51 protein-coding genes (2 of these 51 running past the window's edge) are annotated in these 56,523 nt (G+C 74.4%); 15 read left to right on the top strand and 36 right to left on the bottom strand.

Annotation, left to right across the window (positions count from 1 at the left end):
- From recA to AB0B02_RS04955, 4 genes are all read right to left on the bottom strand, one after another.
- Positions 1 to 242: the start of a recombinase RecA gene (recA, locus tag AB0B02_RS04940; RefSeq protein WP_107159085.1), read on the bottom strand. Its footprint begins 808 nt before the window's first position; 242 of the gene's 1,050 nt are visible here — the first part of the coding sequence; it begins with the start codon at positions 240 to 242; the stop codon falls past the left edge of the window.
- 185 nt (positions 243 to 427) lie between these two features.
- A complete protein-coding gene (locus tag AB0B02_RS04945; RefSeq protein ID WP_018785963.1) occupies positions 428 to 628 on the bottom strand; it encodes a DUF3046 domain-containing protein in 201 nt (66 codons plus the stop codon).
- 4 nt (positions 629 to 632) lie between these two features.
- Positions 633 to 1,937 carry an MFS transporter gene (locus AB0B02_RS04950; protein WP_281935436.1) on the bottom strand — a complete coding sequence of 435 codons (1,305 nt, stop codon included), beginning with the start codon at positions 1,935 to 1,937 and terminating at the stop codon, positions 633 to 635.
- A gap of 67 nt (positions 1,938 to 2,004) precedes the next feature.
- The gene (locus AB0B02_RS04955) at positions 2,005 to 3,147 is read right to left on the bottom strand and encodes an acyl-CoA dehydrogenase family protein (RefSeq protein ID WP_357296850.1); all 1,143 of its coding nucleotides are present in this window, start codon (positions 3,145 to 3,147) and stop codon (positions 2,005 to 2,007) included.
- Between the two features lie 164 nt (positions 3,148 to 3,311).
- Between AB0B02_RS04955 and AB0B02_RS04960 the strand changes: the two genes are divergently transcribed.
- On the top strand, positions 3,312 to 3,959 hold the full coding sequence (locus AB0B02_RS04960; RefSeq protein ID WP_281935440.1) for a 4a-hydroxytetrahydrobiopterin dehydratase: 648 nt from the start codon (positions 3,312 to 3,314) through the stop codon (positions 3,957 to 3,959).
- Positions 3,960 to 4,051: 92 nt separating this feature from the next.
- On the opposite strand, the gene AB0B02_RS04965 is transcribed toward AB0B02_RS04960, so the two are convergent.
- Entirely contained in the window at positions 4,052 to 4,285 is a 234-nt protein-coding gene (locus AB0B02_RS04965) for a hypothetical protein (protein ID WP_357296851.1), read from the bottom strand.
- Between the two features lie 112 nt (positions 4,286 to 4,397).
- On the opposite strand from AB0B02_RS04965, the gene AB0B02_RS04970 reads away from it, so the two are divergent.
- Together AB0B02_RS04970 and AB0B02_RS04975 are read left to right on the top strand one after the other, a co-directional pair.
- Complete coding sequence (locus tag AB0B02_RS04970; protein WP_281935444.1) at positions 4,398 to 5,165, top strand: DUF5753 domain-containing protein; 768 nt, start codon at positions 4,398 to 4,400, stop codon at positions 5,163 to 5,165.
- Positions 5,156 to 5,353 carry a DUF397 domain-containing protein gene (locus AB0B02_RS04975; RefSeq protein WP_281935445.1) on the top strand — a complete coding sequence of 66 codons (198 nt, stop codon included), beginning with the start codon at positions 5,156 to 5,158 and terminating at the stop codon, positions 5,351 to 5,353. The genes AB0B02_RS04970 and AB0B02_RS04975 overlap by 10 nt, the downstream gene beginning before the upstream one ends.
- A 212-nt stretch (positions 5,354 to 5,565) precedes the next feature.
- On the opposite strand, the gene AB0B02_RS04980 is transcribed toward AB0B02_RS04975, so the two are convergent.
- Both AB0B02_RS04980 and AB0B02_RS04985 read right to left on the bottom strand, forming a co-directional pair.
- On the bottom strand, positions 5,566 to 6,264 hold the full coding sequence (locus tag AB0B02_RS04980; RefSeq protein WP_357296854.1) for a UdgX family uracil-DNA binding protein: 699 nt from the start codon (positions 6,262 to 6,264) through the stop codon (positions 5,566 to 5,568).
- An 86-nt stretch (positions 6,265 to 6,350) separates the two neighbouring features.
- On the bottom strand, positions 6,351 to 7,688 hold the full coding sequence (locus AB0B02_RS04985) for an aminotransferase class I/II-fold pyridoxal phosphate-dependent enzyme (RefSeq protein ID WP_357296856.1): 1,338 nt from the start codon (positions 7,686 to 7,688) through the stop codon (positions 6,351 to 6,353).
- A gap of 38 nt (positions 7,689 to 7,726) precedes the next feature.
- On the opposite strand from AB0B02_RS04985, the gene AB0B02_RS04990 reads away from it, so the two are divergent.
- Positions 7,727 to 8,974, top strand: a complete 1,248-nt coding sequence (locus AB0B02_RS04990) for a bifunctional pyridoxamine 5'-phosphate oxidase family protein/GNAT family N-acetyltransferase (protein ID WP_357296859.1) — start codon at positions 7,727 to 7,729, stop codon at positions 8,972 to 8,974.
- Positions 8,971 to 9,627, top strand: coding sequence for a leucine efflux protein LeuE (leuE, locus tag AB0B02_RS04995; protein WP_281935453.1), 657 nt, complete (start codon positions 8,971 to 8,973; stop codon positions 9,625 to 9,627). The genes AB0B02_RS04990 and leuE overlap by 4 nt, the downstream gene beginning before the upstream one ends.
- Before the next feature lie 101 nt (positions 9,628 to 9,728).
- Here the strand turns inward: leuE and AB0B02_RS05000 are convergent, their stop codons facing one another.
- From AB0B02_RS05000 to AB0B02_RS05045, 10 genes are all read right to left on the bottom strand, one after another.
- Positions 9,729 to 10,658 (bottom strand): sporulation protein, encoded by a 930-nt coding sequence (locus AB0B02_RS05000; protein ID WP_357296861.1) that lies wholly within the window; start codon positions 10,656 to 10,658, stop codon positions 9,729 to 9,731.
- A gap of 56 nt (positions 10,659 to 10,714) precedes the next feature.
- Complete coding sequence (locus AB0B02_RS05005; RefSeq protein ID WP_281935457.1) at positions 10,715 to 11,779, bottom strand: hemolysin family protein; 1,065 nt, start codon at positions 11,777 to 11,779, stop codon at positions 10,715 to 10,717.
- Entirely contained in the window at positions 11,776 to 13,134 is a 1,359-nt protein-coding gene (locus AB0B02_RS05010; RefSeq protein WP_357296864.1) for a hemolysin family protein, read from the bottom strand. The genes AB0B02_RS05005 and AB0B02_RS05010 overlap by 4 nt, the downstream gene beginning before the upstream one ends.
- Positions 13,135 to 13,299: 165 nt before the next feature.
- On the bottom strand, positions 13,300 to 13,629 hold the full coding sequence (mnhG, locus tag AB0B02_RS05015; RefSeq protein ID WP_357296867.1) for a monovalent cation/H(+) antiporter subunit G: 330 nt from the start codon (positions 13,627 to 13,629) through the stop codon (positions 13,300 to 13,302).
- 5 nt (positions 13,630 to 13,634) lie between these two features.
- On the bottom strand, positions 13,635 to 13,898 hold the full coding sequence (locus AB0B02_RS05020) for a monovalent cation/H+ antiporter complex subunit F (RefSeq protein ID WP_107156066.1): 264 nt from the start codon (positions 13,896 to 13,898) through the stop codon (positions 13,635 to 13,637).
- Positions 13,895 to 14,512 carry a Na+/H+ antiporter subunit E gene (locus AB0B02_RS05025; RefSeq protein WP_281935465.1) on the bottom strand — a complete coding sequence of 206 codons (618 nt, stop codon included), beginning with the start codon at positions 14,510 to 14,512 and terminating at the stop codon, positions 13,895 to 13,897. The genes AB0B02_RS05020 and AB0B02_RS05025 overlap by 4 nt, the downstream gene beginning before the upstream one ends.
- Complete coding sequence (locus tag AB0B02_RS05030; protein ID WP_357296872.1) at positions 14,509 to 16,014, bottom strand: Na+/H+ antiporter subunit D; 1,506 nt, start codon at positions 16,012 to 16,014, stop codon at positions 14,509 to 14,511. The genes AB0B02_RS05025 and AB0B02_RS05030 overlap by 4 nt, the downstream gene beginning before the upstream one ends.
- Complete coding sequence (locus AB0B02_RS05035; RefSeq protein ID WP_357296875.1) at positions 16,011 to 16,478, bottom strand: Na(+)/H(+) antiporter subunit C; 468 nt, start codon at positions 16,476 to 16,478, stop codon at positions 16,011 to 16,013. The genes AB0B02_RS05030 and AB0B02_RS05035 overlap by 4 nt, the downstream gene beginning before the upstream one ends.
- Positions 16,475 to 19,306: a Na+/H+ antiporter subunit A gene (locus AB0B02_RS05040; protein ID WP_357296878.1), complete on the bottom strand. Its 2,832-nt coding sequence runs from the start codon at positions 19,304 to 19,306 to the stop codon at positions 16,475 to 16,477. Before AB0B02_RS05040 ends, AB0B02_RS05035 begins: the two co-directional genes overlap by 4 nt.
- A 97-nt stretch (positions 19,307 to 19,403) precedes the next feature.
- Positions 19,404 to 19,757: a hypothetical protein gene (locus AB0B02_RS05045; RefSeq protein WP_281935472.1), complete on the bottom strand. Its 354-nt coding sequence runs from the start codon at positions 19,755 to 19,757 to the stop codon at positions 19,404 to 19,406.
- A 177-nt stretch (positions 19,758 to 19,934) separates the two neighbouring features.
- Between AB0B02_RS05045 and AB0B02_RS05050 the strand changes: the two genes are divergently transcribed.
- Positions 19,935 to 24,590, top strand: coding sequence for an ATP-dependent helicase (locus AB0B02_RS05050; protein ID WP_357296881.1), 4,656 nt, complete (start codon positions 19,935 to 19,937; stop codon positions 24,588 to 24,590).
- A gap of 227 nt (positions 24,591 to 24,817) precedes the next feature.
- Positions 24,818 to 25,630: an SAM-dependent chlorinase/fluorinase gene (locus tag AB0B02_RS05055; protein ID WP_357296883.1), complete on the top strand. Its 813-nt coding sequence runs from the start codon at positions 24,818 to 24,820 to the stop codon at positions 25,628 to 25,630.
- Between the two features lie 127 nt (positions 25,631 to 25,757).
- On the opposite strand, the gene AB0B02_RS05060 is transcribed toward AB0B02_RS05055, so the two are convergent.
- On the bottom strand, positions 25,758 to 26,975 hold the full coding sequence (locus tag AB0B02_RS05060) for a hypothetical protein (RefSeq protein WP_357296885.1): 1,218 nt from the start codon (positions 26,973 to 26,975) through the stop codon (positions 25,758 to 25,760).
- A gap of 107 nt (positions 26,976 to 27,082) precedes the next feature.
- Here AB0B02_RS05060 and AB0B02_RS05065 point away from each other — a divergent pair, with 107 nt between their 5' ends.
- Together AB0B02_RS05065 and AB0B02_RS05070 are read left to right on the top strand one after the other, a co-directional pair.
- Complete coding sequence (locus AB0B02_RS05065; RefSeq protein WP_357296888.1) at positions 27,083 to 27,874, top strand: DNA-formamidopyrimidine glycosylase family protein; 792 nt, start codon at positions 27,083 to 27,085, stop codon at positions 27,872 to 27,874.
- A gap of 79 nt (positions 27,875 to 27,953) precedes the next feature.
- Positions 27,954 to 31,670, top strand: a complete 3,717-nt coding sequence (locus tag AB0B02_RS05070; RefSeq protein ID WP_357296957.1) for a fibronectin type III domain-containing protein — start codon at positions 27,954 to 27,956, stop codon at positions 31,668 to 31,670.
- A 98-nt stretch (positions 31,671 to 31,768) separates the two neighbouring features.
- Here the strand turns inward: AB0B02_RS05070 and AB0B02_RS05075 are convergent, their stop codons facing one another.
- The 7 genes from AB0B02_RS05075 to AB0B02_RS05105 all read right to left on the bottom strand — a co-directional run bounded on the left by AB0B02_RS05075 (position 31,769) and on the right by AB0B02_RS05105 (position 37,886).
- Positions 31,769 to 32,533 (bottom strand): hypothetical protein, encoded by a 765-nt coding sequence (locus tag AB0B02_RS05075; protein WP_281935481.1) that lies wholly within the window; start codon positions 32,531 to 32,533, stop codon positions 31,769 to 31,771.
- A 16-nt stretch (positions 32,534 to 32,549) separates the two neighbouring features.
- Entirely contained in the window at positions 32,550 to 33,401 is an 852-nt protein-coding gene (locus AB0B02_RS05080; protein ID WP_281935482.1) for a PspA/IM30 family protein, read from the bottom strand.
- Positions 33,402 to 33,528: 127 nt separating this feature from the next.
- Positions 33,529 to 33,969, bottom strand: a complete 441-nt coding sequence (locus tag AB0B02_RS05085) for a helix-turn-helix transcriptional regulator (RefSeq protein ID WP_281935483.1) — start codon at positions 33,967 to 33,969, stop codon at positions 33,529 to 33,531.
- Between the two features lie 205 nt (positions 33,970 to 34,174).
- A complete protein-coding gene (locus tag AB0B02_RS05090; protein WP_357296893.1) occupies positions 34,175 to 34,723 on the bottom strand; it encodes a CinA family protein in 549 nt (182 codons plus the stop codon).
- Positions 34,724 to 34,773: 50 nt separating this feature from the next.
- Positions 34,774 to 35,355: a CDP-diacylglycerol--glycerol-3-phosphate 3-phosphatidyltransferase gene (pgsA, locus tag AB0B02_RS05095; protein ID WP_357296959.1), complete on the bottom strand. Its 582-nt coding sequence runs from the start codon at positions 35,353 to 35,355 to the stop codon at positions 34,774 to 34,776.
- A 47-nt stretch (positions 35,356 to 35,402) separates the two neighbouring features.
- A complete protein-coding gene (gene rimO / locus AB0B02_RS05100) occupies positions 35,403 to 36,890 on the bottom strand; it encodes a 30S ribosomal protein S12 methylthiotransferase RimO (protein WP_281935487.1) in 1,488 nt (495 codons plus the stop codon).
- A 63-nt stretch (positions 36,891 to 36,953) separates the two neighbouring features.
- A complete protein-coding gene (locus AB0B02_RS05105) occupies positions 36,954 to 37,886 on the bottom strand; it encodes an ornithine cyclodeaminase family protein (protein ID WP_357296894.1) in 933 nt (310 codons plus the stop codon).
- A gap of 215 nt (positions 37,887 to 38,101) precedes the next feature.
- On the opposite strand from AB0B02_RS05105, the gene AB0B02_RS05110 reads away from it, so the two are divergent.
- Both AB0B02_RS05110 and AB0B02_RS05115 read left to right on the top strand, forming a co-directional pair.
- On the top strand, positions 38,102 to 38,416 hold the full coding sequence (locus tag AB0B02_RS05110; protein WP_107156050.1) for a multidrug efflux SMR transporter: 315 nt from the start codon (positions 38,102 to 38,104) through the stop codon (positions 38,414 to 38,416).
- 84 nt (positions 38,417 to 38,500) lie between these two features.
- Entirely contained in the window at positions 38,501 to 38,746 is a 246-nt protein-coding gene (locus AB0B02_RS05115) for a hypothetical protein (protein WP_107156049.1), read from the top strand.
- A gap of 60 nt (positions 38,747 to 38,806) precedes the next feature.
- Here AB0B02_RS05115 and AB0B02_RS05120 read toward each other — a convergent pair whose 3' ends face one another.
- Complete coding sequence (locus AB0B02_RS05120; RefSeq protein ID WP_281935493.1) at positions 38,807 to 41,266, bottom strand: DNA translocase FtsK; 2,460 nt, start codon at positions 41,264 to 41,266, stop codon at positions 38,807 to 38,809.
- A 113-nt stretch (positions 41,267 to 41,379) separates the two neighbouring features.
- Between AB0B02_RS05120 and AB0B02_RS05125 the strand changes: the two genes are divergently transcribed.
- Positions 41,380 to 41,859, top strand: a complete 480-nt coding sequence (locus AB0B02_RS05125) for a YbjN domain-containing protein (RefSeq protein WP_357296898.1) — start codon at positions 41,380 to 41,382, stop codon at positions 41,857 to 41,859.
- Positions 41,856 to 43,460 carry a YbjN domain-containing protein gene (locus tag AB0B02_RS05130; RefSeq protein ID WP_357296899.1) on the top strand — a complete coding sequence of 535 codons (1,605 nt, stop codon included), beginning with the start codon at positions 41,856 to 41,858 and terminating at the stop codon, positions 43,458 to 43,460. Before AB0B02_RS05125 ends, AB0B02_RS05130 begins: the two co-directional genes overlap by 4 nt.
- 124 nt (positions 43,461 to 43,584) lie before the next feature.
- Here AB0B02_RS05130 and AB0B02_RS05135 read toward each other — a convergent pair whose 3' ends face one another.
- The 6 genes from AB0B02_RS05135 to AB0B02_RS05160 form a co-directional block, all read right to left on the bottom strand.
- Entirely contained in the window at positions 43,585 to 45,132 is a 1,548-nt protein-coding gene (locus AB0B02_RS05135; RefSeq protein WP_357296901.1) for a S1 family peptidase, read from the bottom strand.
- A 174-nt stretch (positions 45,133 to 45,306) separates the two neighbouring features.
- Positions 45,307 to 46,995 (bottom strand): ribonuclease J, encoded by a 1,689-nt coding sequence (locus AB0B02_RS05140; protein ID WP_281935505.1) that lies wholly within the window; start codon positions 46,993 to 46,995, stop codon positions 45,307 to 45,309.
- Positions 46,996 to 47,045: 50 nt separating this feature from the next.
- Positions 47,046 to 47,972: a 4-hydroxy-tetrahydrodipicolinate synthase gene (gene dapA / locus AB0B02_RS05145; protein WP_357296904.1), complete on the bottom strand. Its 927-nt coding sequence runs from the start codon at positions 47,970 to 47,972 to the stop codon at positions 47,046 to 47,048.
- A gap of 52 nt (positions 47,973 to 48,024) precedes the next feature.
- Positions 48,025 to 48,762, bottom strand: coding sequence for an FAD-dependent thymidylate synthase (gene thyX, locus AB0B02_RS05150; protein WP_107156087.1), 738 nt, complete (start codon positions 48,760 to 48,762; stop codon positions 48,025 to 48,027).
- Positions 48,763 to 48,856: 94 nt separating this feature from the next.
- Positions 48,857 to 49,498: a DUF2752 domain-containing protein gene (locus tag AB0B02_RS05155; protein ID WP_357296907.1), complete on the bottom strand. Its 642-nt coding sequence runs from the start codon at positions 49,496 to 49,498 to the stop codon at positions 48,857 to 48,859.
- Positions 49,488 to 50,717, bottom strand: a complete 1,230-nt coding sequence (locus tag AB0B02_RS05160) for a crosslink repair DNA glycosylase YcaQ family protein (RefSeq protein WP_357296910.1) — start codon at positions 50,715 to 50,717, stop codon at positions 49,488 to 49,490. The genes AB0B02_RS05155 and AB0B02_RS05160 overlap by 11 nt, the downstream gene beginning before the upstream one ends.
- A gap of 81 nt (positions 50,718 to 50,798) precedes the next feature.
- On the opposite strand from AB0B02_RS05160, the gene AB0B02_RS05165 reads away from it, so the two are divergent.
- Positions 50,799 to 51,350, top strand: a complete 552-nt coding sequence (locus AB0B02_RS05165) for a GNAT family N-acetyltransferase (protein WP_357296913.1) — start codon at positions 50,799 to 50,801, stop codon at positions 51,348 to 51,350.
- On the opposite strand, the gene AB0B02_RS05170 is transcribed toward AB0B02_RS05165, so the two are convergent.
- Complete coding sequence (locus AB0B02_RS05170; protein WP_357296914.1) at positions 51,249 to 52,562, bottom strand: glycosyltransferase family 87 protein; 1,314 nt, start codon at positions 52,560 to 52,562, stop codon at positions 51,249 to 51,251. The two genes, AB0B02_RS05165 and AB0B02_RS05170, sit on opposite strands and share 102 nt — an antisense overlap.
- 35 nt (positions 52,563 to 52,597) lie before the next feature.
- On the opposite strand from AB0B02_RS05170, the gene AB0B02_RS05175 reads away from it, so the two are divergent.
- On the top strand, positions 52,598 to 53,182 hold the full coding sequence (locus tag AB0B02_RS05175) for a GNAT family N-acetyltransferase (RefSeq protein WP_357296917.1): 585 nt from the start codon (positions 52,598 to 52,600) through the stop codon (positions 53,180 to 53,182).
- An 80-nt stretch (positions 53,183 to 53,262) separates the two neighbouring features.
- Here the strand turns inward: AB0B02_RS05175 and AB0B02_RS05180 are convergent, their stop codons facing one another.
- The 3 genes from AB0B02_RS05180 to AB0B02_RS05190 all read right to left on the bottom strand — a co-directional run.
- Positions 53,263 to 54,147, bottom strand: coding sequence for a carbohydrate ABC transporter permease (locus AB0B02_RS05180; protein ID WP_107156039.1), 885 nt, complete (start codon positions 54,145 to 54,147; stop codon positions 53,263 to 53,265).
- Position 54,148: 1 nt separating this feature from the next.
- A complete protein-coding gene (locus AB0B02_RS05185) occupies positions 54,149 to 55,267 on the bottom strand; it encodes a sugar ABC transporter permease (protein WP_357296919.1) in 1,119 nt (372 codons plus the stop codon).
- 83 nt (positions 55,268 to 55,350) lie between these two features.
- Positions 55,351 to 56,523: the 3' portion of an extracellular solute-binding protein gene (locus tag AB0B02_RS05190; protein WP_107156037.1), read on the bottom strand. Its footprint extends 75 nt past the window's final position; only the last 1,173 of its 1,248 coding nucleotides appear in the window; its start codon lies off the right edge, out of view; the stop codon is at positions 55,351 to 55,353.

A 56,523-nucleotide genomic window follows, 5' to 3' on the forward strand; every position in this document is an offset into this window, starting at 1 on the left:
ACCGCGTGCAGGGCGACGGTGGTCTTACCGCTGGACTCCGGACCGTAGATCTCGACGACCCGGCCGCGCGGCAGACCGCCCACGCCGAGCGCCACGTCGAGCGCGATGGAGCTGGTGGGGATGACCGCCGTCTGCACGACGGGCCGCTCCCCCAGCCGCATCACCGAACCCTTGCCGAACTGCTTGTCGATCTGAGCGAGAGCAAGGTCTAGCGCCTTCTCCCGGTCAGGACCTGCCGCCATCGTTGCCACCCCTGCCTTCGCCGGCGTCTTTCCTGAGCTTCGCGTCACGCGGGACACGCTAGGCGCTGGGTCCGACAGAAAACCAGCCGACGGGCCGTGAGCTGTGGACGAGCACCCCGCTGTGGACAATAGCCGAACAGGTGTACGACTGGGCAAGCGACACGCGGAACCAGAGAAAAGGCTGCTCAGCGTAGCCGTGCGGGCACGCGGTCGGGATACGCGGCGACCACCGCCCGCCACACCACGTGCGTTTCCTCACCGGCCGCGAGCGCCTGCTCGACGGTCCGCCCGCCGAGCTGCGACAGCACCTGGTCGCTGGCGATGCTGGCCGCGTAGCCCGGCCCGAACGCCTCCTCCAGACGCGTCCAGAAGTCGGTCAGCCGCACGTGTTCAGTCCTCCTCGTCGAGTGGTTCCGCGCCGGGACGCCGCATCGCCAGCGCCACCAGCGGCACCACCGCGATCGCCGCCAGCAGGGTGAGCGTCGGGTACCCCACGGCCCGCATGACGAACCCGCTCACCGCCGCCGCGCCCGCCCCGGCCAGCCCCATCAGCAGGTCGGACAGGCCCTGCACACCGGGCCGGTCGGCGGCGGGCACCGACTCCGACAGCAGCGTCGAGCCCGCCACCATGGTGCCCGACCAGCCCAGCCCGAGCAGCGCCAGCCCCACCGAGAGCGGCGGGGTGTGGTGCCCGGCGGTGCCGGCCACCGCGCACGCGGCCAGCAGCAGCGCCACGCCGCCGAGGATCACCGGCCGCCGCCCCAGCCGGTCGGTCAGCCAGCCCACCACCGGCGAGAACGCGTACATGCCGGCGATGTGCAGGCTGAGCACGATGCCGACCACCCGCAGCACGTCCGCGTCGGAGTGCCACTCACCGAGATGCACCGGGGTCATCGACATCACCGCGACCATCACCAGGTGCCCCACCGCGACCGCGGCGATGCCGAGGCGGGCGGCCGGCCGCCCGCGTACCGTCCGCCACGCGGCGACCATGCCGCCGCGGCGGGTGACCGCCCGGTCGGGGCCGGCGGGAGCGGCCGGTTCGGCCGCCGCCAGCCGGCGCGCGGTGCGCAGCGGGTCCGGCCGGAGCAACGCGAAGAGTACGACGGCAGCCAGCACGAACGCGACGGCGCTGAAGACGAACGGCCCGGCCAGCGTCGGCACGCCCCAGCCCCGGGTGGCGTCGTCGGCGAACGAGGCGAGGTTCGGCGCGGTCACCGAGCCGATGGTGGTGGCCCAGACCACAAGCGACAACTGCCGGCCCCGGCGCGCCGGCTCGGCGAGGTCCACCGCCGAGTAGCGGGCCTGGAGGTTGGCCGCCGTGCCACCGCCGAACAGCAGCATGCCGACGAAGAGCAGCGGCACCACACGGGTCACCGCGGCGGCCACCACAAGCACGCCGCCGGTCGCGCCGATCAGATAGGCCAGGACCAGCCCGGGGCGCCGCCCGCGCGCCGCCATCAGCCGGGTCACCGGCACGGCGAGCAGCGCCGCGCCGACCACCCCGGCGCTCTGCGCCAGCCCGGCCAGGGCGGTGCCGGCGATCCGGGCGGCGAGCAGCGCGCCGACCGAGATGCCGATGGCCACGCCGAGGCCGCCGACGATCTGGGTGAGGAAGAGCAGCCGGAGGGTACGCCGCTGGATGGCGGCGACATCGGGCCGGGGCGGGGCCGGCGCGGTCAGGTCGGTGGCCATGGCGCTCCTGGTGGGGACGGGTGCCCCATCCTTCCGCACCGGACCGACCGGCCGGCACCCGGTTTCGCTACAGGCCGAGGCCGCGGCCGATGATCTCCTTCATGATCTCGGTGGTGCCGCCGTAGATGGTCTGCACCCGGCTGTCCAGCCACGCCTTCGCCACCGGGTACTCCGCCATGAAGCCGTACCCGCCGTGCAGTTGCACGCACCGGTCGGCGACCCGGGTCTGCAACTCGGTGGTCCACCACTTCGCCTTCGCCGCGTCGGTCACCGAGAGCCGGCCCGCGTCGTGCTCGGCGACGCAGTGGTTCACGAACGTCCGCGCGATGGTGACCTCGGTGTCCAGCTCGGCCAGGAGGAACCGGTTGTGCTGGAACGAGCCGATCGGGCGGCCGAACGCCTCCCGCGAGCGGGCGTACTCCAGCGTCAGCGCGAGCAGCTTCTCGCAGGCCGCCACCGCGGCGACCGCGATGCTCAGCCGCTCCCGGGGCAGGTTGGCCATCAGGTGGTAGAAGCCCTGGTTCTCGGCGCCGATCAGGTTCTCCGCCGGCACCCGGCAGTCGTCGAAGAACAGCTCGGCGGTGTCGTTGGCCTTCAGCCCGACCTTGGCCAGCCGGCGTCCCCGGCCGAAGCCCGGCGTGTCACGCTCCACCACCACCAGGCTCACCCCGTGCGCGCCCTGCTCCGGGGCGGTCTTCACCACCACCACCACGAGGTCGGCCAGCTCACCGTTGGTGATGAACGTCTTCTGGCCGTTGAGCACCAGCGAATCGCCGTCCCGGACCGCGGTGGTGCGGATGCCGGCCAGGTCGCTGCCCGCGCCCGGCTCGCTCATCGCGATCGCGGTGACCAGGTCACCCGAGCAGAAGCCCGGCAGCCAGCGCTTGCGCTGGTCGGCGGTGGTCAGCTCGGTCAGGTACGGCGCCACCACGTCGTTGTGCAGGCCGAAGCCCAGACCGGTGCAGCCGGCCGCGATGATCTCCTCGTCGAGCACCGCGTTGAACCGGAAGTCACGCTGCCCGCCACCGCCGTACGCCGGGTCCACGTCCGGCCCGAGCAGCCCGGCCGCGCCGGCGGCCCGCCACACCGCGCGGTCGACGATGCCCTCGGCCTCCCAGCGCTCGTGGTGCGGCACCGCCTCCCGGGCGAGGAACCGACGGCACAGGTCCCGGAACTCGTCGTGCACCGGCTGGTAGAGATGCTGCTCCATGGCGGCCAGTCTGGCACCGCTCACCCGCCCTGGACAGGGGCCGCATGAGCGAACGCACCGAGCGCAGCGAGGGCCGTGAGCACATGCCCAGCCCGCACAGCGCCGCTCGCAACCTGTGTGCCTCCGGGGTGGCGGGTCGGCGGGACGCGCGTCAGGATGACCCGGTGACCACGCTGACCGGAGCACAGATCGCCGACGCCGGGCTGGACGGGTGGACGTACCTGCTGGGCGCTTTGCACACCCGCATCCGTACCCCCGACTTCGCGGCCGGTCTGGCGTTGGTGGCCGCGGTCGGCGCGGAGGCCGAGCGGGTGGACCATCATCCCGACCTGGACCTGCGCTACACCTTTGTGGATGTGCGGCTGTGGTCGCACGACGCGGGCGGCGTCACCGGGCGGGACCTGCGCCTGGCCCGGACGATCTCGGCGCTCGCCGCCGACGCCGGCCTGTCGCCGTCCCCGGCCGGGCTGTCCCGCCTGGAGTTCGCGCTGGACAGCCCCGAGCACGCCGCCGTCGCGCCGTTCTGGCGGGCGGTCCTGGCGTGGGAGCCGTCGGGCGACGCCACCAACGAGGTACGCGACCCGGCCGGCGCGCTGCCCACGATCTGGTTCCAGGCGTCCGGCCGCGAGGAGCCCCGGCAGCGCTGGCATCCGGATGTGTGGGTCGACCCGGCCGCTGTCGCGGCGCGCATCGAGGCGGCGCTCGCGGCCGGCGGCACGCTGGTCAGTGACGCGGAGGCCCCGAACTTCTGGATGCTCGCCGACCCGGACGGCAACCGGGTCTGCCTGTGCACCTGGCAGGGACGCGCCTGACCTCGTCGGCGGCGTCCGTGACGTCCTTGATCACGCGGAACCGGACCGGCTTTGTGAACTGGACGCTCGCCGCCCTGGTGACCAGCAGGACGTCACCGCCGTTCAGCGTCATCGGTCTTCTCCCGGTTGTTCCGCCAGGCGCGCAGCATCTCCCCGGCTCGCGCGAGGCGCTCGCAGCCGCCGTCCGACTGGCGTTCGTCGACTTCCCGTTTATGGGAAGCCTCGGGCTGCTTCGCGTGGGCGCCGGCCCGGTCGGGATAAGCCGTCGCCGGCTGCACCACGTCGACCGGCTCGTTCTCGCGTTGGAACCACTTCCACCTGGGCATCTCCGCACCTCCGCATCGCCGCCTTCCGGCAGGATGCCGCGTGGTGACAGGACCCTCACACTGCGTTGATGTATGTTCGGGAGACGTCGGGGACGTCCACTGAGGAGATGCCGTGAATCACGGACTCATCGCGGCCATGACCGAGGCCGGGGAGACCGCGGAGAGCCTTGCCGCGCAGACCGGCGTGGACCCCAAGACGGCACAGCGGTGGGTCAGCCGTGGGCGCATCCCGCGCCCGGTGGCCCGTTCCCGGGTCGCGGCCATCCTCGGCAGGGACGTCAAGGACCTGTGGCCGGACGTACTCAAGAGACGTGAGCCGTCATGGTTCCGGCCGTGGGCCGACATCGAGCGGGAGGCCCTCGCCCTCCGTGGCTTCGAACTGGCTTGGGTGCCCGGGCTGTTGCAGACCGAGGCGTACGCCAGGGCGACACTGGCGATGGAGTCACTGACGCTGGAGGAGGTCGACGCGCTGACCGCCGCCAGGATCGAGCGCCAGTCGATCCTGCGCCGGTCCCGGCCTCCGCTCTTTGTCGCCGTCATGGACGAGGCGGTCCTTCGTCGTCCGGCCAACTCGGACCGTTCGGTGATGCGCGAGCAGTGCCTGCACATCCTCGCCTGCACCGAGCTGACCTCTGTGCGGGTGCACATTGTCCCTCTCGGCTCGCCGCTGTACCCAGGAATGGGGGGTCCGTTTGCGATGGCCGAGATGCCCGACGGCACTCGGGTCGCTCACGTCGACGCCCAGGTAAGGGCGCAGATCATTGAGGATCGGGAGGATGTCGGCATCCTGGAGCAACGCTGGGCACGCATAGTAGGAGAGGCTCTCCCTCGAACCCAATCGGCCAACCTGATCAGAGAAGCGGCAGCATCATGGACCTGAGCAGCGCGCATTGGCACAAGAGCACGAAGAGCGGCAACAACGGCGGCAACTGTGTGGAAGTGGCTGCCGATCTCCCCGGTGTCGTCGCGGTCCGGGACAGCAAGGACCGAAAGGGGCCGGCGCTGGTGTTCGCCTCGGAGACCTTCCAGACGTTCGTCGCCGCGATCAAGGAACAGCACCTGGCCTGAGCACAACGTGCCTTCCCGGATTCGACACGCCGATGGGGTGCGGTTCGTGCGGTCGGCGGGTCAGGGGACGGGAAGACATCACCTCGACGTCGTATGCCTCTGAGTCATAATAATGACGCAGAGGTATATCGCATTCAGGTTACAGGTCTCCCGGCACGACCGTGCTGCCGGGGACGCCGCTCGAATCGGGAACCGGAAGAACGCGGCCGACCTCAGCGCAGCACGCCGGCCGCCACCTTGAGGTCGGCGACCAGGCCCTCGTACGCGATGTCCTGGTTGTCGGCGCGCAGCACGGCGGACGGATGGATGGTGGCGAGCAGCCGGGTGTCCGGCGCGTCGGCGACCGCGCCGGACCGGTCCACCGGCACCCGCGCGAAGTCCTCCGGGTGCTGGGCGGCGGCCGGCCAGGGCAGCAGTTCGCCACGTTGTCTCGTCACCCGGAACGTCGGGCCGAGCAGCGCCTTGGCGGCGGTGGCGCCGAGCACCACCACGAGCTCCGGGCGCAGCCGGGCGAACTCGGCGACCAGCCAGGGCCGGCAGGCGGTGATGTGCACCCGGTCCGGGGTCTGGTGGATGCGCCGCTTGCCGCGCAGCTCGAAGCGGAAGTGCTTGACGGCGTTGGTCAGGTAGATCTGGCCGGGGTCCAGGCCGGCGTCGTCCACGGCCTTACGCAGCAGTCGGCCGGCCGGGCCGACGAACGGCAGGCCCTGCTGATCCTCCACGTCGCCCGGCTGCTCGCCGACGAAGACCACCCGGGCGCTCTCGTCGCCCCGGCCGAAGACGGTCTGCGACGCGTCCCGGTACAGCTCACAGCCGCGGCATCCGGCCGCCGCGGTCCGCAGCGCGTCGATGGTGTCCGCCGACGGCGGGATGAACTCCTGCGCGCCGGGCGCGTTCTCGGTCTCGGCCATGCGGACCGTTCTACCCCGTCCGCCGGCCGGCACGCGGCATCTGCCGGCGCGCGTGTTAGGAGGGGGCCCCTGCTATACCGGAGGCGTTAATAGGGGGCCCCTCCTTTCACGGGGCGCACCGCGTGCGCGAGTGCGTCGGCTAGCGGCGGCAGGTCGGTGTCGTCGAGCGTGCTCACCGTGATCCGGACGGCGGGCGCGGCGGCGATCCGGTAGAGGCTGCCGGGCGCCACCGACCAGCCGGCGTCGCGCAGGGCGGTGACCGCGACCGTCTCGTCCGGCACCGGCACCCAGACGTTGATCCCGGTGCGCCCGTGCGCGGCCAGCCCGCGCGCGGCGAGCGCGGCGACCAGTCCGTCCCGCCGCCGGTCGTAGCCGTCCGCCGCGCGCCGCACCAGCTCGGCGGTGGCCGGATCACGCCAGAGCGCCAGGACCAGGTGTTGCAGCACGGTGGAGACCCAACCGGCGCCGACCTGCGCCCGTCCGGCCACCCGGGCCACCGTGGCCTCGTCGCCGGCCAGCACGGCGAGCCGCAGGTCGGGCCCGTAGGGCTTGCTCACCGACCGGACGAGGGCCCACGCCGGGGTCACCCCGGCGAGCGGGTGCAGGGGTACGCGGGCCAGCTCGGCGGCGTGGTCGTCCTCGATCAGCAGCAGGTCGGCCCGGTCGGCGAGCAGCGTGCGCAGCGCCTCGGCCCGGTCGGCGGAGACGGCCGCGCCGGTCGGGTTCTGGGCCCGGCTGGTCACCACCAGCGCCCGGACGCCGGCGGCCAGCGCGACCCGCACCCCGGCCACGGTCGGGCCCTCGTCGTCCACCGGCACCCCGACGGTACGCAGGCCGAGCGCGGCGATCAGGTCGAGCAGGTTGGCCCACCCGGGGTCCTCCACCGCGACCGCGTCGCCGGGCCGTAGGTGGGCGGCGAGCAGCCGCTCGATGCCGTCCAGCGCGCCGCCGGTCACGGTCAGCTCGTCGGCCGGCACCCCGTCGGCGGTGAGCCGTTCCCGGGCGGCGGCGGCCAGTTCGGGCAGGACGGCAGCTTCCGCGTACCCGGTGGCGGGCCCGAATCCGGCGGCGAGCGCGGCCAGGTGCGGCCCGAGCGGCGGCAGCAGCCGGCGGTCGGGGTGGCCGCTGGCGAGGTCGCGGGTGTCGGGGCGCAGTGGCGGCAGCAGCGCCGCGCGGCGGGCGGCCACCGGCGGGCGGGGTCGGACCCGGGTGCCGAGCCGGCCGGCGGTGACGACCAGGCCACGCTGCCGCAGGTCTTGGTACGCCCGGGCGACGGTGGCCGGGCTGACGCCCAACTCGCCGGCGAGCGCCCGGACCGCGGGCAGCGGGTCGCCCGGGGCGAGCGCGCCGGCGCGGACGGCGGATTCCACGCTCGCCGAAATGGCCACCGACGTGGCACCGCTGATCTGATAACGTGCTGACACAGTTCGGAGATTGTACTAGAACAAAATCGGGAGATCGCATGTACCCCCGGACCGAACGCACCACCGCCACCCGCACCCGCGACCGGATGCACTACGACCGGGCCACCGCCCACGCGCTGCTCGACGAGGCGTACCACTGCGCGCTGGCGTTCACCTCCGACGGCGAGCCACGCGTCCTGCCGACCCTGCACGTGCGCGTCGACGACACGCTCTACCTGCACGGCTCCACCGGCAGCCGACCGTTGCTCGCCGCCCGGGGCGCGGACGGACTGCCGGTCAGCGTCGCGGTCACCCACCTCGACGGGCTGGTCTACGCCCGTTCCCAGTTCCACCACAGCGCCAACTACCGCTCGGTCGTCGCGCACGGCACCGCCCGGCTGGTCACCGACGAGCGGGAGAAGGCCGCCGTGCTGACCGCGCTGGTGGAGAAGGTGGCCGCCGGCCGGTCCACCGAGAGCCGGCCGCCGAACCGGCGCGAGCTGGCCGAGACCGCAGTGCTGGCGCTGCCCCTGCGCGAGGTGTCGGTGCGGATGCGCACCGGTGGCGTCAACGACGAGCCGGCCGACGCGGAGCTGCCGTACTGGGCCGGGGTGCTGCCGCTGCGGCTGACGCCGGGCCGGCCCGAACCGGACGCCGGCGTCACCGCGCCGGTGCCGACCTACCTGCGGCCGGCCCGCTCGCCCTGGCTGGAGCCGGTGGTGCTGCGCGGCGAGCACGTCGTGCTGGAACCGCTGGACCTCTCGCACGCCGAGGAGCTGCACGCCGCGCTCGACGACGAGGAGGCCTGGCGGCACGTCGGCAGTCCACGCCCCACCGACGTGGCCGGGACGGCCGAGCTGATCCGCGCCGCCCTGGACGCCGGGTTCCGTGGTGTCCGGACGCCGTGGGTGCAGCGCTGCGCGGCCACCGGCGCGATCGTCGGCACCACCTCCTATTACCAGCCCGACGCCGACCTGCGGACCGTGGAGATCGGCTACACCCAGCTCGGCCGGCCGTGGTGGCGCACCGGGATCAACACCGAGGCGAAACTGCTGCTGCTCACCCGCGCCTTCGAGGAGCTGGACGCGGTGCGGGTCACCTGGCAGACCAGCACGCTCAACGAGCGGTCCCAGCGGGCCATCGAGCGGCTCGGCGCGGTGCGGGAGGGCACGCTGCGGTCCAACCGGCGCCGGGCCGACGGCACCTGGCGGCAGTCCGCGCTCTACTCGATGATCGCCGAGGAGTGGCCGAACGCACAGCTCAGGCTGCAGAAACGACTTCAGCCGGCGGCACCGGCCGGTTCATGATGTCCGGCATGCTGGGGATCACCGACATCGGAACGTACGTGCTGGGCACCGTGGCGATCGTGCTGCTGCCCGGGCCGAACTCGCTCTTCGTGCTTGCCACCGCCGCCCGGCGCGGGGTGGCCACCGGTTACCGGGCCGCCGCCGGGGTGTTCGTCGGCGACGCCGCGCTGATGGCCCTCTCCGCCGCCGGGGTGGCCTCGCTGCTCCGGGCGTACCCGCCACTCTTCCTCGTGATCAAGTACGCCGGCGCGGCGTACCTCGGATGGTTGGGGTTGGCCATGCTGCGCGGCGCGTGGCGGCGCTGGCGTGACCGCAACGACCCGGCCACGCCGCGCCTGATCGACGAGGTGGAGCCGGCCCGCGACCCGTTCCGGCGGGCGCTGACGATCAGCCTGCTCAACCCGAAGGCGATCCTCTTCTTCGTCTCGTTCTTCATCCAGTTCGTCGACCCCGGGTACGCCTGGCCGGCACTGTCGTTCCTGCTGCTCGGGCTGATCGCGCAGGTCACCAGCGCGCTCTACCTGACCGCGTTGATCTTCACCGGCACGTTCCTGGCCGCCCAGTTCCAGCACCGTCAGCGGCTCGCCGCAACCGGCACCACCGCGATCGCGATGCTGTTCCTCGGCTTCAGCCTCAAGCTCGCCGCCGGCTGACGTGTAAGGAGGGGCCCCTTCTTAACGTATTCGGTAGAGGAGGGGCCCCTCCTTAACGTATTCGGTGGAGGAGGGGCCCCTGTTGACGCCCCGCGCGGCGCTCAGGTGCCGTCGCCGCCGCCACCGCCGCCGCCGACGCCCCCGCTGCCGGCCGTGCCACCGAGGCCGTAGCCGGGTGCGACCGGCTGGTCGGGATGGCGGCTGACGTGCGCCGACTCCCGGATCGTGGCCGACCAGTCCGCGTGCGCGGCGGCTGCGGCGTGCCGGTCGATGGCGTGCCGCAGCCAGCCGTCCACGGTGGCCACCCAGTCCCGCCGGTCCGCTCCGGCGTGCCAGACCCGGAACCGGCTGATGCTCTGGTGGGTCACCCCGGCCAGGGACAGCCGCCGGTCCAGCCAGAACAACACCTCCATGCCGGCCGAGTCGGTCAGCATGGTCACTTCCAGCTCGGTCATCGGGCCGGCGTAGAGCGGGGCGGCCCAGAAGCCGAGCCGCTGCTGGAACGGCAGCGTCTGCGCCACCCCGGGCAGCCGGCCCTGCTGGAGTCCCGCCTGCCGCATCACGAAGCCGAGCGTGTCCAACGCGGCGAGCAGGTGCTGCTGGGTGGGCAGCGGGTGGACCAGGACCGGCACCATCTCGCCCTGGTCGAGGTCCGGGTCGACGGACACCTCGGTCCGCAGCCCGGTGCGCAACGTCATCAACGGCACCCCGCCGAACACCGTCACCGGCGTCGCCCAGGGCAGCGGCACGGCGAAGTCCACCGCCCGCCGACGCCCGCCCGGCACCACGAACCGGCCCGCGATCGGCCACTGGTGGTACTGCACCAGCCGGCGCGGCGCCCCCGGGTCCTCCGGCTCGACCTGGGTGACCAGCCCGAGGCGGATGTGTCGGACCAGGACGTCCTCGCCGTCGGCGGCCAACGTCACCCGACCCGGCAGGCGCAGGCCCGGCCGGGTGCTCGGATTGGGCAACGTGGTGGTGACCGAGAGCCCGGTCCAGGCCGACCCCCGCGACACCCCGGTGAGCCGCATACCGGGGCATTCCCCCTCCCCACCCACCCACACCCGCCCGGGGTGGGCGGGGTGGGTCAGCGGAGGCGGCGGCCCCTCGGGACCGGGTCGGTCTCGTCGTCGAACTCGCCGATGACCTCCTCCAGGAGGTCCTCCAGCGCGACGAAGCCGATCGGCCGGGTCGGGCCACCACCGTTACGGACCAACGCGAGCTGCGCCTGCCGGCCCCGCATCGCCGCCACCGCCTCGGACACCGACGACTCGGCCGGCAGCGTGAACGCGTTCGTCATCAGCTCCCCGGCGGTCGCCGTCCGGCCGGTGGTCACCGCGCGCACCGCCTCCCGGACGTGCACCAGGCCGCAGACCTCGCCACCGCTGTCGACCACGGCGAGGCGGGACCGGCCGCTGTCCCGGGAGACGTGCTCGATCCGTTCGGCGGTGTCGTCCCGGCGGACCGTGACGATCTTGTCGAACGGCTCCATCACCTGGGCCACCGTGGTGCCCTGCAACTCCAGCATGCTGGTCAGCAACTGGTGCTGCTCGGCGCCGAGCAGCCCGTGCTCCCGGGACTGCTCCAGCAGGATGCGCAGCTCGTCCGGGCCGTGCACCTGGGCGAGCTGGTCCTGCTGCTGCACGCCGACCAGCCGCAGCATCGCGTTGGCCAGCCCGTTCAGCAACGACAGCACCGGGCGGGCGATCCGGGCGAACGCCCGGAACGGCAGCGCCAGCAGCATCGCCGAGCGCTCCGCGTCGGTGATCGCCCACGACTTCGGCGCCATCTCGCCGACCACCAGGTGCAGGAACGTCACCAGGCCCAGCGCGAACACCAGCGCCACCACGTGGCTCGCCGCGTCGGGCAGGCCGACCGCGTGCAGCAACGGGCTGAGCAGGTGCTCGATGGCCGGCTCGGCCAACGCGCCGAGGCCCAGCGTGCACAGCGTGATGCCGAGCTGCGCGCCGGCCAGCATCAGGCTCAGCTCGCGGACGCCGTCCAGCGCCGCGCGGGCCGCCCGGCCACCACCGGCCGCCGACTGCTCCAGCCGGTACCGCTTCGAGGCGACCAGCGCGAACTCGGCCGCCACGAAGAATCCGTTGAGCGCCAGCAGCACCACCGAGAAGATCAACGCGAATCCGGGGCTCATGCCGCACCCTCCCCGGCCACGCCGGCAGTCGTCCGGAGCCGGACCGAGTCGGCGACGTGCCGGTCCACGGCCAGCACCTCCACCAGCACCCGGGGCCCGGACGGCGGCGGTTCGTCACCGTCACCGGCGAGCGCGATCTCCAGCCGGTCGCCGACCTCGGGCACCCGACCCAGCTCCCGCATCACCAGGCCGGAGAGCGTGTCGTACTCCGGCGCCTCGGGCAGTTCGATGCCGGTGCTGTCGGCGACCTCGTCGATCCGCCAGCGGGCCGGCACCACCCAGGAGCCGTCCTCCTGCCGGGCCGGCGCCCGCTCCGGCGGGTCGTCCTCGTCGCGGATCGGCCCGACCAGCTCCTCGGCGAGATCCTCCAGCGTGATCACGCCGGCGAACCCGCCGTACTCGTCGACCACGCAGGCCAACTGCCGGTGCCCGGACCGGAGCCGGTCCAGCACCGTCGGCAGCGGCAGCGTCTCCGGCACCAGCAACGGGGGTACGGCCACCGCGTCGATCCGGGTACGCGCCCGCTCGGCCGGCGGCACGCCCAGCACGTCGGCGATGCCGACCACGCCGATCAGGTCGTCGACGCCCTCGGCGCCGCGCACCGGGAACCGGGAGTGGCCGGTGTCGAGCATCTCGACGATCCGGCTGACCGGCTCGTCGGCCCGGACGGTGTGCACGTCGACCCGGGGCACCATGGCCTCACCGGCGGTCAGCCCCCGGAAGTCGAGCCCCCGGTCCAGCAGGTCGGACATCTCCGCGTCGAGATGCCCCTCCTCGCGGGACTCGGCGATGATCTGTTCCAGGTCGGCCGGGGTGGCGCCGCTGGGCAGCTCCTCGATCGGCTCGATGCCGACCCGGCGGAGCAGCCGCACGGCGGCCCGGTCGAAGAGCGTGATCAGCGGACCGGCGATCCGCAGGTAGATCAGGGTGGACCGGGACAGCGCCCGGGCCAGTGGCACGGCCCGGGCGATGGCCAGGTTCTTCGGGGCCAGCTCGCCCAGGACCATCTGCACCACGGTGGCGATGACCAGGGCCAGCGCCACCGACAGCGGCAGCGCCACCGCGCCGGACACGCCGGCCACGCCGAGCAGGTCGGCCAGCCCGGCGCCCAGGTACGGCTCGGCGACGTAACCGACAAGCAGGGCGGTCACGGTGATGCCGAGCTGGGCGCCGGAGAGCATGAAGGAGAGCCGCCCGGTCACCTCCAGGGCGCGGGCGGCGGCACGGTCGCCACCGTCGGCGAGTTGCTTGAGCTTGCCGCGGTCCACGGCGACGTAACCGAACTCCTGCGCCACGAAGTAACCGGTGGCGGCGGTGAGCACGGTGATGAGAAGGAGACCGACGAGGATCAACACGGGAGGTTCAGGGCTCCCGGGGTCGTCGGGGAGGGAAGATGCCGGGTACGACCCGGCCGGCTACTGCTGCCCTCCGGGGCAGGAGAGTCGATCATGCGGCCCATTTTATCGGTGCCCGCTGGATGCTCGCTGAAGGTGCCGAAAAGCCTCCCCCGCGTCCGGTTCTCAGCGTCCGGCCAGCTCGTCGACGTCGAGCAGCGACCGGTCGACCCGCCCGGACCGGTAGGCGGCCCGTCCGATCATCTGCGCGGCGACCGGCGCGGTGGAGAGCTGGAAGATCGCCACCAGCGCCAGCATGCCCAGGTCCGAGCCGGTACGCAGCCGCAACGCCAGCCCGCCCAACAACAGCAGCACGCCGAGCACCTGCGGTTTCGTGGCGGCGTGCATCCGGTCCAGCGTGTCCGGGAAGCGCACCAGCCCGATGCCGGCGACCAGGCTCAGCAGCGCGCCGACCAGCAGCAGGAGCCCGCCCACCCAGTCCGCCACGACCGCCACGACCGTCACGATTCGGCTCGGACGGCGAAGCGGACCAGGGAGACCGAGCCCACGAAGCCGAGCAGGGAGAGCACCACCAGCACGGGCAGCGTGGTGGCGTGCCGGTTCACCGCCGCCTCCGCCCCCACCGCGCCGAGCATGGCGGCGAGCAGCAGGTCGGCGCCGACGATGCGGTCGAGCAGGGACGGGCCACGGTAGATCCGGGTCAGGGCGAGCAGTGCGGTGGCCGAGAGCAGCACGGTCAGCGCGACGGCGAGCAGGACGGTCACGGGTGGTTCCTCCGTTCGACGGGTTCGGTGTCGAGCTGGCGTACCTCGGTGGGAGAGCCGACGGCGCGGACGATGCGCCGTTCGACGGCGAGCACGCGGTCGCGGCTGCCGGTCAGGTCCTCGGGGCCGCGCACGTCGAGCACGTGCACGTAGAGCACCGCGCGCGTGCGGTCGATGTCGAGGATCAGGGTGCCCGGCACCAGCGAGATCACCTCGGCGGTGAGCGCCAGGTTGAGGTCGGTGCGGACCCGCAGGGGCACCGCGATGATCCCGCCGCGCGGCCGGTAGCCGGGGCGCAACGCGACGGCGGCGACGTGCACGCTGGCGCTGACCAGCTCCCCGACGAACGTGCCGGCGAGCACCAGCAGCGGCCCCGGCCGCAGCCGCCCGCCGAAGGTGACCGACGGCAGCGGGAAGAAGAACAGCACCGCCGCGCCGATCGCCAGGCCGGTCAGCAGGTTGCCCCAGGAGACGTCGCCCCAGAGCAACAGCCAGACGACGACCAGCCAGCCGAGCGCCACGGCCTGGTCGCGCCGACGGCCGCCGCGGCCCACCGTCGGCGGGTCGCCGCCCGGCGCCGCGCCGCCCCGGTCCGGGCCCGGGTCGGCGGTCACGGCACGTCCCGGGGCAGCACGGCCCGCACGTACGGGGTGCGTTGGCGCAGGTCGGCGGCGGCGTCCGCGGTGACCTGGAACAGCGGCCCGGCCACCAGCGTGAGCAGGACGCCGAGCCCGACGAGCGCGGCGGTGGCGCCGACCATCAGGGCGGGTAGCCGGGCGTCCGGCGTGGTGGTGGCCAGCCGCGGCGCCCGCCAGAACGCGATGTTCCACACCCGGGACGCCACGTAGAGCGTCAGCAGGCTGGTCAGCGTGCCGGCGCCGACCAGCACGGCGGGCAGCGCGCCGCCGGCCGCCACGCCGGCCTGGAGCAGGCCGAGCTTGCCGAGGAAGCCGGAGAACGGCGGGACGCCGGCCAGGTTCATCGCCGGGACGAAGAAGAGCACCGCGACCACCGGGGTGACCCGCGCCAGCCCGCCGAGCCGCCGCAGGTCGGTGCTGCCGGCGCGTTCCTCGACCAGGCCGGCGACCAGGAAGAGCGTGGTCTGGACGGTGATGTGGTGCACCACGTAGAAGATCGCGCCGGACAGACCGGCGACGCTGCTCAACGCCACCCCGAAGATCATGTAGCCGATGTGGCTGACCAGCGTGAAGGAGAAGAGCCGCTTCATGTCCGACTGCGCCACCGCGCCCAGGACGCCCACCACCATGGTCAGACCGGCCACCACCATCAGCAGCCCGTCGACCTGGCCGCCGGGGAAGAGCAGCGTCTCGGTGCGGATGATCGCGTACACGCCGACCTTGGTCAGCAGGCCGGCGAAGACCGCGGTCACCGGCGCGGGCGCGGTCGGATAGCTGTCCGGCAGCCAGGCGGAGACCGGGAAGACCGCCGCCTTGATGCCGAACGCGAGCAGCAGCATGAGCTGCAACGCGAGGCGTACGCCGGCGGGCAGCGCGTCCAGCCGGCCGGCGAGCTGCGCCATGTTCAGCGTGCCGGTGGCCGCGTACACCAACCCGACGGCGGACAGGAAGAGCAGCGACGACAGGATGCTGACCACCACGTACGTCGAGCCGGTGCGCAGCCGCACCTCGGTGCCGCCCAGCGTGATCAGCACGAAGCTCGCGGCCAGCAGGATCTCGAAGCCGACGAACAGGTTGAACAGGTCCCCGGCCAGGAACGCGTTCGTCACGCCGGCGGTGAGCACCAGGTAGGTGGGGTGGAAGATGCTCACCGGCGCGGTCTCGCCGGTCTCCGCCCGACCCTGGCCGATCGAGTAGATCAGCACGCAGAGCGTGACCGCCGAGGAGACCACCACCATGAGCGCCGCCAACTGGTCGGCCACCAGCACGATGCCGACCGGCGCCGGCCACCCGCCGACGCGCACCACCACCGGCCCGTACCGGTACGCCTGGACCAGCAGCACCACCGCGACCAGCAGCACGCCGGCCAGGCAGAGCACGCTGATCGAGCGCTGCAACCGGGGCCGGCCGGTCAGCATCAGGGTGAGCGCCGCGCCGAGCAGCGGCACCACCACCGGCAGCGGCACCAGCCCACTCATGACTCCTCGTTCCGCCGCAGCCGGCGGCGGGCCGGCTCCGGGTCGACCTGTTCCGGGTCGCCGTCCGGGCCATCGCCGCCGAGGTCCGCGGTGGCCACCTCGTTGCCTTCGGCCAGCCGGACGGTCTGCCGGTCCTCCAGGTCGTCCTGCACCTCGTCGTCGCCGCTGGTGTACCAGCTCCGGTAGGCGACCGCGAGCAGGAAGGCGGTCAGCCCGAACGTGATCACCACGGCGGTGAGCACCATGGCCTGCGGCAGGGCGTCGCTCATGTCGCCGGCCGGCGCGGTGCCGACCAGCGGGGCGGCGCCGGACCGCCCGCCGAGCAGGATGAGCAGGTTCACCCCGTTGCCGAGCAGGATGACGCCGAGCAGGATCCGGGTCAGGCTGCGTTCCAGCAGCAGCGTGACGCCGGTGGCGACGAGCACCCCGACCGCCAGCACCAGCACCAGCGTCGGCCCCGTCACGCGCCCGGCCCCTCACGCCGGACCGTCAGGCCACGGCCCGGCTCGCCGGCCGCCTCGACGTGCCGGTCCACCTCGGCGCCCAGGCTGCGCAGGATGTCCAGCACCAGCCCGACCACCACCAGATAGACGCCGATGTCGAAGAAGATCGACGTGACCAGGTAGAAGTGGCCGATCAGCGGCAGCCACAGATCCACCTTGACGCTCTGCAGCACCTCGCCGCTGAGCACCAGGCCGAGCACGCCGCTGCCGACCGAGACCGCCAGGCCGGCGCCGAGCACCATGCCGGCCCCGACCGGCGCGGCCTCGGCCAGCTCGTACCGCCCGCCGGCCAGGTAGCGCAGGGTCAGCGCGAGGCCGGCGACCAGGCCGCCGGAGAACCCGCCGCCCGGCGCGTTGTGCCCGGAGAAGAGCAGGAACAGCGAGAAGAGCAGCACGGTGTGGAAGATCAGCCGGGTGACCACCTCGAACACGATCGACCGCCGCCGCTCGTGCAGCGTCTGCCCGCCGCGCAGCCAGACCGTGCGGCCGGGGCGCGGCACCGCCGGGCGGGGACGGCGCGGGCGCGGCCCGGTGCGGGAGCGCTCGAAGATCAGGCTGGCCACCCCGGTGGCGGTCACCACCAGCACCGAGATCTCGCCCATGGTGTCCCAGGCCCGGATGTCCACGAGCGTCACGTTGACGACGTTGCGGCCGTACCCCTGCGCGACCGCGAGGTCACCGAACGCCGCGGAGATCGACGGCGCCCGGCGGGCACCGGCCGCGGTCAGCGCCAGGCCGGCCATCACCAGGCCGGCGGCGACGCCGATGCCCCGCCGCAGCCACCGGCTGCGGCGCAGCGGACGGGCCGAGAAGCGTTCCGGCAGCCGGCGCAGCACCAGCACGAAGACGGCGATGGTGGCGGTCTCCACCAGGAACTGGGTGAGTGCCAGGTCCGGCGCGCCGTAGAGGACGAACATCATCGCGGTGCCGTAGCCGGTCACGCCGACCAGCAGCATGGCGGTGAGCCGGCGGCGCGCGCCCACCGCGAGCACCGCCGCGACCGCGATCACCACGCAGACCACCAGTTGGGTCGGGGTGTCCCAGGGCGCCAGCTCGACCCGCCACGGCGCGGTGGCCACCATCGCTCCGCCCGGCACGACCACCAGGACGAGCAGCACGGTGCCGAGGTACTGCGGCAGCGAACCCCGCTGGGTGGCGCCGGTGACCTCGATGGCGAGCCGGTCGAACCGGTGGATCGCCCACTCGTAGCCCTGGTTGCCGCCCACCGGCGAACGCAGCCGGGCCAGCGCGGGGGCGAGCGGGCCGCGGAGCAGGTGCAGCAGCACGCCGCCGGCCAGCACCAGCGCGGAGAGGCCGAGCGCCACGGTGGGTCCGTGCCAGAGCGCCAGGTGCTCCTCGACCGGGCCGAACAGCTCGGCGTACGGCTGGAGCAGGCCGCCCACCCAGCCGGCGGTCAGGCCGGCGGCGAGCCCGGCCACGGCCAGCAGCGCCGGGGGTACCACCATCGCCACCGGCGGTCGGTCCAGCACGGTGTCCCGGACCCCGGGTCGGGTGCCGAACGCGCCCCACAGGAAGCGGATGCTGTAGCCCGCCGTCAACGCGCTGCCGACGACCAGCACCACCAGCACCCACGGCCGGTCGGTGAACGCGGCGAGCACGCCTTCCTTGGCCACGAAGCCGAGCAGCGGCGGGACGCCGGCCATCGACGCGGCGGCCAGCGCGGCGACGGTGGCCAGCAGCGGCGCGGCCCGGCCCACGCCGGACAGGTCCCGCAGGTCCCGGCTGCCCGTGGCGTGGTCGAGGATGCCGACGACGAGGAAGAGCGCGGCCTTGAACAGCGCGTGCGCGGCCAGCAGGGCGACGCCGGCCAGGGCCGCGGCCGGGGTGCCCGCCCCGAACGCCACCGCCAGCAGGCCGAGCTGACTGACCGTCCCGTACGCCAGCAGCAGCTTCAGGTCGCACTGCCGCAGCGCCGCCCAGCCGCCGCCGACCAGCGTGACCAGCCCGGCGACCACGGTGACCGGCCGCCACGGCCCGGCCGGGGCGAGCGCCGGGCCGAGCAGCCCGATCAGGAAGATGCCGGCCTTCACCATCGCCGCCGCGTGCAGGTACGCGCTGACCGGTGTCGGCGCGGCCATCGCCACCGGCAGCCAGGCGTTGAACGGGAACACCGCGGACTTGGCCAGCGCGCCGGTCAGGATCAGCAGCACGGCGGTGGCCAGGTACCCGCCGCCGGGCAGCGGCGCGGCGGCCACCGCCGACCAGCGGTAGCTCCCGGCGTGGTGGCCGAGCAGCAGGAAGCCGACCAGCATGGCCAGGCCGCCCAGCGCGGTGACGGTGAGCGCCTGGGCGGCGGCCCACCGGCTGGCCCGGCGTTCGGTGCTGTGCCCGATCAGCAGGTAGGAGAAGACGGTGGTCAGCTCCCAGAAGACGTAGAGCAGCAGCAGGTCGTCGGCGGCGACGAGGCCGAGCATCGCGCCGGCGAACGCGACCAGCACGGCGGCGAACCGGGCCAGCCCCACCGAGCCGGGCGGGAAGTAGCGGGCGGAGTAGACAAGCACCAGCGCACCGACGCCGCCGACCAGCAGCAGCATCAGCCAGGACAGCGTGGTGACCCGCAGGGCCAGGTCGAACCGGAGCTGCGGGATCCAGGGGTACGTCTCGACCACCGCGCCGCCGTGGCGTACCGCGCCGGTGTGCGCCACCGCCCAGCCGGCCGTGGCCGCCGGGGCGAGCGCCACCAGCAGGCAGGCGCGCGGGCCCCACCTGCGGACCAGCAGCGGGGCGAGCAGTGCCGCCACCAGGTGCAGGATCAGCAGGACGAGCACGCGTACTCCCGGTCGAGGTACAGCGCGGGGGCACGCTGCGGGTACGACCGATCACACGCCACTTCCCCACCCGCCGCGCCGTTTTCCCCGAAAACCGTCAGGGGAAGCGGGCCGGGTTTCGGCGGGGGTCGCCGGGCTGGGCCGGGTGGTTGAGCTGGCGGGCCGCCCGGTCCACCACGCGCTGGGCGGCGGCGAGGGAGCGGACCGGAAGCCGGGTGTCGCGGCTCTCCCGGCGCAGCACGAAGTAGTGCACCGCGGCGCGGACCAGCGCGCGGTCGGCGGCGCTGGACCGGGCGGTGGCGACGACCAGCTGACGCAGGCGCTCGGCCAGCTCCTCGGCCAGCTCCAGCTCCGGGCCGTGCAGGCCGGCGCGGAGCGAGGCGAGCCGGCTGTCGACCTTGCGGATGAGCACGTCGGTGCCGGGTCGAGAGCCTCGCTCCTCAACGGTCATCCACGCCTCCACCCACGCCACGTTGCGAGTGAAGTTACTTTATGTTGCATGCCGCAAGCAAGCAGTTAAGTGAGACTTAACGGAACAAATCCCTTATTCGTCGCGTCAATTGTCCGCCCGGTACGGAACCACCCCGGCGACGGGCCGGATGTCGTACCGGCGGGGCAGGATGGTGCCGTGGCGGACGAGGTGACCCCGGCCGACGGGGTGCTGGCGGAGTTCGGCGCGGCGACCCGGGAGTGGTTCACCGCGGCGTTCGCCGCGCCCACGCCGGCCCAGGCGGGCGCCTGGCGCTCGATCGCCGCCGGTCACCACGCGCTCGTGGTCGCCCCGACCGGCTCCGGCAAGACGCTCGCGGCGTTCCTCTGGTCGCTCGACCGGCTGGGCAAGGAGCCACCGCCGGCCGACCCTCGGCGGCGGTGCCGGGTGCTCTACGTCAGCCCCCTCAAGGCGCTCGCCGTCGACGTGGAGCGCAACCTGCGGACCCCGCTCATCGGCATCCGGCAGGCCGCCACCCGGCTCGCGCTCGCCCCGCCCGACATCACCGTCGGCATGCGCACCGGCGACACCCCGGCCGACGAGCGGCGGGCCTTCGCCCGCACCCCGCCGGACGTCCTCATCACCACGCCCGAGTCGCTGTTCCTGCTGCTCACCTCCGCCGCCCGCGACTCGCTGCGCGGGGTGGACACGGTGATCGTCGACGAGGTGCACGCGGTGGCCGGCACCAAGCGCGGCGCCCACCTGGCGCTCTCCCTGGAACGCCTCGACGCGCTGCTGGAGCGGCCCGCCCAACGCATCGGGCTGTCCGCCACGGTGCGCCCGATCGACGTCTGCGCCCGCTTCCTCGGCGGTGTCCGCCCGGTCGACGTGGTGCAGCCGCCGGCCGACAAGACCATCGAGGTCAGCGTCCAGGTTCCGGTGGAGGACATGACCCGCCTCGACGAGCAGGAGCCCTCGGAGGACGAGCTGGGCGGGCTCGGCCCGCGCCGGCCCTCGATCTGGCCGGCCGTCGAGGAGCGGGTGCTCGCGTTGATCCGCGCGCACCGGTCCACGATCGTGTTCACCAATTCGCGGCGGGGGGCGGAGCGACTCTGTGCCCGCCTCAACGAGCTGGCCGCCGAGGAGGCGGAGGTGGCGTCCGCCCCGGAGGGCAGCCGCGTGGCCCGGGGCGGGGAGCCGGTGCGCGTATCCGATCTGCTGCCCGGCGTCGACGGCCCGCCGGCCGGCGACCGGGCCGGGCCGGTGCGCGCGCCCCGGCAGCCGGCCGAGGTGATGGCGCAGTCCGGGGCCGCGACCGGGGCGCCGTCGGTGATCGCGCGGGCGCACCACGGCAGCGTCTCTCGGGAGGAGCGCAAGCACATCGAGGAGGCGCTCAAGTCCGGCCGGCTCCCCGCCGTGGTGGCCACCTCCAGCCTGGAGCTGGGCATCGACATGGGCGCGGTGGACCTGGTGGTGCAGATCGAGGCGCCGCCGAGCGTCGCGGCCGGGCTGCAACGGGTGGGCCGGGCCGGGCACCAGGTCGGCGCCGTCTCCCGGGGCGTGGTCTTCCCCAAGCACCGCGGCGACCTGCTCTCCTGCACAGTGGTCGCCGAGCGGATGGGCGAGGGCGCGATCGAGGAGCTGCACTACCCGCGCAACCCGCTCGACGTGCTGGCCCAGCAGATCGTCGCGATGGTGGCGTTGGAGCCGTGGCCGCTCGGCGACCTGGCCGTGCTGGTGCGGCGCGCGGCGCCCTTCGCCGAGCTGCCCGACTCGGCGCTGCACGCGGTGCTCGACATGCTCTCCGGCCGCTACCCGTCCACCGCCTTCGCCGAGCTGCGCCCCCGGCTGGTCTGGGACCGCGCCACCGACGTGCTGACCGGCCGGCCCGGCGCCCAGCGGCTCGCGGTGACCAGCGGCGGCACCATTCCCGACCGGGGGCTGTTCGGCGTCTTCCTGGCCGGGGCCGAGCGGGCGGCGCGGGTCGGCGAGCTGGACGAGGAGATGGTCTACGAGTCGCGCGTCGGCGACGTGTTCCTGCTCGGCTCGTCGTCCTGGCGCATCGAGGAGATCACCCCCGACCGGGTGCTGGTCTCCCCCGCGCCGGGGCAGGCCGCCCGGATGCCGTTCTGGAAGGGTGACCAGCTCGGCCGGCCGGTCGAGCTGGGCCGTGCGATCGGCGCCCGGGTCCGGGCGCTGCTGCGACAGTCCGACGCCGACGCGGTGGCGGCGCTGCGCGCCGGCGGGCTGGACGACTGGGCCGCCGGCAACCTGATGACCTACCTGCGCGAGCAGAAGGCGGCCACCCGGTCGCTGCCCGACGACCGGACGGTGGTGGTCGAGCGCTTCCGCGACGAGCTGGGCGACTGGCGGATCGCCGTGCACTCGGTGCTCGGCGCCCGGGTCAACGGCCCGTGGGCGCTCGCCATCGGTCGCCGGCTGGCCGAACGCTACGGCGTGGACGCCCAGGTCATGCCCTCCGACGACGGCATCGTGGTGCGACTGCCGGACACCGCCGAGGAGCCGCCCGGCGCGGACGTGGTGGTCTTCGAGCCGGACGAGATCGCCCAGCTCGTCGAGGAGTCGGTCGGCACGTCGGCGCTGTTCGCCGCCCGGTTCCGCGAGTGCGCGGCGCGGTCGTTGCTGCTGCCCCGCCGCGACCCGCGCCGCCGGCAGCCGCTCTGGGCGCAACGCCAGCGCGCCGCGCAACTGCTCGACGTGGCCCGCGAGTACGCCGACTTCCCGGTCACCCTGGAAGCCGCCCGGGAGTGCCTCCAGGACGTCTTCGACCAGCCGGCCCTGGGCGGGCTGATGCGCGACCTGGCCGCCCGTAAGGTGCGCCTGGTCGAGGTGGAGTCCGAACGCCCGTCCCCGTTCGCCAGGTCGCTGCTGTTCGGGTACGTCGGGGCGTTCCTCTACGAGGGCGACGCGCCGCTGGCCGAGCGGCGGGCCGCCGCGTTGGCGCTCGACTCCGGGCTGCTGGGCGAGCTGCTCGGCCGGGTCGACCTGCGGGAGCTGCTCGACCCGGCGGTGCTCGCCGAGACCGAGCGGCAGTTGCGTTGGCGCACCGAGCAGCGGCGGCCCCGCGACGCCGAGGACGTGGTCGAGCTGCTCCGGGTGGTCGGCGACCTGAGCCCGGCCGAGCTGGCCGAACGCGGGGTGCCGGAGGCGTGGCCGGTGGAGCTGGCGGCGGCCCGCCGGGTGCTGCGGGTCCGGGTCGCCGGCGAGGACCGCTGGGTGATCGTCGAGGACGCCGCCCGGCTGCGTGACGCGCTCGGGGTGGCGCTGCCGGTGGGGGTGGCCGAGGCCCACCTCGCGCCGGTGGCCGATCCGCTCGGCGACCTGGTCGCCCGGTACGCGCGCACCCACGGCCCGTTCGCGGCGGCCACCTGCGCCGCCCGGTTCGGGCTCGGGGTGTTCGTGGTCGAGCAGGCGCTGCGCCGGCTCTCGGCGACCGGTCGGGTGGTCTCCGGCGAGTTCGCCCCGGACAGCGTCGGCACCCAGTGGTGCGACGCGGAGGTGCTGCGCCTGCTGCGCCGCCGCTCCCTGGCGGCGCTGCGCCGGGAGATCGAGCCGGTGCCGCCCCGGGCGCTGGCCGCGTTCCTGCCCCACTGGCAGCAGGTCGGCTCGTCGGCCCGGGGCGTCGAGGCAGTCGCCGCCGCCGTGGAGCAGGTGCAGGGCACCACCGTGCCGGCGTCCGCGCTGGAGCGTCTGGTGCTGCCGGCCCGGGTCGCCGACTACTCGCCGGCCCAGCTCGACGAGCTGTGCGCCGGCGGCGAGGTGGTCTGGGCCGGCGCCGGCGCGATCTCCGGCGGCGACGGGTGGGTGACGCTGGCGTACGCCGACGTCGCGCCGCTGGTGTTGCCGCCACCGGACGAGGCGTTGACGCTCACCCCGCTGCACGAGGCCGTGCTCGACGCGCTCGGCGACGGGCAGGCGCTGTTCTTCCGTTCGCTCTCCGATCGGGTCGGCGCCACCGACGACGCCGCGTTGTCGGCCGTGGTGTGGGACCTGGTCTGGGCCGGCCACCTGACCAACGACACGCTCGCGCCGCTGCGGGCCGCGCTGGGCGCGGGTGGGGCACACCGGTCCCGGCCGGCGGCGCCGCGCACCCGCTACCGCCGGCCCGGTCGGGTGGCGCTGCCCAGTCGGGGCGGCCCGCCGACCATGGCCGGCCGCTGGTCCCGGCTGCCGGAACGCGACCTGGACCCGACCCGTCGGGCCGCCGCCCTGGCCGACCTGCTGCTGGAACGGCACGGGGTGGTGACCCGGGGCGCGGTGGTGGCGGAGCAGGTGACAGGTGGTTTCGCCGCGGTCTACCCGGTGCTGTCGGCGTTGGAGGAGCGCGGGGCGGCCCGGCGCGGCTACTTCGTCGAGGGCCTGGGCGCGGCCCAGTTCGCGGTGCCCGGCGCGGTCGACCGGATCCGCGCGTTGGCCGACGACAGCCGGGACCGGGGCGGCGGCCCGACCGTGGTGCTGGCCGCCACCGATCCGGCGAACCCGTACGGCGCGGCGCTGCCCTGGCCGGACCGCGTCGTCGACTCGGGCGACGGGTCGGCACCCGCCACCGGCCACCGGGCCGGGCGCAAGGCGGGCGCGCTGGTGGTGCTGGTCGGCGGCGACCTGGTGCTCTATGTGGAGCGGGGCGGGCGGACGATCCTCTCGTTCACCGACGACACCGACGCGCTCGGGGCGGCCGGCAAGGCGCTCGCGGACGCGGTGCACTCCGGCGCGCTCGGCGCGATCTCGGTGGAGCGCGCCGACGGCGAGGCGGTGCACTCCTCCCCGCTGCGCGACGCGCTCACCGCCGCCGGGTTCCGGGCCACCCCCCGGGGCCTGCGCCTGCGCGGCTGACTCGCCCGGACCGGGCGGCGCCGCACGGCTGATCCCGCCCGGACCGGCCGGCACCGCACGGCTGGCTCAGCCCGGACCGGGCGGCGCCGCAGGGACCGGCCGGCGGCACGGCCGGCTCCCGCACGGACCGGCCGGCTCCCGCACGGACCGGGCCGCTCCCGCACGGCCACGGCGGGAGGGCGGGGCGGCGTCTCGCTAGGGTGGCCGGAGACGACGAGGAGGAGCCGATGGCGAGTCATCCGGACGGACCACCGGTGACGCGCCGGCCGTGCGTCTCGCTGACCACCGACTACGGGCTGGCGGACGGCTTCGTCGCGGCCTGCCACGGGGTGCTCGCGCGGCTCGCGCCGACCGCCCGGGTGATCGACGTGACGCACCTGGTGCCGCCGGGCGACGTCCGCCGGGGCGCCGCGGTGCTGGCGCAGACGGTGTCGTACCTGCCGGTCGGGGTGCACGTCGGGGTGGTCGATCCGGGGGTCGGGACCGAGCGGCGCGGCATCGCGCTGGCCGCGCCCGGCGGGTTGCTGGTCGGGCCGGACAACGGGCTGCTCCTGCCCGCGGCGGAGGCGCTCGGCGGGGTGACCGCCGCGGTGGAGCTGACCAACCCGGCGTGGCTCGCGCCCACCGTGTCCCGCACCTTCCACGGGCGGGACGTGTTCGCGCCGGTGGCCGCCCGGCTGGCGCTCGGCGCGCCGCCGGCCGGGGCCGGGCCGGCCGTCGACCCGGCCACCCTGGTCCGGCTGCCGGAGCCGGTCGTCCGGGCGGAGGCCGCCGGGTTCAACGCCGAGGTGCTCACCGTCGACCACTTCGGCAACGTCCAACTCGCCGCGCCGGGCCCGCTGCTCGACGGCCTGCCGTCCCGGGTGCTGGTGAACGGGCGCGAGGCCGTGCACGGCCGCACGTTCGGCGACGCCGCTCCCGGCGGCCTGGTCGCCTACGTCGACTCGGCCGGCCTGGTGGCCGTGGCCGTGCACACCGGCCGCGCCGCCGACCTCCTCACCCTCTCCCCCGGCGACATGGTCACCGTCACCACCCCCTGACCCCGCGATCTTGCAGTTCATGCCCCGACAAATGACCCGAAAGCCGCGCCGGACGGGCCGCAAGTGCAAGATCGCCGGGGAGGGAGGCGGGGAGAGACGCGGGGAGGGGGAGGGGAGGGAGGGAGGGTCAGCAGCGGGGGACGGGGCCGCCGGAGATTGCGGACAGGTAGGCGTGGCTGACGTAGGTGCCGCCGACCAGGCGGTACCACCGTGTCGTGGTGCGGTAGGTGCCGGCGATGCGCTCGCCGGTCAGGTAGCACTGCACCGGCACCTGCGCGTGGGTGGCGGCGAGGCCCCGGCTCGCGTACGAGGTGCCCGCCCCGGTGCGCAGGGTCAGCGGCCCGGAGCCGACCACCGCCCGCGCCCCGCCCCCGGTCCAGAGCAGGGTCACGTTCACCCACGCGTTGTCGGTGAGCCGCAACCCGTCCCAGAACGTGCCGTCGGCCAGGTCCAGCCCGGCCGGGTTGCGCACGACCCGCCCGAACTGGTCCCGCCCGCCGTGGTAGCCGTCCTCGTAGGCGGCCTGCGCCTCGGGCCGGCCCTGCGGCAGGTCGCGCCAGTTCTCCCGGACGGTCGGCGGGTTCCACCAGTCGTCCCGGGTGTTCCACGGGCCGACGTCCCAGACCGGCGCGTACTCGCACCGGCTGCCGTTTGTGGTGCAGACCTTGACCGTGTAGTCGCCGGTGCCCCGGGGGGAGAGGCCGCGCCGGGTGGGCAGCGCCGCGAAGTGGTCCCGCGCGCCGACGACGTGCCCGTTGGCGGTGACGCCGCCGACCAGGCCGATCCGGGTCGCGTACACCCGGTAGGTGCGCCCGGCGGTGGGCTGGGTCGCGGCGGCGGCCTGGTCGGCGGCGAGCGTCAGGTCGGTCACGGTGGCCTCGGCGGCGGTGCCCGGCGCGGTCAGCACGACGCGCGCCTGGACCCGGGTGACCGGCTGGTCGAAGACCGCCTCGGTGGCGTCGCGCCACTCGGTCCAGCCGCCGGCCCGCCAGCCGCGTACCTCGGCCGTCGCGGTGCCGCCGTCGCCGGTGCGGGCGGCGAGCCGGGCGCGTACCCGGGTGGCGGGCCGGTCCAGCGCGCGCGGCGCGGCGAGCAGGATGCCCTCGGCGAGCGGGCCGGACGCGGCGGCGGGGCGGGTCCGGGCGGTGGGGCGGGGGTCGGCCAGCCGCAGGCGGCCGGCGCGCCAGGTGACGTTGACGTCGTCGCCACCGGCGACGGCGAGGTCGGCGGACCAGCGTTCGGGGCCGGGGGCGCGGGCCGGCGCGGCGGACGCGGCGGCGGGCAGGCCGGCGGTGGCGGTGAGCAGGGCGGTCAGGGCGATGACGGTACGACGGGCTCGGGCCATGGGATTCTCCTCAGAACCCCCTGATCCTGTCCGCTATCGCCATAAAAAAGAATATCGGTGCAGATAGCGAAACATGTGAATTCCGTTCGGTAGGCGACAATGGCGGGGTGCCCGAAGGTGACACCGTCTGGAACACCGCCCGCGTCCTGCACCGCGCGTTGGCCGGGGCCCGTCTCACCGGTTCGGACTTCCGCGTGCCGCAGCTCGCCACCACCGACCTGACCGGCTGGACCGTGCGCGAGTCGGCCAGCCGCGGCAAGCACCTGCTGCTGCGCCTCGCCGGTCCGGCCGGCGAGGACCGGACGCTGCACTCGCACCTGCGGATGGACGGCGCGTGGCGGGCGTACGCCCCGGGCGAGCGGTGGTCGGCCCGACCGGCGCACCTGATCCGGGTGGTGCTCCGCTCCGCCGGCGCGGTCGCGGTCGGCTACCACCTGCACGAACTGGCGCTGATCCCGACCGCCGAGGAGGAGTCGCTCGTCGGTCACCTCGGTCCGGACCTGCTCGGTCCGGACTGGGACCCGGCCGAGGCGGTCCGCCGGCTGGCCACGCACCCGGAGCAGAGCATCGGCGAGGCGCTGCTCGACCAGCGCAACCTGGCCGGGGTGGGCAACCTCTACAAGTGCGAGGTGCTGTTCCTGCGCGGGGTGTCGCCGTGGACGCCGGTGCGCGACGTGCCCGACCTGGCCGGCACCGTCGCGCTGGCCCAGCGGCTGCTGGCGGCGAACCGGGGCCGCTGGACGCAGAGCACCACCGGGGTGCTGCGCCGGGGCGGGACCAGTTACGTCTACGGCCGCCGGGCCCAGCCGTGCCGGCGCTGCGGGACGGCGATCCGCAAGGAGGAGCTGGGCGAGCGGGTCACCTACTGGTGCCCGGTCTGCCAGCCGGAGCGGACGTGACATGCAACTTCCACGAACCGCATAAGATCACCCGAGATACGGACGATTGGGTACTTCCCTCCCGCCCGTCCGGCGTCGCATGCTGCGGTGGACCGCACCGATCGTCAGCAGCGCGTACGCCCGCCACGCCGGGGTGACGGCCGGGCGCGCCCCGATCCCGGGGAGAGCCATGGTGCTGTTCCGCAGACTCCGGCCGGACCGGCCGGACCGGGCCGCCACGGTCGCCGAGGAGACCGCGCCCACCGTCCCGACCGCCCGCGCCGCCGACGAGACGCCCGCCGGACCGGCCGAACGCACCGGCCCGGCCCCTCTGGACCCGGGCGGGGTGCCGCGGCTGTTCGGTCCGGTGCCGAACACCGCCGGCAGCCCGCTGCCCACGCTCGACCCGGACGGCCGCCCGGTCCCCGGCACCGGCCTGCGCAAGTTCGTCGACCCGCTGCCGCTGCCGGGCCGGGCGCCCACCGCCGGGCTCGGCGCCCGACTGCCGGTCGCGGTGCCGGACACCATCACCTGGCCGGGCTGCGACTACTACGAGATCGGCCTCCAGGAGTACGCGCAGCGCCTGCACCGGGACCTGCCGGCCACCCGGCTCCGCGGCTACCGCCAGCTCAACCTGGGCACTGACGCGTCCGGCCACAACACGGTGAGCCCGCCCGACCGGCCCTGGCACCTCGGGCCGATGATCGAGGCCCGGCGCGGCCGGCCGGTCCGGATCAAGTTCATCAACCAGCTCCCCACCGGCCGGGCCGGCGAACTGTTCCTACCGGTCGACGAGACGGTCGACGGGGCTGGGACCGGGCCGCTGGACGGTCCCGCGCCGTACCCGCAGAACCGGGCCGTGCCGCACCTGGCCGGCGCGCGGACCGCCTGGATCAGCGCCGGCAACCCGTGGCAGTGGGTGACCCCGGCCGGCGAGATCACCCCGTACCCGGTCGGGGTGGGGGTGACGCCGGTGCCGGACATGCCGGCGCCCGGCGCGGGCGCCACCACGCTCTACTTCCCGAACGATCAGAGCGGCCGGCTGATGTGGCTGCACGACAACACGCTCGGCCTGTCCCGGCTCACCGTCTACGCCGGGCAGCTCGCGCTCTACCTGCTCACCGACCCGGCCGAGGACCGCCTCGTCGCCGACGGCGTGCTCCCCGCCGACCAGCTCCCGCTGGTGATCGAGGACAAGACGTTCGTCCCCGACGACGCGCAGCTCGCCGCGCAGGACCCGACCTGGGACCGGGACCGCTGGGGCGCCAAGGGCAGCCTCTGGCACCCACACGTCTACCAGCCCCGGCAGAACCCGTACCGGATCAGCGGCACGAACCCGACCGGGCGGTGGGACTACGGGCCGTGGGCGCACGACCCGGACGGCGGGACCAGCCCCTGGGTCGCCCCGGTGCCGAACCCGCACCACGACCCGGTCACCGAACCCGACGAGCCACCGCTGGTCCCGGGCGTGCCGCACCCCTCGGCGGTCCCCGCGGCGTACGGGGACACGCCGCTGGTCAACGGCGTCGCGTACCCGTACCTGGAGGTCGAGCCGAGGGCGTACCGGTTCCGGATCCTCAACGCCTGCGCGGACCGGGCGCTCAACCTCCAGCTCTACCGGGCCGCCTCGGACGGGCCGATGTGGACGCCGAACGGCGACGCGTCCGACCCGCGCGCCGGCGAGGTGCCGATGGTCGAGGCGGTACGCGTGCCGGGGCGGCCGGCGTACTGGCCGGTGGACGGGCGCGACGGCGGCGTGCCCGACCCGGCCGCCGCCGGGCCGGAGCTGATCCAGATCGGCAACGAGGGCGGCCTGCTGCCGGCGCCGGTGGTGCTGGCGAACCAGCCGGTCGGCTACCGCTACGACCGGCAGGACCCGACCGTGCTCAACGTGGACGGGCACACGCTGCTGCTCGCGCCCGGCGAACGGGCCGACGTGGTGGTGGACTTCTCCACCGTGCCGCCGGGCCGCACGCTGATCCTCTACAACGACTGCCCGGCCCCGCTGCCCCGCTTCGATCCGCGCTACGACCACCACACCGGCGCCGCCGACCGCACCGGCGCGGGCGGCCTGCCGCCGGCCCACCCCGGCTACGGCCCGAACACGCGCACGCTGCTCCAGATCCGGGTGGTCGGCAGCCCGGCGCCCCGCTACGACAGGCGGCGGCTGGCCGCCCGGCTGCCCGCCGCGTACGCGCAGAGCCAGCCGCCGCCGATCGTGCCGCAACCGGCGTACGACCCGGCGTTCGGCACCCGCACCACCGGCCCGACGCTGGTCCCGGCGCGCGCCACCTCGGTCACGTTCACCCCGGCCGGCGGGTCCGGCCCGGTCACGCTGCCGCTGGCGGTGAAGTCGGTCGGGCAGGTGTTCGAGCCCCGGCACGGCCGGGCGGTGGGGCGACTCGGGGTCGGCCACCCGCTCGCCGGCCCGCTCGCGCCGGCCGTGCTGCCGCTCGGCCCGGCCGACCCGGTCACCGAGGAGCTGTTCGTGACCGACCCGACCGTGCCGGTGGGCGCGCCGGCGGACGGCACCCAGCTCTGGCGGATCGTCGGCGACACGGACCGGACCCATCCGGTGCACGTGGAGGGCGTCGACGTGCAGGTGGTCAACCGGGTCGGCTGGGACGGCACGCTCCGCCCACCGGAACAGGGCGAGCTGGGCTGGAAGGACACCGTCCGGGTAAACCCCCGGGAGGACGTGGTGGTGGCGTTGCGCCCGGTCGCGCCCAGCCTGCCGTTCACGGTCGGCGACAGCGTACGGCTGCTCGATCCGAGCCGCCCGGCCGGCGCGCGGCTGGACGCCGGCCCGGTCAGCCCGGTCGACGGCCGGCCCGCGACGGTGGTCAACCAGGTGGTCAACCTGGGCTGGGAGTACCGCTGGCAGACGCGCTCGGCGGGGCTGCGCGACCAGGGCATGAGCCGGCCGCTGGTGCTGCGGGTGTCGCCCCGGGCGCCCACCGGCCTGACCGCCACGCCGGTGCCCGGTTCGGCCACCGCGCTGCCGGCCATCGCGCTGGCCTGGACCGGCAACGGCAGCCGGCCGCCGGCCACCAGCCATCGGCTGCAACGCGCCACCGACAGCGCCTTCACGACCGGCCGCACCGAGATCACCGTGGCCGCCACCGCGACCCGGTACACGGACGCGACGGTCACCCCCGGCGTCACCTACCACTACCGGATCCGCGCCGAGAACGCGGTGAGCTGCTCGGCCTGGTCGAACGACGCGCCGGCGGCGGTGCGGCTGACCGCGCCGTCCCGGCTGACCGCGGCGGTGCCGCCGGCCGCCCCGCTGCGGGTGGCGTTGCGCTGGGCGAACCACTCCTTCGCCACCGGGGTGGACGTGCAGCGGGCCACCAACCCCACGTTCACCAGCGGGCCGGGCACCACGGCGATCACCGTCGGCGAGGCCCACCTGGACCCGGTCGTCGCACCGGACACCACGTACTACTACCGGGTACGCACCACGTACCTCGGCGCGGCGTCCCCCTGGTCGACGGTGGCCACGGTGACCACGCCGCCCCGGCCGGCCGCGCCCACCCGGGTCTCCGCCACCGCCGGCGCGCCGGCCCCGGACACCACCACGGTGACGCTGAGCTGGTCGGCGTCGACGCCGGTCGGGCCGGGCGCCGGCTTCCTCGTCGAACGCGCCACCGACGCCGGCTTCACCCGGGACCCCACCACGTTCCGCGTCACCGGCCGCGGCTTCACCAACACCGCCCTGCCGCCCGGCGTCACCTACTACTACCGGGTCCGCGCGACGAACATCGTCGGCACCTCCCCGTGGACCCCCCCGATCCAGATCACCACCCCCGAGTGACCCGCTCGACACCCCTCCTGTCGATCATGAGGTTGACGGCCGGATCGGAGATCGACATCGCCGCCAACCTCATGATCACCCGGGGGCGGGCGGGGCTGTCAGGGGGTGGTTCTGAGGGGGGTGCGGAGTTCGGCGAGGGCAGAGGCGACGCCGTGCAGCAGGTCGGTGGCCTCGGTGAGGCGTGCGGCGGCCGGGTGGTGGGTGTCGGGGCGGGCGTCCTCGGCGACGTAGCCGGCGGCGGCCACCACCAGCCGCTCGTAGGCGGCCACCCCCTCCTCGAGTTGGGCGACGAGCGTGGCGTGCACCTCGGCGAGCGGCCCCCGCGGGGCCAGTTTCAGCGCGCGCTCCACGCCGGCCACCCGTCCGGCCAGCTCACGCAGGGAATGGTCCGCCTCGGCGGCCTCCCGGACCGCCGGCTCGGCCAGCCCGGTCAACCGGCCGGCCAGCCCGCCGAGGGTGAGCGCGGCGCGGTCCAGGCGGGCCCACGGCTCGGCCGCGGAGGTGCCGCGCAGCGCGAGGCGCGACCGGACGCGGCGTACCTCGGCGAGGACGCCGGGGCCGACGGGCAGCCGCTCGACGGCGGCGACCAGCCGGGCCCGGGAGCGGGCGGCGGCCTCGGCCGGGTCGAGCGCCGGCGGGGCCGGCACGGCGGCGAGCGCCCGGTGGTCGATCCAGCGCCAGGCGGCCACCGCGATCGCGCTGCCCGCGGCACCGGCCCAGGCCGCGTCCGGCAGCCCCAGGCCGGCGTACGGGGTGAGCACCGCGGCGGCACCGCCCAGCCCACCGGCCAGCACGCTCCACCGCCGCGCCGAACGACGCAGCTTGGCCAGCCGCCGGAAGTGTCGCGTCCGCTCGTCCGCCATCGCTCTCCCTCGTCCGTCAGCCGGTGGTGCTCTCCCCGGCGCCGCGGTCCCGGCTCATACTGGCCCGGATCTCGTCCAGCCGGGCGGCGGCGGCCGGGTCGGTCGGCTGCCCCACGGCGGGCCGCTGCTGCTGGCCGCCGAGCTGCTCGCCGGCCATGCTCGACCGGATCTGTTCCAGTCTGGAGGACCCGGCCGAGTCGAGCGTCGCCTTCTGGATCTCCAGCATCCGGCCCTCGACCGAGTTGCCGGCCAGCTCGGCCCGGCCCATGGCGGTGGCGTAGCGGCGCTCGATGCGGTCCCGCACCTCGTCCAGGGACGGGGTGCTGGCCGGCGCGGTGAGCGACGACATCGACTCCAGCGAGCGGGCCACGCTCTCCTGCATCTTGGCCTGCTCGAGCTGGCTGAGCAGCTTGGTGCGCTCGGCGAGCTTCTGCTGGAGGATCATCGAGTTGTTCTCGACCGCCTTGCGGGCCTGCGCGGCCGCGCCGAGCGCCTGGTCGTGCAGCGTCTTGAGGTCCTCCAGCGCCTGCTCACCGGAGACGAGCTGGGTGGCGAGCAACTGGGCGGACTGCTCGTAGCGGCCGGCCTCGGTCTCGTCGCCCCGGCCCCGGGCCTGGTCGGCCAGCGCGAGCGCCTGCCGCGCGTTGCCCTGGAGCTGCTCCACCTCGGTCATCTGCCGGGAGAGCTTCATCTCCAGCTGGCGCTGGTTGCCGATCACCGCCGCGGCCTGCTGGACCAGCGCCTGGTGCTGCCGCTGCGCCTCCTCGACCGCCTGCTGGATCTGCACCTTCGGATCGGCGTGCTCGTCGATCTTCGCGCCGAAGAGCGCCATCAGGTACTTCCAACCCTTGACGAACGGGTTCGCCATCTCCGCCTCGTCCCCTCAGTAGTGTCGCGCCTACATCGTCCCAGTCGGACACCACTCCGGCACCCGTACGACCCTGATCAACAGTACGACGCACGCGCCACCGGCGACCATCGCGCGGACCGGTCGGTCAGGCGGCGCAGACCACGTCCCGCTCGGCGGGGCGCACGCGGGTGCTGCGCAGCGTCGCCTTGAGCGGCGAATCCTGCCGGACCTGGACGGCCACCGCGCCGTCGGTGGTGACCTGCCGGACACCCCGGTTGGTGGCCTTGCGCACGGCGGACGGGGCCACCGGCGTCGGCTCGTCGGTCACCGGCACCAGCACGCCGGGCATCTGCTCGGCCAACGCGACCGTGTCGCTCACCTCGCGCAGCAGCTCGGACAGGCGGGCGCCGAGCGCGTCGCAGATCGCGGCGAGCAGCTCGCTGGAGGGCTCCTTCTGGCCGCGTTCGATCTCGGAGAGGTAACCGAGGCTGACGTTGGCCGCGGACGAGACCTCGCGGAGGGTGCGGTGCTGCCCCTGCCGGCGCGCCCGCAGTGCGTCACCGATCACCCGGCGTAGCAGGACCATCGCACCTCCCCTGACGGGACACCTGTCCGGCCGGTCCGCGCCGCGCCGGGGACGGCGGGCCGCCCCGGCGCCGGCGTCGCCCGCCGGAGCCTTCCCGCAACCGTACCCGTTGACCGCCACGACGACATCCCACCCCGCCTCTCCAATCCTGTGCGGAACGCCGCGCCGGCGACCCCGCGGCCGGGCGCGTCGGCGGTCGGACGGCTCACCGCCGGCCGACGCCCGCCGGGTCGGCGACCCCGGCGTCGTCGGCGCCCGGGATGCGCTCGGCGAGCAGGCGCAGCGCCTCGATCACCGCGGCCGAGCGGATGTGGTCCCGGCCGCCGTCGAGGTCGAGCCGGCGCACGTCGCTGCCGGTGGGGCCGGCGACCGCCACGTAGACCAGGCCGACCGGCTTGTCGTCCTGCGGCTCCGGCCCGGCCACGCCGGTGGTGGCCAGTCCCCAGTCCGCGCCGCAGCGCCGCCGCCCGCCCTCGGCGAGCGCGACGGCCACGTCCGGGTCGACCGGCCCGCGCGCCGCCAGCAGGTCCTCCGGCACACCGGCCAGCACCGCCTTCAGCTCGGTGGCGTAGACCACCAGCCCGCCCCGGTAGATCGCGCTGACGCCGGCGATCTCCACGATGGCGGCGGCGAGCAGCCCGCCGGTGAGCGACTCGACCGTGGCCAGCGTCTGGCCGCACTCGTGCAGGCGGTGCACCGCGGAGGCCGCCGGACTGCCGGCGGGCCGCTGGTGTCTCGCGTCGGTGTCTCCCATGACCGCCCCTTCTTCCCGCGCCGCGCCGGCTTACCCGCCGGCTGCCCGGATCAACGCGTGGGACGTCGCAGCCGCAGCGCCTGGGCGACGTAGTCGAAGCCGGTGGCGACCGTGACCGCCACGGCGGTGCCCATGATCCAGGGGCCGACCGGGGCCAGCGCCGCCGGCATCGGCCAGAGGTACCAGGTGATGGCCAGGATCTGCAACGCGGTCTTGATCTTGCCGCCCCGGCTGGCCGCGATCACCCCGTGCCGGATCACCCAGAAGCGCAACGCGGTGATGCCCAGCTCCCGGACCAGGATCACCACGGTCACCCACCAGGGCAGCCGGTCGTAGACGGAGAGCAGCACCAACGCGGCGCCGGTGAGCGCCTTGTCGGCGATCGGGTCGGCGACCTTGCCCAGCGAGGTGACCAGCTCGAACCGCCTGGCGATCCAGCCGTCGACCAGGTCCGTGGCCGAGGCCACCACGAAGATCAGGCAGGCCGCGATCCGCCAGCCGGCGTGACTCATCCCGGACGCGACGACGGTGACCGCGAAGACCGGCACCAGCACCAGCCGCGCCGCGGTCAGCAGGTTGGCCGCGTTGAGCAGCGGCACGGGCGCGGACACCGTCGACTCCGCCCCGGTCATGTCCGGCATCGCCCCACGTGGCTTCCCCGCTCCGTCCGGGCCCGCCGTCACCGTGCCGCGCCGGGCGCCGCCGAGATCATCTCATCCGGTACGGCGATCAGGTCGACCCCCTCGGTCGCGGTCACCCGGGCCCGGACCAGGTCACCCGGGCGCAGCGCGACCAGGTCCACCCCGCCGCCGTCCGGCGCGACGAGCGTGGTCGACCCGTCGACCTCGGGCGCCTGGTGGGCGGCCCGGCCCTCGACCACGCCGTCGGCGACCGAGTCGACAAGCACCTCCACCGTCGAGCCGAGCCGCTCCTCGGCCCGTTGCGAGCACAGTTCGTCGGCGAGCGCGCTGAGCTTGTCGTAGCGCCGCTTGACCGTGGCGGCGGAGACCTTGCCGGGCAGCCCGGCGGCCTCGGTGCCGTCCTCGTCGCTGTAGTCGAACATGCCGATCGCGTCCAGCCGCGCCTCGGTCAGGAACCGGACCAGCTCGGCCACGTCCTGCTTCGTCTCGCCCGGGAAGCCGACGATGAAGTTGCTCCGCGCGCCCGCCTCCGGCGCCAGCGCGCGGGCGGAGGCGAGCAGCTCCAGGAACCGGTCGGTGGAGCCGAACCGGCGCATCCGGCGCAGCACCGGCTCGCTGGAGTGCTGGAACGACAGGTCGAAGTACGCGGCCACGCCCGGCGTGGTGGCGATCACCTCGACCAGGCCGGGCCGGGTCTCGGCCGGCTGGAGGTAACTCGCCCGCACCCGCACGATCCCGTCGATGGCGGCGAGCTGCGGCAGCAGCTTCTCCAGCGCCCGCGGGTCGCCCAGGTCCTTGCCGTAGGAGGTGGAGTTCTCGCTGACCAGCACCAGCTCCCGCACGCCGGTCTTGGCCAGCCACTCCGCCTCGGCGAGCAGCTCGTCCGGGGTACGCGAGACGAACGCCCCACGGAACGCCGGAATGGCGCAGAACGCGCACCGCCGGTCGCAGCCACTGGCCAGCTTCAGCGAGGCCACCGGGCCGGTGTCGAGCCGGTGCCGCAGCACCTGCCGCAGGTGCGCCGGGGTGTGCGCGTCGGTCTCCGGCGCGACCCGGGTCGGCGTGCCGTGGCCGGGCAGCGAGACCGCCGCCTCGCGGCGCTTCACCGGCGTCAGCGGCAGCAACTCGCGCCGGTCGCGCGGGGTGTGCGCGGAGATCGCCTCGCCGGCCACCACCGCGTCGAGCCGGGCGGCGATGTCCGGGTAGTCGTCGAAGCTGAGCACCGCCTGCGCCTCGGGGAGACTGTCGGCCAGCTCACGGCCGTACCGCTCGGCCATGCAGCCGGCGGCGACCACCTTGGCGCCGGTGTCGGCGGCGGCCAGCAGCGTCTGGATCGAGTCCTGCTTCGCCTTCTCCACGAAGCCGCAGGTGTTCACCACCACCACGTCGGCGCCCTCGCCGTCGGTGGTCACCTGCCAGCCGTCGGCGTGCAGCCGGGCGGCCAACTCCTCCGAGTCGACCTCGTTGCGCGCGCACCCCAGCGTCAGCAGCGCAACCCGCCGCCCAGACAAAGAATCAGACACCATCCGAGGGTACAGGTGCAAGGAAGGGCCCCTTCTTGACGCCTGCGGTAGAGAAGGGTTCCCGTCTCACCGCGCCGGGCGCGCGGGCGCGAGGGTGCGGGCCAGACGGTCCAGCAGGAAGACCTCGGTGCCGGCCAGGCCGGTGGAGCAGAAGACCGAGATCTGCTCCGCGCGGGTCCGGCCGGGGACCGCGCCGGCCAGCACCGCGCCAAGGTCACCCAGCCGCCCGGCGTACGGCTCGACGGCGGCGAGCATCGGCGGGGCGTACGCGGCGGCCTGCCCCGGCGAGTCGGTGACCAGCAGGTCGGCGGCGTCGAGCAGGTCGGTGCCGAACTCGTGCCGGTCGACCTGCTTGAAGCCGACGGTGTTGACGTGCGTGCCGGGGGCCAGGTCGGCGGCGGCCAGCACCGGGGTGGTGCTTGTGGTGGCGAGCACCACGAGATCGCGGTCACGTACCGCCGCGGCGGCGGAGCCGACGGCCCGGGCTGGCACGCCCAGCTCGGCGCGGACCCGGGCGGCGAACGCCTCCCGCCGGGCGGCCGAGCGGCTGTGCACGGTCACCTCGCGCAGCGGCCGGACCGCCGCGACGGCCCAGACCTGGGTCCACGCCTGGCGTCCGGAACCCACCACGCCGAGCGTGGCGGCGTCCGGTCGGGCCAGCGCGTCCACCGCCACGCCGCCCAGTCCCCCGGTGCGCCGCGAGCCCAGCTCGTCGCCGACCGCGATGGCCCGGACCGCGCCGGTACGCGCGTCGTGCAGCACGACGAGTTGCCCGCTCTCCGGGTGCCCGAACGTGTCGTACGAGCGGAAGCCGTACCACTCGCCGGTCAGGTGGCCGGCGGTGAGGACCATCCGGCCGCCACCGAGCGACGCGGACGCCCGGGGCGGGGCGATCAGCCGCCCGGCGTACGAGGCCAGCAACGCGTGCCGCATGGCGGCGACGGTGAGCGGGGCGTCCACGACCGCCGCCACGTCCTCGTCGGAGAAGAGCACCGTCATGGACCCATCGTGCAACCTGAAGTTGACGTCAACTCCAGTGATGGTGGGCTTCGTCACCACGCCGCCCGACCCGACCCGCCGGTGCTAGCGTCGGCCGTGGCGGTCCCCGGGCCGCCCCGGACGAGTGGTGGGCGTACCCGGTCAGGCACGACGCCCCGCGTGAACCGACCGCCGCCCGGCCGATCGCCGGGCCCGCCCGTCAGAGGTGATCCGTCATGGCCTGGATCGTGCTGGTGCTCTCCGGACTGCTGGAGACCGCGTGGGCGATCGCCCTGGACCGCAGCGCCGGCTTCACCCGCCCCGTCCCCTCCGCCGTCTTCGCCGTCACGCTCGTCGGCAGCATGGCCGGCCTGGCGTACGCGCTGCGCGACATCCCGGTCGGCACCGGCTACGCGGTGTGGGTCGGCATCGGTGCGGTGGGCACCGCGCTGGTCGGCATGGTCGCGCTCGGCGAGCCGGCCAACCTGCCCCGGATCGCCTGCCTGCTGCTGGTGGTCGCGGGCGTGGTCGGCCTCAAGGTGTTCCACTGACCGATGCGTCATCCGGTTTGGACAGCCGCCGCGCCGGGGTAGGTGATCCCCAGCTCATCGAGAAGATCACTCACGGAGGACCCCATGGCCGACGTCCACGCCACCGCCCGTCCGCGCAGCAACGCCGCCCGGATCTGCACCATCATCGCGTTCGTCTTCGCGGCGCTCGCGCTCTTCCTGTCCCCGCTGATCTTCGGGGTCCTCGGCGTCATCCTCGGCATCGTGGGCGCCGTGCTCGGCGACAAGCCCCTCGGCTGGTACGCCGCCGCCGCGAGCGTCGCCGGCGCCGTCCTCGGCTTCATCATCGCCGCCGCGCTCCTGAACGCCTGATCGCACCACCCGCACGACGAGGGCCCGCCGTTCTCCGGCGGGCCCTCGTCGTGACCGGGTCTACTCCTCGCCGCCCCGCAGGCCGACCAGGACCTCCTCCAGCTCGTCCGGCTTGACCAGCACGTCGCGCGCCTTGGAGCCCTCGGACGGGCCGACCACGCCCCGGGTCTCCATCAGGTCCATCAGCCGGCCCGCCTTGGCGAAGCCGACCCGCAGCTTGCGCTGGAGCATCGAGGTCGAGCCGAACTGCGAGGTGACCACCAGCTCCACGGCCTGCACCAGCAGGTCCAGGTCGTCGCCGATGTCCTCGTCGATCTTCTTCTTGCTGTCCTGCGCCGGGGCGAGCACGTCCTTGCGGAACTCCGGCTCGCGCTGGTCCTTGCAGAACTTGACCACGTCGGCGATCTCGCGCTCGGTCACCCAGGCGCCCTGGATGCGCACCGGCTTCGACGCGCCCATCGGCAGGAACAGGCCGTCACCGCGGCCGAGCAGCTTCTCCGCGCCGGGTTGGTCGAGGATGACCCGGGAGTCGGCGAGCGACGAGGTGGCGAACGCCAACCGGGACGGCACGTTCGCCTTGATCAGACCGGTGACCACGTCCACCGAGGGGCGCTGGGTGGCCAGCACCAGGTGGATGCCGGCGGCGCGGGCGAGCTGGGTGATCCGGACGACCGAGTCCTCCACGTCGCGCGGCGCGACCATCATCAGGTCGGCCAGCTCGTCCACGATCACCAGCAGGTACGGGTAGGGGCGCATCTCCCGCTCGCTGCCGGGCGGGGCCTTGATCTCGCCGTTGCGCACCTTGCGGTTGAAGTCGTCGATGTGCCGGACCCCGTTGGCGGCGAGGTCGTCGTAGCGCATGTCCATCTCGCGGACGACCCACTCCAGCGAGTCGGCCGCCTTCTTCGGGTTGGTGACGATCGGCGTGACCAGGTGCGGGATGCCCTCGTAGCCGGTCATCTCGACGCGCTTCGGGTCGATCAGCAGCAGCCGCACCTCGTCCGGCGTGGCCCGGGTCAGAATGGACACCAGCAGCGAGTTCAGGCAGGACGACTTGCCGGCGCCGGTGGCGCCCGCGATCAGGATGTGCGGCATCTTCGCCAGGTTGGCCACCACGTAGCCGCCCTCGATGTCCTTGCCGAGCGCCACCACCATCGGGTGGTGGTCGCTTGTCGCGTTGCGCGACCGCAGCACGTCGCCGAGCGACACGTTCTCCGGGTCGGTGTTCGGGATCTCCACGCCGACCGCGCTCTTGCCCGGGATCGGGCTGAGGATCCGCACGTCCGGCGACTTCACCGCGTACGCGATGTTGCGGGAGAGCTGGGTGATCCGCTCGACCTTGACGCCCGGCCCCAGCTCGACCTCGTAGCGGGTCACGGTCGGGCCCCGGGTGAAGCCGGTGACCTCGGCGTCCACCCCGAACTGGTCGAACACGCCGGTCAGCGCCGCGATCACCTCGTCGTTGGCCTTGCTCCGGGTCTTCGGCGCGGCGCCGGCGCCGAGCATGTTGGCCGGCGGCAGCGTGTAGTCGCCGGCCAGCCCGGTGAGCGCGAGCTGCTCGGCGCGGGTGGGCAGCGGCGAGTGCTCCGGCGGCTCGGCCGGCTTGCGGTTCGCCGGCACCTTGGGCATCTTGCGCGGCAGCACGATGGTTTCCTGGAGGTCCACGCCGGCCAGCTCGTCGTCCGGGTCAGGTGGGTCCAGCGGCGGCGGGAGCCGCTTCGCCGGCCGCTTGCGCGCCGGCTTCGGCGGCGCGGCGACCTCGACCGGTTCCTCCACCTCGACGTCGTCGGACGGGATCAGGCCGGCGCGCAGCCCGAGTCGCTCCGGAATCCGGTTGATCGGCGTCGCGGTCACCACCAGCAGGCCGAACACCAGCAGCAGGAACAGCAACGGCATGGCCACCCAGGCGGTCACCGCCGACTTCAGCAGGTCACCCAGGCCGGCGCCGATCAGGCCGCCGGCGTAGTCGCGCTGCACCTCGTCGACCGGGTTCTGCCCGATGTGCAGCATCGCGGCGGTGGCCAGCAGCATCGAACCCCAGCCGACCAGGCCGCGACCGCGATGCTCCGGGTCCACCGGCGTACGCATCAACCGCCACGCGCCGATCATCAACAGCACCGGCAGCACGATGGAGATCGCGCCGAAGAAGAGGCGCACCGTGTCGGCCAGATGCCGGCCGACCGGACCCGCGCCGCCGCCCCAGATGCCCACCGCGGCGAGGATGGCCAGCCCGAACAGGAGCAGGCCGGCCCCGTCGCGGCGGTGCTCCGGGTCCAGCTCCCGGGTGGACGCGGCCTGCCGGCCGGCGGCCCGGAACGCCCAGCCGACCGAGTGCGCCAACCCCATCCACAGTGCGTTGACCGCGCCGCCGACGAACGCGGCCGGGCTCGGCCCGCGGGTCGGCCGCCGCCGGACCGGCTTGCGCGCCGCCTTCTTCGCCGGTTGACGGGCACGGTTGTTCGTGGTTCCGCGCGGCGACGCGCCGCGCCGCCGGCTCGCCTGAGAGGTACGGCCCGCCATAGAGTCACGGTAACGGCGGTAACCGGCGGAACGCCGCTTTTCCGGGTCGGGTGCGCGTGTCGCAGCGCGGGCCGGGCCGTCGTTTGTGTTATTCGCCTCAGAAGGGATGCCCGATGGCGTCGCCGGAGATCGAGGACTGTCCGGACGGTCCCCTGACCGGACACCCGCAGGCACTGCGGCCACTGACCGGCGAGCTGATCGCCGCCGTGCTGGCCCACCGGGGGTACGCGGTGGCCGAGGAATCCGACGGCGCGCTCGTCGGCCGCTGGGAACGCAGCCTGATCTGGTTCCACCGCCGGGGCGCGGCCGGCGAGCTGCTCCAGGTGCGCACCGTCGCCGCGCACCGGTTCGGCATCGAACAGGTCCCCGGGCTGCACGCGTTCTGCAACACGTGGAACCACGACCGGCTCTGGCCCAAGGCGTACGTGCACGTCGACGACGACGGCGTCGCCCAGGTCTGCGGCGAGGTCACCACCGACCTGGAGCGCGGCGTCACCCCGCACCAGCTCGACCGGCTGATCGACTGCGGCGTCACCACCGGCTGCCAACTCGCCGCCGCCGTCGCCGACCTGCCCGGCGGGACGCTCCGGTGACCACGGCCCGCGACCGGGCGCTGGCCGCCGCGCTCGCCGACGCCCGGGACCGGCCGGACGACGAGGAACGCTGCGCCGAGCTGGACCGGATCGCGGCCCGCGCCGACGCCGCCGACGACCCGCGTACCGCCCTGTCGGCGCGGTTCGCGCTGGTCGAGGCGTACCTGCACCGGGGCGAGCGGTGGCGGACCGTGGAGCCGGTACGCCGCCTGCGGGCCACGCTGGCCCGGCATCCGGGGCTGCTCGACGCCCACCCCGACGAGCTGGTCCGGCTGCGCCGGCACCAGCGGCAGGCGGTGGAGGCGGCGCTCGGCACCCCCCGGGTCGGGCTGGACCAGATCCGGTCGCTCACCGACGAACTCGCCGACGAGCTGGGCCCGGACGCCACGCCGGTCGCCGAGCTGCGCTGCCGGATCGCCGACCACCTCGGCGACGAGCCGGCCGCCCGGCGCGCGTACCAGCGGTGGACGGCCGGGGACGCGGCCGACCCGGTGGGCGGCTGCCCGGGTTGCGCCCCGGCCCGGCGGGCCGAGCTGCTGACCGGCTGGGGTGAGCCGGAGGCGGCCCTGGCGGCACTGGGCCGGCACGGCCCGCACGACGGCGAACGCGACGCGGCGGACGGCGCGCCGGACTGCACCGACCAGCCCGAACGGTCACTCACGGCAGGGCTGCTGCCGTGGCTGCGTACCGGCGCGGTGGAGCGGGCGGCGCGGGCGCACGTCCGCGCGTACCGCCGGCACCGTCGGGAGCGGGCCGCGTTCCCGCTGCTCGCCACGCACCTGCGGTTCTGCGCGCTCGGCGGGTACCCGCACCGCGGCCTGGAGCTGCTGACCGAGCAGTTGCCCCGGCTGGACCGGCCGGCCGACGACCTGTCCGCGATGGAGTTCGCCGCGGCCGGCGCACTGCTCTGCGGGCTGGCCGCGGAGGCCGGTCTCGGCGGGCGGCGGATCCACCGTCCCGGGCACGGCTCCCGGCCGGCGGCCGAGGTGGACGTGGCCACGCTCGGCGCACAGCTCCAGGCGCTGGCCACTGCGCTGGCCGGCAGCTTCGACGCCCGCAACGGCACCGGGCACCAGTCCGGCCGGATCGCCTCCTGGCTGGCCGAACGGCCGCTCGCCGGGCCGGTGTCGCTGGCGGCCGAGAGCGAGTTCGACGAGGAGCCGGAGGCCGACCCGGCCGACCCGGGCCCGCCCGGCCCGGAGGAGCCGGCCCCGCTGGACGCCGCGCTGCTCGCCGCCGCGCTGGCGGCGCGCCGCGAGGCGGTCACGGCGGAGCCGGACGGCACGCTCGTCGGCCGGTGGGGCGAGGCCACGATCCAGTTCCGCGTGCTCGGCGAGGTGCTGCACGCCCGGGTGGTGGCGGCACGCACGCTGCCGGCCGACCGACGCGCCGAGGCGTACGCGTTCTGCAACGCCTGGAACCACGACCGCCTGCTGCCCGCCGCCTACGTGCACGAGCCCGGCGACGGGACGCTGGTGTTGGCCGCCGGTGTCACCACGGACCTGTCCTGCGGCGTCGCGCCGACCCAACTGGCCGTGCTGGTGGCCGCCGCCGTCCGCACCGGCACCGCGTACGCCGACGCGGTCGCCGCCCTGGGCTGAGCCGCACGCGGCCCGCGCGGCGTCGGGCGGTGGGGATGCCCGGAGGGACCGTGCCGCCGACGCGGCGCGGCCCCCGACCACCGGGCGGTGGGGATCGGGGGCCGCGGTCTCGGGGGGGCGGCGGTCAGCGGGCGGAGAACGCCACCGTGTAGTCGCCGGCGCCGGACAGCCCGACCACGCGGTAGCGGTAGGCGCCGGCCGGGGTGTCGGCGGTCAGCGTGGCCGCGCCGTCGGCGGTGGCCGCGCGGGCGACGGTGCGGAACGCGCCGCCGGTGAAGCGTTGCAGCTCCAGCACCACCCGGGCGCCGTCCGGCGCGACGACGCAGGCCTCCTGCGCGCCACCGGCCACCCGGAAGAAGCGGCCGTCCGGCTGCACCTGCGCGCGCCCGGCGGCGATCCGGCCGGTGCGGCTCACCTGGCCGGTGCACTCGGTGTCGCCGGCCGGCGGCTCGGCGGGCGGCGTCGCGGCCGGCGGGGCGGTCTGGTCGCCACCGGCCGGTGGCTCCGCGGGCGCCGGCCGGCCGCCGGCGGTGACCAGCGTCAGGTTGTTGCGCTGGAGGATCTCGTTGACCGGCTGGAAGAACGTCACGCCGCCCCGGGTGCAGTCGCCGGAACCACCGGAGGTGACACCCTGCGCCTGGTCACCGGAGAGCCACGCGCCGCCGGAGTCGCCCGGCTCGGCGCAGACGTCGGTCCGGGTCAGCCCGGTGACCGTCCCCTCCGGATAGTTGACGGTGGCGTTCTTGGCCTGCACCACACCGCAGCGGGTGCCGGTGGTGGAGCCGGACCGGCAGATCGACGCGCCGACCGGGGCCTCGGTGGAGCCGTTCACCGGCACCGTGCCGCCGTTGAAGTCGTTCACCACGCCCTGCGGCGTCCAGTCGCCGTTGGTCTCGACCACGGCCCAGTCGTCGCCGGGGAACGACGAGGCCGCGAACGTGCCCTGGGCGACCCGGTTGCTGCCGGTGGTGCGGTCCCCCGGCCGGCCGCAGTGCCCGGCGGTGACGAAGCCGCCGACCACGGAGAAGCCGACCGAGCAGCGGCCGGCGTTGTTGATGAAGAACGCGTCGCCGCCCCGCACGTCGAACAGCGGGCGCGGGGCCTCGTCGGCGGTCCGCACCCGGACCGGGCCGGCGGTCCCGCCGGCGGCGGCGAACCGGCGGCCGGCGGCCTCCGCGCCGGGCCGGGCGACCACCACCACGGAGTTGCTGGCCACGTCGACGTACCAGCCGGCGATGTCCGGACTGGCGTCCGCGCCGGCCGCGTCCAGCCGGGTCTTCACCGCGTCCAACTCGGCGACGCCCCGCTGCACCCGCTTCGGCACCGCGCCGGCCGCGGTGACCCGCGCCGCCCCGGCCGCATCGGTCACCGCCACGTGGAGCGTGACGCCGTCGTCGCCGAGCCAGCTCCCGCCGTAGCCGGCGCCGAGTTCGGCGCGCAATCTGCTGACCGTGCCGGCCGCCCAGCGTTCGGTCTTCAGCCGGCGGACCGCCTGGTCGCGGGTGAGCGAGAGGTCGCGGCCCAGCGCGTCCAGGACCTCCGGGGCGATGCCGTCGCCGGCCGGGGCCGCCCGCCGGGGTTCCTCACCGGCGAACGACGGCAGCGTCACCGCCGCCGTCAGGCCGGCCGCCGCCACCAGTACGCCGATGGCTGTCATCCGTCTGCGGTCCATCCGCCACGCTCCTCCCGGCCGGCGCGGGGGCACGCCGACCGACCGGGGGTACGGAGCCGGACGCCCATCGGTTGAGGACCGGCACACGGTTTCGACGCAGCGTGTCGGGGCGCACCCGGAACGCGACCGCGCCGGCCCACCGCGGACGGTGGACCGGCGCGTGGAACCGTCGGGTCAGACCTCGACGACGGTCGGGACGATCATCGGCCGACGGCGGTACGCGTCGTTGACCCAGCGGCCCACCGTCCGGCGGACGATCTGCTGGAGCTGGTGCGGGTCGGTGATGCCGTCCGCGGCGGCCCGGTTCAGCGCCTCGGTGACCAGCGGCACCACCGGGTTGAACGCGGCCGGGTCCTCGGAGAAGCCCTTCGCCGAGACGGTCGGCCCGGCGACCACCTTGCCGGTGACCGAGTCGACCACCACGGTGGTGGCGATGAAGCCGCCGTCGCCGAGGATCCGGCGCTCGGTCAGCAACGACTCGCTGACGTCGCCCACGGCGAGGCCGTCGACGTAGACGTACCGGCTCTTCACGCGCCCGACCAGGCTGGCCCGGCCCTCGACCAGGTCGACCACGTCGCCGTCCTCGCAGAGCACCACCCGGTCCGGCGCGACACCTGACTCGATGCCGAGCCGGGCGTGCGCGCGCAGGTGCCGCCACTCGCCGTGCACCGGCATCAGGTTGCTCGGCCGCACCACGTTGAGCAGGTAGAGCAGTTCGCCGGCCGGGGCGTGCCCGGAGACGTGCACCTTCGCCACGTCCTTGTGCACCACCACGGCGCCGGCCCGGGCCAGCCGGTTGATCACCCGGTAGACCGAGGTCTCGTTGCCGGGCACCAGCGACGAGGCCAGCACCACGGTGTCGCCCGGCGCGATGGTGATGTGCCGGTGGTCGCCGCTGGCCATCCGGCCCAGCGCGCTCATCGGCTCGCCCTGCGAGCCGGTGGACATGAGCACGATCTGCTCGGGCGGCAGGTTGGTGGCCTCCTCGATGTTGACCACCAGACCGGCCGGGATGTTGAGCAGGCCCAGGTCCCGGGCGATGCCCATGTTGCGGACCATGGACCGGCCGATCAGCGCCACCTTGCGGCCGTGCTCGGCCGCCGAGTCGAAGACCTGCTGCACCCGGTGCACGTGCGAGGCGAACGAGGCGACGATGATCCGCCCCTTGGCCTTAGCGAAGATCGAGTCGAGAACCGGCCCGATCTCCCGCTCCGGCGTGACGAAGCCGGGGATCTCCGCGTTTGTCGAGTCGGAGAGCAGCAGGTCGACGCCCTCGGCGCCGAGCCGGGCGAAGCCGGCCAGGTCGGTGATCCGCCCGTCCAGCGGAAGCTGGTCCATCTTGAAGTCGCCGGTGTGCAGCACCAGGCCGGCCGGGGTGCGGATGGCCACCGCCAGCGCGTCCGGGATCGAGTGGTTCACCGCGAAGAACTCGCACTCGAACGGGCCCAACCGCTCCCGGCCGCCCTCCCGCACGGTCAGCGTGTACGGCTGGATCCGCCGCTCGGCCAGCTTCGCCTCGACCAGCGCCAGCGTGAACTGGGACCCGACCAGCGGGATGTCCGGCTTGTGGGCGAGCAGGTACGGCACCGCGCCGATGTGGTCCTCGTGGCCGTGGGTGAGCACGATCGCCTGCACGTCGGCCAGCCGGTCCAGGATCGGGCCGAAGTCGGGCAGGATCAGGTCCACGCCCGGCTGCTCGACGTCGGGGAAGAGCACCCCGCAGTCGACGATCAGCAGCTTGCCGTCGTACTCGAAGACGGTCATGTTCCGGCCGATCGCGCCGAGTCCGCCCAGCGGCATGATCCGCAGGCCGCCCTCCGGCAGCGGCGGGGGCAGCTCACCGTCGATGTGCGCCTCGGTCACGCGTCACCTCATTCTGCGACGCCGCGCGCGGCGTCCGTCGTGTCGTTGAATCATTCGGGCAGGGGCAGGCCCGCCGCGGCGCAGTCGGCGCGCAGCTGGGCCAGTTCGTCGCCGGTGGCCTCCACCAGCGGCGGTCGCACCGGGCCGGCCGGCAGGCCGTGTGCCGTGAGGCCGGCCTTGACCAGGATCGTGCCCTGGGTGCGGAAGATACCGGTGTAGAGCGGCAGCAGCCGCCGGTGCAGGGCGAGCGCGCCGGCGTGGTCGCCCGCCTCGAACGCCTCGATCATCTGCTTCGTCGCCACGCCGGTGAAGTGCGTGGACGTGCCGACCACGCCGACCGCGCCGATCGCCAGGGCGGGCAGGGTCAGCGCGTCCTCACCGCTGTAGAACGCGAGGTCGCTGCGGGCCAGCACCTCCGAGGTCGCGATCAGGTCGCCCTTGGCGTCCTTGACCGCGACGATCCGGCCGTGCTCGGCGAGCTTGACCAGCGTGTCGGTGGCGATCGCGACGCCGGAGCGGTGCGGGATGTCGTAGAGCATCACCGGTAGCCCGGTGGCGTCCGCGACGGTGGTGAAGTGGTGCAGCAGCCCGGCCTGCGGCGGCTTGTTGTAGTACGGGGTGACCACGAGCAGGCCGTGCGCGCCGGCCTTCTCGGCCTGCGCGGCCAGCTCGACGGTGTGCCGGGTGTCGTTGGTGCCCACCCCGGCGACGATCCGGGCCCGGTCGCCGACCGCCTCGACCACGGCGCGGATCAGCGTCTCCTTCTCCGCGTCGGTGGTGGTCGGCGACTCACCGGTGGTGCCGTTGAGCACCAGCGCGTCGTTGCCCTGCTCGTCGACGAGGTGCCGGGCGAGCTGGGCGGCGCCGTCGAGGTCGAGCGCGCCGTCAGGGGTGAACGGCGTCACCATGGCCGTGATCACCCGCCCGAACGGGCGCGACGCGCCGCGGTCCAGGGCGGCGGAGTGGTCGTGCGTCATGTTCACAACCTAGCGGACGACCACCGGTGCCCCGGCGGCGAAGGGAGACGACTCACTCCGCGTGCGGCGACGCCGCCACCTCGGTGCCGTCCGGCAGCGTGGTGATCACGAAGTCGGCGAAGACGTTCGGCGCGACGCCCTGGAGCTGCCGCAGGCACTCGATCGCCAGCTCGCGGATCTCCACGTCGGCGTGCTCGGTGGCGCGCATCTTCACGAAGTGCCGCCACGCCCGGTAGTTTCCGGTCACCACGATCCGGGTCTCGGTCGCGTTCGGCAGCACGGCCCGGGCCGCCTGCCGGGCCTGCTTGCGGCGCAGCGTCGGGTTGGGCTCGTCGGTGAAGCGGGCCTCCAGCCCTTCCAGCAGATCGGTGTACGCGCGCACCGCCGCCTCGGACGCCTCGACGAACTTCTTGTGCAGCTCCGGGTCCTCGGCGATCACCGCCGGCTCGACCATGGCGGCGTCCCGCTCGGGCACGTAGCGCTGGGAGAGCTGCGAGTAGGAGAAGTGCCGGTGCCGGATCAGCTCGTGCGTGAACGACCGGGAGACGCCGCTGAAGTAGAAGCTCACCGAGCCGTGCTCCAGCACGGACAGGTGACCCACCTCCAGGATGTGCGCCAGGTAGCCGGCGTTCGTCGCGGTGACCGGGTTCGGCTTCTTCCAGCTCTGGTAGCAGGCCCGGCCGGCGAACTCGGCGAGCGCCTGCCCGCCGTCGGCGTCGGTCGACCACGGCACCTCGTCCGGCGCCTGGAACTGGGTCCACGCGATCAGCTTGACCTGGGGCTGCACCATCTCCGGCATGCCGAGGACTGTAGTTGCCCGTCGTCCGGCGTGGAAATCGGGCACGCGGCCGACCGGGCGTCGGCGTGCCCGGGCCGGCGGGCGGTCAGACGTAGAGCGAGGGGAACGGCGCCCAGGGCAGGTTGCGGACCACCGAGAAGACCGCCCAGGCGGCCAGGAAACCGCCGAGCACCTTCGGGCTGAACTGCGGCTCGGGCAGTCGCCAGCCGAACGCCCGGTTGCCGGCCCAGGCGACGAAGAGCCAGGCCAGGAACGGCAGCGCGAAGACGAAGAGGAAGTGGTGCCGGGCGGCGGCCGGCAGGTCGCCGTGCAGCACGAACCAGAGCGCGCGGGTGCCGCCGCAGCCCGGGCAGTCCAGCCCGGTGGTGAGCTTGAGCAGGCAGGTCGGCCGGGCGTCCGGATCACTCCGGGTGGGGTCGCTGATCAACGCGTACGTCATGCCGAGGCCGACGCAGGCCAGCGCGGCCAGCGGCACCGCCCAACGCGGGGCGCGGTCGTGCAGGCGCAGCACCATGCGGGTGAACCGGTCCGGCTCGACGGGCTGGTAGGCCGCCCCGACCGGCCACGCCACCGGCCCGGGATGGCCGTAAGGCTCGGCAGGACCGGAGGGCCCTGCGTGGCCGTCAGGCTCGACGTGCCCGTGCGGTTCGGCGTGTGCGGGTGCCTCCGCGTCCGGGTGCGGTGCGGTAGCGGGCCGGTCGACGCTCGTCACGAGGTCACCGTACACCGGCCACGCCCACCAGCGCGGCGGCCAACGGCGCGGCCAGGTCACCGGCGGCCGGCGGGGCGACCGCGTCCAGGCCGAGCCAGCCGGCCAGCCGGTACAGCTCGGCGGCGAGCGCAACGGCCGTCTCCCCCGGGTCGGCGCCCGGCTCCAGCCAGGCCGCCGGCACCAGCAGGACGCCCGCCTTCCGGTCGGCCTTGAGGTCGACCCGGGCGGTGAACCGCTCACCCTGCCGGAACGGCAGCACGTAGTAGCCGTACACCCGCTGGGGCGCCGGCACGTAGATCTCGATGCGGTAGGTGAAGCCGAAGAGCCGCTCTGTGCGGGCCCGCTCCCAGACCAGCGGGTCGAACGGGCTGACCAGCGTGTTGCCCCGCACCCAGCGGGGCAGCCGGGCGTCGGCGTGCAGGAAGGCCGGCTGCCGCCACCCCTGGACGGTGACCGGGGTCAGCTCGCCCGCCTCGACCAGCTCGGCGATCGCCTGCCGGGCCCCGGCCACCGGCAGGCGGAAGTAGTCCCGCAGCTCCGGCTCGGCGGCGACGCCCAACGACCGGGCCGCGAGCGCCACCAGGGCCCGGTGCGCCTCGGCGACGGTCGGGGTGGGCGCGTCGAGCACGGCCGCCGGCAGCACCCGCTCGGGCAGGTCGTAGCGGCGGGCGAACGAGTTCGTGCGGTCGGCGGCGGTGACCTCACCGGCCCAGAACAGGAACTCCAGCGCCCGCTTGACGGTCGACCAGTTCCACCCCCAGTTGCCGGTCTCCCGGGGCGCGTCGTGCTCGATCTCGGCGGCGGTGAGCGGCCCCCGGGCGGCCACCTCGTCGCGGACCCACGCGACCAGCTCGGGTTGCTCCTGCGCGATCCGGCGCATCCAGCCCCACGCCTCGTCGCGCGCCTTGGCCATCCGCCAGCGCAGCGCCGGGTGCAGCCCGACCGGGACCAGCGACGCCTCGTGCGCCCAGTATTCGAACAGCTCGCGGGGGCGGCGGTAGGCGGCGGTGTCGAGCAGCGCGGTCGGGTAGGGCCCGAGCCGGCTGTAGAGCGGCAGGTAGTGCGCGCGTTGCAGGACGTTTACCGAATCCATCTGGATCAGCCCGACCCGGTCGAGCACCCGGCGCAGGTGCCGGCGGGTGGGCACGCCGGCAGGCGTTGGGTCGGCGAAGCCCTGGGCGGCCAGCGCGACCCGGCGGGCCTGGGCGAGCGAGAGCGATTCCGGTGCGGCCATCGTCGCGACCCTAATCCACGGGTACGACGCGGACGGAGCGGCGGCTGGACCGGTCGACCGCCGGGGCATAGAACTGGACGGGTGCCCACCATCCGCCGGGAGGAACCGGACGACGCCGAGGCGATCGCCCGGGTGCACGTCCACGGCTGGCAGGCCGGGTATGCCGGCATCATGCCCGCCGAGGTGCTGCGCCGGTTGAACCCGGCCGCCTGGGCGCAGCGCCGCCGCGACCTCGGCACCGCCGACCCGGAGCACCCGTTCACCACGCTTGTCGCCGAGGCCGACGGGGAGGTCACCGGCTTCACCACGTTCGGGCCGTACCGGAACAACCAGGACCGCGGCGACCTCGACCCGGCGTACGGCGAGTTGCTGGCCCTCTATCTGGAGCCGGCGCACTGGGGTTCGGGCACCGGCGCGGCGCTGCTCGCCGCCGCCCGGGCCGGGCTGGCCGGGCGGGGCTGGACCGAGTACCGGCTCTGGGTGCTCGCCGACAACGCCCGGGCCCGCCGCTTCTACGAGCGGGCCGGGCACTCACCGGACGGCGAGGAGTCCGCCTACCCGGTGCCGTTGCACGGTGGGCGCGATCCGGTCCTGCTCCGCGAGCTGCGGTACACCGCCCGGCTCGACCGCTGACCCGGCCGGCCCGGCGTCGCCCGCCGGCCCGGCGCCGTCGGCCGGGACCGCCCAGCGGCGGATCGGCAGGCCGAGCAGCAGCGCCAGGCTGATCCACACGTAGGTGTTGCTGCCGAGGAAGCCGTCCACGCCGGTGAAGTCCTTCTCCCAGGACCAGACGATCCGGCTGCACAGCAGCGCGTACCCGATCAGCGCGGCGGCCAGCAGCAGACGGCGCCGCCGGCTGCGGGCGGGGGCCGCCATGCCGTTGTCGACCAGCAGGATCAGCCCCGGCAGCAGCCAGACCAGGTGGTGCACCCAGGTCACGGGGCTGACCAGGCACATCACCGCACCGGTCAGGGCCAGGCCGGTGGCCTCGTCGCCGGCGGACACCGCGGCCCGGCAGCGCCAGCCCCAGACCGCCAGCGTGGCCAGGACCAGCAGCAGCCAGGCCACGGTGCTCGGATGCTCCGGGTCGAGCCGGGCGACCACGCCGCGCAGCGACTGGTTGGAGACGAACGCCAGCTCACCGACCCGGTCGGTGTTCCACAGCGCCTCGGTCCAGAACTCGCGGGACGCGTCCGGGAAGAGGCCGGCGGCGACGAGCGTGGCGACGGCGGCCGAGCCGACCGCGGTCGCGGCGGCCCGCCAGCGGCCGGTGACCAGCAGGTAGACGATGAAGATGCCGGGGGTCAGCTTGATCGCGGTGGCCAGGCCGATGCCCACGCCGGCCCAGCGGCTGCCGGCCGGCAGCAGCCGGAGCAGGTCCACCGCCACCAGGAACAGCAGCAGCATGTTGACCTGACCGAAGTTGACCGTCTCGCGCATCGGCTCGTACGCGGCGGCCAGGCAGAGCGCGACCGCGAGCGTGAACCAGCGGGTCCAGCCGGCCCGACGGGCCACCGGGTCCAGCAGCCACCAGATCACCACGGCGCTGACCACCACCGTCGCCGCCACGCTCACCACGATCGCCGCGCCCCACGGCAGGTACGCCATGGGCAGCATGACGAGCGCCGCGAACGGCGGGTAGGTGAAGCCGTACTGGGTGCCGGCCTTGAGGAAGTCGTAGATCTCGCCGCCGTCACGCGCCCAGTAGGTGAGCGCGCCGTGGTAGACCCTCAGGTCGAAGAAGCCGTGCCGCACCGCCGCCACGGAGAGGAACCCGGTGACCGCCGCGGCGAGCGCCGCCACGGCCACGACCTGCGCGGTCGTCCGCCCGGCACCCTGCGCCACCGTCCTCCTCCTCGCCCTGCGTAGGCTCACGTGCCATGGCTGCAGGCTACGTCCGCCCCGCGCGTCCCGAGGACGTCGCCGAGATCGCACGCATCCAGCTCGCGACCTGGCGGGTCGCGTACCGCCGGATCCTGCCCCGGCACGTGCTCGACAACCTGGACGAGGCGTACCTCGCCCGGCGGTGGGACGCGGCGGTGCAGGAGCCGCCCTCGGGCGCGCACCGGGTGCTGGTCGCCGTCGAACAGGCCGCGCAATCGTATCTGGTGGGGTTCGCCGCCTCCGGTCCGGCCGACGCCGAGGCGCTCGCCCCGGGCGAACCGGCCGACGCGTTCGACTCGGGCGTGGCCGCGGTGACCGACCTACTGGTCGAGCCGCGGTGGGGGCGGCGCGGGCACGGCAGCCGGCTGCTCGCCGCCGCCGTCGAGCACTGGCGCGCGGACGGGCTCACCCACGCGGTGGCGTGGGCGTTCGACGCGGACGCGGCGACCCGCGCGTTCCTCGGCTCGACCGGCTGGGAGCCGGATGGCGCGACCCGGGCGCTGGACGTGGACGACATGCTGGTGCCCCAGCTCCGGCTGCACGTGGCCGTCCCGGAGGAAGCGGCGCCGGCGCAGCGATGAGTTTCCGGCCGGCCGCCGGTCTGCCCTCGACGGGTGGCGCCGGCGGTCCCGGCACGGGGCGGGACCGCCGGCGCCACCGGTCAGCCCTTGTCCGCGCCCTCGTTGGCGCCGCGCACGAAGTAACGCTGGAAGATCACGAAGAGCACCGCCACCGGGATGGTGGCCAGCAGCGCCGCGCCGAGCTTCAGCGGATACTGGTTGCCCTTGCCGAGCGAGCCGCCGACCAGGTCGGCCAGGCCACGGGGCAGCGTGAACAGGCCCGGGTCCTGCACCGAGACGAGGCTGTGCGGGAACTCGTTCCAGGAGCCCTGGAACGACAGGATGGTCAGCGTGATCAGCGCCGGTCGGGCCATCGGCAGCACCACCGACCAGAACGTGCGGAAGACACCGGCGCCGTCGATCCGGGCCGCCTCCTCCACGCTGACCGGGATCGACTCGAAGAACTGCTTCATGATGAACACGCCGGCCGCGTCGGCGAGCAGCGGCACGATCAGGCCGGCGTAACTGTCGTACAGGCCGATCTGCTTGAGCACCAGGAACTTCGGGATCAGCAGCACCACGCCCGGCACCGCCATCACCGCGATGACGGCGGCGAACAGCCCGGCCCGGCCCCGGAAGCGCAGCCGGGCCAACGCGTAGCCGGCGAGCGAGTCGAAGAACACCCGGCCGAGCGTGACCAGCACGGTGACCAGCAGCGAGTTGCCGAGCCAGAGCGGGAAGTTGGTGCCGGAGAAGATCCGTTCGAAGCCCGCCAGCGTGAGCGGGTCCGGGATCGGCGACAGCGGGTTGGCCGCCGCGTCCGGCTCGGTCTTGAACGAGTTGCCGAGCTGGATCACGAACGGGTAGAGGAAGACCAGTCCGAAGAAGATCAGGACGGCGTACCCGAGGAAGCGGTTGGCCCGGGCGCGCGGCTCGCGGTCGCGACGGCGCGCGACCGGCGCCGGCCGGTCGGTCAGCACGGCCATGTCAGGACCCCTCCGGTACGCGTCGCCGCCACCACCGGCCGCGCCGGTTGCCGTCCCGGTCGGCCATCAGCCGGCGCTGGAACAGGGTGAGCAGGATGATGATCAGGAACAGCACGAACGAGATGGCCGCGCCGGAGCCGTAGTCGAAGTCGCGGAACGCGGTCCGGTACGACAGGTACGCCGGGGTGAGCGTGGTCTTGGCCGGGTCACCCTGGCTCATCACGTACACCTGGTCGAAGACCTGCCAGGAGCCGATCAGTCCCAGCGTGACCACGAGGAACGTGGTGGGCTTGAGCAACGGCAGCGTGACGTACCGGAAGCGCTGCCAGCGGGACGCCCCGTCGAGCATGCCGGCCTCGTCCAGCGCCACCGGGACGTTCTGCAACGCGGCCAGGTACATCAGCATGAACGTGCCCGAGGTGGTCCAGATGACCAGGCAGATGATCGACATCATGGCCACGCTGGGCCCGGAGAGCCACTCCCACCAGCTCAGCCCGAACGGGCCGCCGGAGGTGAGCGCGGCCGGTGGGGTGTCCAGCCCGAACGCGCCGAGGACCAGGTGCAGGACGCCGCGACCGTCGGCGAACCACTCCGGCCCGTCGACGCCGAGCAGGCCGAGCAGCCGGTTGACCGCGCCGGAGTTGGCGAACAGGAACAGGAAGACCACGCTGACCGCGACCGAGCTGGTCACGGACGGGAAGTAGAACGCGCTGCGGAAGAAGCCCTTCCCCCTCAGCAGCCGGTTGTTGACCACAAGGGCGAGACCGAGCGCGAGCGCGGTCTGCACCGGCACCACGATCGCCACGTAGTAGATGTTGTTGCGGATGGCGGTCATGAAGTCGCGGCGGGCGAGCCCGTCGTCGGTGAACAGCCGGCTGTAGTTGTCGCCGCCGACGAACGGCACGTCGCCGGTGAACGGGCTGCCCTGGCCGTTCCAGTCGGTGAGGCTCACCCAGAGCGCCATCAGGATCGGCAGCAGCAGGAAGAGCCCGAGGATCACGATCACCGGCGCGACGAAGAGCCAGCCGGCCAGGTTCTCGTTACTGCGGATGCCGCCCGTACGGCGACGCGGCGGGCCGGCCGACGCGGTGCCCGGCGCGGCGAGCGTGTCCGTTGCCATTCCCTCCTCCTTCGCTCGGGGAAGGTGGAAGGAGGGGCCCCTTGTTAACACCCGTCTGTTAACAGGGGGCCCCTCCTCACACCTCAGCCGCCGAGCGCCGCCTTGGCGTTCTTGTCGAAGTTGGCCAGGATCGTCTTCGGGTCACCGGTGGTCAGGCCCTGGAGGCCGGCCTCCAGGTCCCGCAGCACGCTGTCCATCTTCGGCGCGTTCACCGGGCCCTGGGCGTACTCGACGCCGTCGATGAACGGCTTGTCCGCCGGGAACGCGCCGGTGTACTGGTCGCGGACCGACTGGCGGGACGGCATCACGCCGAACGCCTTCGCGAAGCCGATCTGCTGCTCGCCGGCGGTCATCGCCTCGACGAACTTGATCGCCTGCTCCTTGTACTTCGACTTGGCCGCGATGCCCCAGCACTGGGTGAAGGAGAGCGTGCCCTGACCCTTCGGGCCGGCCGGCAGCGGCACCACCTTGTACTTCACGTTCGGGAAGTCGTTCTGCAGTGCGCCCTTGATCCAGTTGCCCTCGATGGTCATCACGGCCTTGCCCTTGCCGAACGCCTCGCCGGACCAGCCGGAGTCGAGCTGCTTCGGGAACTTCGCGTAGCCGTTGGTGAGCAGCGACTTGACGTACTGGAGGGCCTGGAGGTTCTCCGGGGTGTCCGCGGTCGGCTGCTTGCCGTCCTTGCTCATCAGCCAGCCGCCGTTCTGCACCATGAACGCGCCGATGCGGTCCCGGGTGTCGCCGAGCGCGAGCGCGACCTGCCCCTTGGCCTTGATCTTCTGGCTGACGGCGGTGAGCTGGTCCCAGGTGGTCGGCACGTCGGCGTCGGTCAGGCCGGCCTTGGCCCACAGGTCGGTGTTGATCTGGAGGGCCAGCGTGGAGAAGTCCTTCGGCGCGCAGTAGAGCTTGCCGTCGTAGGTGAACGCGGTGCGCAGGCTCTCGTAGAAGTCGTCGGAGTTGGCGACCTTGTCCCCGTACGGCTCCAGCGCGCCGACGCTGGCGAAGTCGGCGAAGCGGGCCGCGTCGACGTAGAAGACGTCCGGCGGGGTGCCGCCGGCCAGCGCCTGGCCGAGCTGCTGGGTGAGGTCCTGCGCCGGGGTGACGGTGGCGGAGTTGCCGGAGGAGCCGGCCCACGCGGCGGCGGCGTCCTTCACGGCCTTGGTCTCGGCGTCGCCGGAGGAGCCGATCAGGATCTGCAGGCTGGCCGGGCCGCTGGACTGCTTGGTGTCGGTGGCCGAGTCGTCGAAGCCGCTGCC

It is taken from the genome of Micromonospora sp. NPDC049240 (genome assembly GCF_040647835.1).
GTDB lineage: Bacteria > Actinomycetota > Actinomycetes > Mycobacteriales > Micromonosporaceae > Micromonospora.

Excerpts from the sequence above, each read along its gene's own strand:
- AB0B02_RS05030 (WP_357296872.1), bottom strand. The coding sequence starts at position 16,014 with ATGAGTGGGCTGGTGCCGCTGCCGGTGGTGGTGCCGCTGCTCGGCGCG.
- leuE (WP_281935453.1), top strand. The coding sequence starts at position 8,971 with ATGATGTCCGGCATGCTGGGGATCACCGACATCGGAACGTACGTGCTG.
- dapA (WP_357296904.1), bottom strand. The coding sequence starts at position 47,972 with ATGACGCACGACCACTCCGCCGCCCTGGACCGCGGCGCGTCGCGCCCG.
- AB0B02_RS05160 (WP_357296910.1), bottom strand. The coding sequence starts at position 50,717 with ATGGCCGCACCGGAATCGCTCTCGCTCGCCCAGGCCCGCCGGGTCGCG.
- AB0B02_RS05110 (WP_107156050.1), top strand. The coding sequence starts at position 38,102 with ATGGCCTGGATCGTGCTGGTGCTCTCCGGACTGCTGGAGACCGCGTGG.
- AB0B02_RS05075 (WP_281935481.1), bottom strand. The coding sequence starts at position 32,533 with ATGGCGGACGAGCGGACGCGACACTTCCGGCGGCTGGCCAAGCTGCGT.
- AB0B02_RS04980 (WP_357296854.1), bottom strand. The coding sequence starts at position 6,264 with ATGGCCGAGACCGAGAACGCGCCCGGCGCGCAGGAGTTCATCCCGCCG.
- AB0B02_RS05175 (WP_357296917.1), top strand. The coding sequence starts at position 52,598 with ATGGCTGCAGGCTACGTCCGCCCCGCGCGTCCCGAGGACGTCGCCGAG.
- thyX (WP_107156087.1), bottom strand. The coding sequence starts at position 48,762 with ATGGTGCAGCCCCAGGTCAAGCTGATCGCGTGGACCCAGTTCCAGGCG.
- AB0B02_RS05120 (WP_281935493.1), bottom strand. The coding sequence starts at position 41,266 with ATGGCGGGCCGTACCTCTCAGGCGAGCCGGCGGCGCGGCGCGTCGCCG.
- AB0B02_RS05135 (WP_357296901.1), bottom strand. The coding sequence starts at position 45,132 with ATGGACCGCAGACGGATGACAGCCATCGGCGTACTGGTGGCGGCGGCC.
- AB0B02_RS05180 (WP_107156039.1), bottom strand. The coding sequence starts at position 54,147 with ATGGCCGTGCTGACCGACCGGCCGGCGCCGGTCGCGCGCCGTCGCGAC.
- pgsA (WP_357296959.1), bottom strand. The coding sequence starts at position 35,355 with ATGACCGGGGCGGAGTCGACGGTGTCCGCGCCCGTGCCGCTGCTCAAC.
- AB0B02_RS04965 (WP_357296851.1), bottom strand. The coding sequence starts at position 4,285 with ATGCCCAGGTGGAAGTGGTTCCAACGCGAGAACGAGCCGGTCGACGTG.
- AB0B02_RS04955 (WP_357296850.1), bottom strand. The coding sequence starts at position 3,147 with ATGGAGCAGCATCTCTACCAGCCGGTGCACGACGAGTTCCGGGACCTG.
- AB0B02_RS05045 (WP_281935472.1), bottom strand. The coding sequence starts at position 19,757 with ATGACCGTTGAGGAGCGAGGCTCTCGACCCGGCACCGACGTGCTCATC.
- AB0B02_RS04950 (WP_281935436.1), bottom strand. The coding sequence starts at position 1,937 with ATGGCCACCGACCTGACCGCGCCGGCCCCGCCCCGGCCCGATGTCGCC.
- AB0B02_RS05090 (WP_357296893.1), bottom strand. The coding sequence starts at position 34,723 with ATGGGAGACACCGACGCGAGACACCAGCGGCCCGCCGGCAGTCCGGCG.
- AB0B02_RS04990 (WP_357296859.1), top strand. The coding sequence starts at position 7,727 with ATGTACCCCCGGACCGAACGCACCACCGCCACCCGCACCCGCGACCGG.
- AB0B02_RS05085 (WP_281935483.1), bottom strand. The coding sequence starts at position 33,969 with ATGGTCCTGCTACGCCGGGTGATCGGTGACGCACTGCGGGCGCGCCGG.
- AB0B02_RS05055 (WP_357296883.1), top strand. The coding sequence starts at position 24,818 with ATGGCGAGTCATCCGGACGGACCACCGGTGACGCGCCGGCCGTGCGTC.
- rimO (WP_281935487.1), bottom strand. The coding sequence starts at position 36,890 with ATGGTGTCTGATTCTTTGTCTGGGCGGCGGGTTGCGCTGCTGACGCTG.
- AB0B02_RS05115 (WP_107156049.1), top strand. The coding sequence starts at position 38,501 with ATGGCCGACGTCCACGCCACCGCCCGTCCGCGCAGCAACGCCGCCCGG.
- AB0B02_RS05185 (WP_357296919.1), bottom strand. The coding sequence starts at position 55,267 with ATGGCAACGGACACGCTCGCCGCGCCGGGCACCGCGTCGGCCGGCCCG.
- AB0B02_RS05005 (WP_281935457.1), bottom strand. The coding sequence starts at position 11,779 with ATGAGCCCCGGATTCGCGTTGATCTTCTCGGTGGTGCTGCTGGCGCTC.
- AB0B02_RS05105 (WP_357296894.1), bottom strand. The coding sequence starts at position 37,886 with ATGACGGTGCTCTTCTCCGACGAGGACGTGGCGGCGGTCGTGGACGCC.
- AB0B02_RS05000 (WP_357296861.1), bottom strand. The coding sequence starts at position 10,658 with ATGCGGCTCACCGGGGTGTCGCGGGGGTCGGCCTGGACCGGGCTCTCG.
- AB0B02_RS05080 (WP_281935482.1), bottom strand. The coding sequence starts at position 33,401 with ATGGCGAACCCGTTCGTCAAGGGTTGGAAGTACCTGATGGCGCTCTTC.
- AB0B02_RS05125 (WP_357296898.1), top strand. The coding sequence starts at position 41,380 with ATGGCGTCGCCGGAGATCGAGGACTGTCCGGACGGTCCCCTGACCGGA.
- AB0B02_RS04975 (WP_281935445.1), top strand. The coding sequence starts at position 5,156 with ATGGACCTGAGCAGCGCGCATTGGCACAAGAGCACGAAGAGCGGCAAC.
- AB0B02_RS05060 (WP_357296885.1), bottom strand. The coding sequence starts at position 26,975 with ATGGCCCGAGCCCGTCGTACCGTCATCGCCCTGACCGCCCTGCTCACC.
- AB0B02_RS05070 (WP_357296957.1), top strand. The coding sequence starts at position 27,954 with ATGCTGCGGTGGACCGCACCGATCGTCAGCAGCGCGTACGCCCGCCAC.